Annotated in this window: 56 protein-coding genes and 1 pseudogene (2 of these 57 cut by a window edge); 17 read left to right on the top strand and 40 right to left on the bottom strand. The window is 60.2% G+C overall.

The annotated features are described in order from the left end of the window. The 4 genes from ACEN8Z_RS09285 to ACEN8Z_RS09270 form a co-directional block, all read right to left on the bottom strand. On the bottom strand, nucleotides 1-82 hold the beginning of the coding sequence (locus tag ACEN8Z_RS09285) for an MFS transporter (protein WP_495597431.1). Its footprint begins 1250 nt before the window's first position; the window shows 82 of its 1332 coding nt (coding positions 1-82); it begins with the start codon at nucleotides 80-82; the stop codon falls past the left edge of the window. Between the two features lie 172 nt (nucleotides 83-254). Next, nucleotides 255-1181, bottom strand: coding sequence for a hydroxymethylglutaryl-CoA lyase (locus ACEN8Z_RS09280; RefSeq protein WP_495597430.1), 927 nt, complete (start codon nucleotides 1179-1181; stop codon nucleotides 255-257). Further along, a complete protein-coding gene (locus ACEN8Z_RS09275; RefSeq protein ID WP_495597429.1) occupies nucleotides 1178-2371 on the bottom strand; it encodes a CaiB/BaiF CoA transferase family protein in 1194 nt (397 codons plus the stop codon). Before ACEN8Z_RS09275 ends, ACEN8Z_RS09280 begins: the two co-directional genes overlap by 4 nt. 236 nt (nucleotides 2372-2607) lie before the next feature. Further along, the gene (locus ACEN8Z_RS09270) at nucleotides 2608-3516 is read right to left on the bottom strand and encodes a LysR family transcriptional regulator (protein ID WP_007999350.1); all 909 of its coding nucleotides are present in this window, start codon (nucleotides 3514-3516) and stop codon (nucleotides 2608-2610) included. Nucleotides 3517-3648: 132 nt separating this feature from the next. Here ACEN8Z_RS09270 and ACEN8Z_RS09265 point away from each other — a divergent pair, with 132 nt between their 5' ends. Next, entirely contained in the window at nucleotides 3649-4668 is a 1020-nt protein-coding gene (locus tag ACEN8Z_RS09265) for a DUF4917 family protein (protein ID WP_495597428.1), read from the top strand. A 133-nt stretch (nucleotides 4669-4801) separates the two neighbouring features. On the opposite strand, the gene ACEN8Z_RS09260 is transcribed toward ACEN8Z_RS09265, so the two are convergent. Next, nucleotides 4802-5344 (bottom strand): helix-turn-helix domain-containing protein, encoded by a 543-nt coding sequence (locus tag ACEN8Z_RS09260; RefSeq protein WP_007999354.1) that lies wholly within the window; start codon nucleotides 5342-5344, stop codon nucleotides 4802-4804. A gap of 159 nt (nucleotides 5345-5503) precedes the next feature. Here ACEN8Z_RS09260 and ACEN8Z_RS09255 point away from each other — a divergent pair, with 159 nt between their 5' ends. Then, on the top strand, nucleotides 5504-6286 hold the full coding sequence (locus tag ACEN8Z_RS09255) for an aldolase (RefSeq protein ID WP_007999357.1): 783 nt from the start codon (nucleotides 5504-5506) through the stop codon (nucleotides 6284-6286). 26 nt (nucleotides 6287-6312) lie between these two features. Continuing rightward, complete coding sequence (locus ACEN8Z_RS09250) at nucleotides 6313-7200, top strand: dihydrodipicolinate synthase family protein (RefSeq protein ID WP_495597427.1); 888 nt, start codon at nucleotides 6313-6315, stop codon at nucleotides 7198-7200. A gap of 140 nt (nucleotides 7201-7340) precedes the next feature. Here ACEN8Z_RS09250 and ACEN8Z_RS09245 read toward each other — a convergent pair whose 3' ends face one another. The 3 genes from ACEN8Z_RS09245 to ACEN8Z_RS09235 all read right to left on the bottom strand — a co-directional run bounded on the left by ACEN8Z_RS09245 (nucleotide 7341) and on the right by ACEN8Z_RS09235 (nucleotide 8759). Continuing rightward, entirely contained in the window at nucleotides 7341-7685 is a 345-nt protein-coding gene (locus tag ACEN8Z_RS09245) for a YegP family protein (RefSeq protein WP_007999360.1), read from the bottom strand. A gap of 172 nt (nucleotides 7686-7857) precedes the next feature. After that, nucleotides 7858-8163 (bottom strand): ribbon-helix-helix domain-containing protein, encoded by a 306-nt coding sequence (locus ACEN8Z_RS09240; protein ID WP_495598108.1) that lies wholly within the window; start codon nucleotides 8161-8163, stop codon nucleotides 7858-7860. Nucleotides 8164-8177: 14 nt separating this feature from the next. Then, the gene (locus ACEN8Z_RS09235; RefSeq protein ID WP_223462961.1) at nucleotides 8178-8759 is read right to left on the bottom strand and encodes a DJ-1/PfpI family protein; all 582 of its coding nucleotides are present in this window, start codon (nucleotides 8757-8759) and stop codon (nucleotides 8178-8180) included. Nucleotides 8760-9037: 278 nt separating this feature from the next. Here ACEN8Z_RS09235 and ACEN8Z_RS09230 point away from each other — a divergent pair, with 278 nt between their 5' ends. Then, a complete protein-coding gene (locus ACEN8Z_RS09230) occupies nucleotides 9038-10015 on the top strand; it encodes a DMT family transporter (protein WP_495597426.1) in 978 nt (325 codons plus the stop codon). On the opposite strand, the gene ACEN8Z_RS09225 is transcribed toward ACEN8Z_RS09230, so the two are convergent. The 3 genes from ACEN8Z_RS09225 to ACEN8Z_RS09215 form a co-directional block, all read right to left on the bottom strand. After that, nucleotides 10006-11220, bottom strand: coding sequence for a class I SAM-dependent methyltransferase (locus ACEN8Z_RS09225; RefSeq protein ID WP_495597425.1), 1215 nt, complete (start codon nucleotides 11218-11220; stop codon nucleotides 10006-10008). The genes ACEN8Z_RS09230 and ACEN8Z_RS09225 overlap by 10 nt on opposite strands. Nucleotides 11221-11353: 133 nt before the next feature. Then, nucleotides 11354-11716 (bottom strand): hypothetical protein, encoded by a 363-nt coding sequence (locus ACEN8Z_RS09220; protein ID WP_008000171.1) that lies wholly within the window; start codon nucleotides 11714-11716, stop codon nucleotides 11354-11356. A gap of 2 nt (nucleotides 11717-11718) precedes the next feature. Next, nucleotides 11719-11997, bottom strand: coding sequence for an Ogr/Delta-like zinc finger protein (locus ACEN8Z_RS09215; protein ID WP_116262198.1), 279 nt, complete (start codon nucleotides 11995-11997; stop codon nucleotides 11719-11721). 300 nt (nucleotides 11998-12297) lie between these two features. On the opposite strand from ACEN8Z_RS09215, the gene ACEN8Z_RS09210 reads away from it, so the two are divergent. Next, on the top strand, nucleotides 12298-12723 hold the full coding sequence (locus ACEN8Z_RS09210) for a helix-turn-helix transcriptional regulator (RefSeq protein ID WP_442101006.1): 426 nt from the start codon (nucleotides 12298-12300) through the stop codon (nucleotides 12721-12723). Between the two features lie 112 nt (nucleotides 12724-12835). Here ACEN8Z_RS09210 and ACEN8Z_RS09205 read toward each other — a convergent pair whose 3' ends face one another. The 5 genes and pseudogenes from ACEN8Z_RS09205 to ACEN8Z_RS09185 all read right to left on the bottom strand — a co-directional run bounded on the left by ACEN8Z_RS09205 (nucleotide 12836) and on the right by ACEN8Z_RS09185 (nucleotide 15654). Continuing rightward, a complete protein-coding gene (locus ACEN8Z_RS09205) occupies nucleotides 12836-13192 on the bottom strand; it encodes a putative holin (protein WP_008000169.1) in 357 nt (118 codons plus the stop codon). Beyond that, entirely contained in the window at nucleotides 13179-13481 is a 303-nt protein-coding gene (locus ACEN8Z_RS09200) for a helix-turn-helix transcriptional regulator (RefSeq protein ID WP_008000168.1), read from the bottom strand. The genes ACEN8Z_RS09205 and ACEN8Z_RS09200 overlap by 14 nt, the downstream gene beginning before the upstream one ends. 130 nt (nucleotides 13482-13611) lie before the next feature. Beyond that, nucleotides 13612-14229, bottom strand: a complete 618-nt coding sequence (locus ACEN8Z_RS09195) for a TPM domain-containing protein (RefSeq protein ID WP_495597424.1) — start codon at nucleotides 14227-14229, stop codon at nucleotides 13612-13614. 28 nt (nucleotides 14230-14257) lie between these two features. Then, nucleotides 14258-15011 (bottom strand): annotated as a pseudogene (locus ACEN8Z_RS09190) (TPM domain-containing protein). A gap of 37 nt (nucleotides 15012-15048) precedes the next feature. Beyond that, on the bottom strand, nucleotides 15049-15654 hold the full coding sequence (locus ACEN8Z_RS09185) for a LemA family protein (RefSeq protein ID WP_116262195.1): 606 nt from the start codon (nucleotides 15652-15654) through the stop codon (nucleotides 15049-15051). Between the two features lie 249 nt (nucleotides 15655-15903). On the opposite strand from ACEN8Z_RS09185, the gene bglX reads away from it, so the two are divergent. Further along, the gene (gene bglX / locus ACEN8Z_RS09180; RefSeq protein ID WP_495597423.1) at nucleotides 15904-18195 is read left to right on the top strand and encodes a beta-glucosidase BglX; all 2292 of its coding nucleotides are present in this window, start codon (nucleotides 15904-15906) and stop codon (nucleotides 18193-18195) included. A gap of 140 nt (nucleotides 18196-18335) precedes the next feature. Here the strand turns inward: bglX and ACEN8Z_RS09175 are convergent, their stop codons facing one another. The 9 genes from ACEN8Z_RS09175 to ACEN8Z_RS09135 form a co-directional block, all read right to left on the bottom strand. Beyond that, the gene (locus ACEN8Z_RS09175; RefSeq protein ID WP_495597422.1) at nucleotides 18336-19493 is read right to left on the bottom strand and encodes a phospholipase D-like domain-containing protein; all 1158 of its coding nucleotides are present in this window, start codon (nucleotides 19491-19493) and stop codon (nucleotides 18336-18338) included. 1 nt (nucleotide 19494) lies between these two features. Then, nucleotides 19495-20085, bottom strand: a complete 591-nt coding sequence (locus ACEN8Z_RS09170) for a YceI family protein (RefSeq protein WP_495597421.1) — start codon at nucleotides 20083-20085, stop codon at nucleotides 19495-19497. Nucleotides 20086-20188: 103 nt separating this feature from the next. Next, a complete protein-coding gene (locus ACEN8Z_RS09165) occupies nucleotides 20189-20959 on the bottom strand; it encodes an IclR family transcriptional regulator (protein WP_008000154.1) in 771 nt (256 codons plus the stop codon). 69 nt (nucleotides 20960-21028) lie between these two features. Next, nucleotides 21029-22477: an amidase gene (locus ACEN8Z_RS09160; RefSeq protein WP_495597420.1), complete on the bottom strand. Its 1449-nt coding sequence runs from the start codon at nucleotides 22475-22477 to the stop codon at nucleotides 21029-21031. Continuing rightward, a complete protein-coding gene (locus ACEN8Z_RS09155) occupies nucleotides 22474-23784 on the bottom strand; it encodes a citrate-proton symporter (protein ID WP_495597419.1) in 1311 nt (436 codons plus the stop codon). The genes ACEN8Z_RS09160 and ACEN8Z_RS09155 overlap by 4 nt, the downstream gene beginning before the upstream one ends. Nucleotides 23785-23866: 82 nt before the next feature. Then, nucleotides 23867-25042, bottom strand: coding sequence for a M20 aminoacylase family protein (locus ACEN8Z_RS09150; RefSeq protein ID WP_007996067.1), 1176 nt, complete (start codon nucleotides 25040-25042; stop codon nucleotides 23867-23869). 153 nt (nucleotides 25043-25195) lie between these two features. Beyond that, nucleotides 25196-25519 carry a hypothetical protein gene (locus ACEN8Z_RS09145; protein WP_007996069.1) on the bottom strand — a complete coding sequence of 108 codons (324 nt, stop codon included), beginning with the start codon at nucleotides 25517-25519 and terminating at the stop codon, nucleotides 25196-25198. Further along, nucleotides 25516-26610 (bottom strand): serine hydrolase domain-containing protein, encoded by a 1095-nt coding sequence (locus ACEN8Z_RS09140; protein WP_495597418.1) that lies wholly within the window; start codon nucleotides 26608-26610, stop codon nucleotides 25516-25518. Before ACEN8Z_RS09140 ends, ACEN8Z_RS09145 begins: the two co-directional genes overlap by 4 nt. 179 nt (nucleotides 26611-26789) lie before the next feature. Continuing rightward, on the bottom strand, nucleotides 26790-27677 hold the full coding sequence (locus tag ACEN8Z_RS09135; RefSeq protein ID WP_495597417.1) for an acyl-CoA dehydrogenase family protein: 888 nt from the start codon (nucleotides 27675-27677) through the stop codon (nucleotides 26790-26792). A gap of 155 nt (nucleotides 27678-27832) precedes the next feature. Between ACEN8Z_RS09135 and olsB the strand changes: the two genes are divergently transcribed. After that, nucleotides 27833-28588 carry an L-ornithine N(alpha)-acyltransferase gene (olsB, locus tag ACEN8Z_RS09130; RefSeq protein WP_007996073.1) on the top strand — a complete coding sequence of 252 codons (756 nt, stop codon included), beginning with the start codon at nucleotides 27833-27835 and terminating at the stop codon, nucleotides 28586-28588. After that, entirely contained in the window at nucleotides 28588-29379 is a 792-nt protein-coding gene (locus ACEN8Z_RS09125) for a lysophospholipid acyltransferase family protein (RefSeq protein WP_495597416.1), read from the top strand. Before olsB ends, ACEN8Z_RS09125 begins: the two co-directional genes overlap by 1 nt. A 108-nt stretch (nucleotides 29380-29487) precedes the next feature. Here the strand turns inward: ACEN8Z_RS09125 and ACEN8Z_RS09120 are convergent, their stop codons facing one another. After that, nucleotides 29488-30066, bottom strand: a complete 579-nt coding sequence (locus ACEN8Z_RS09120; RefSeq protein WP_495597415.1) for an acyl carrier protein phosphodiesterase — start codon at nucleotides 30064-30066, stop codon at nucleotides 29488-29490. 170 nt (nucleotides 30067-30236) lie between these two features. Between ACEN8Z_RS09120 and ACEN8Z_RS09115 the strand changes: the two genes are divergently transcribed. Genes ACEN8Z_RS09115 through ACEN8Z_RS09105 form a run of 3 tightly spaced genes read left to right on the top strand, consistent with a single transcriptional unit; the run spans nucleotide 30237 to nucleotide 32809 of the window. Beyond that, a complete protein-coding gene (locus tag ACEN8Z_RS09115) occupies nucleotides 30237-30539 on the top strand; it encodes an ArsR/SmtB family transcription factor (protein ID WP_007983055.1) in 303 nt (100 codons plus the stop codon). A gap of 23 nt (nucleotides 30540-30562) precedes the next feature. Continuing rightward, a complete protein-coding gene (locus ACEN8Z_RS09110) occupies nucleotides 30563-31729 on the top strand; it encodes an MFS transporter (protein WP_495597414.1) in 1167 nt (388 codons plus the stop codon). A 30-nt stretch (nucleotides 31730-31759) separates the two neighbouring features. Then, a complete protein-coding gene (locus ACEN8Z_RS09105; protein ID WP_007996082.1) occupies nucleotides 31760-32809 on the top strand; it encodes an alkene reductase in 1050 nt (349 codons plus the stop codon). Nucleotides 32810-33078: 269 nt separating this feature from the next. On the opposite strand, the gene emhR is transcribed toward ACEN8Z_RS09105, so the two are convergent. Next, the gene (gene emhR, locus ACEN8Z_RS09100) at nucleotides 33079-33711 is read right to left on the bottom strand and encodes an efflux system transcriptional repressor EmhR (RefSeq protein WP_007986303.1); all 633 of its coding nucleotides are present in this window, start codon (nucleotides 33709-33711) and stop codon (nucleotides 33079-33081) included. Between the two features lie 278 nt (nucleotides 33712-33989). On the opposite strand from emhR, the gene ACEN8Z_RS09095 reads away from it, so the two are divergent. The 3 genes from ACEN8Z_RS09095 to emhC are packed head-to-tail and all read left to right on the top strand — an operon-like array spanning nucleotide 33990 to nucleotide 39772. After that, the gene (locus tag ACEN8Z_RS09095; protein ID WP_495597413.1) at nucleotides 33990-35147 is read left to right on the top strand and encodes an efflux RND transporter periplasmic adaptor subunit; all 1158 of its coding nucleotides are present in this window, start codon (nucleotides 33990-33992) and stop codon (nucleotides 35145-35147) included. Nucleotides 35148-35150: 3 nt separating this feature from the next. Next, the gene (emhB, locus tag ACEN8Z_RS09090) at nucleotides 35151-38312 is read left to right on the top strand and encodes an efflux RND transporter permease subunit EmhB (protein ID WP_495597412.1); all 3162 of its coding nucleotides are present in this window, start codon (nucleotides 35151-35153) and stop codon (nucleotides 38310-38312) included. Continuing rightward, a complete protein-coding gene (emhC, locus tag ACEN8Z_RS09085; protein WP_310056528.1) occupies nucleotides 38312-39772 on the top strand; it encodes an efflux RND transporter outer membrane subunit EmhC in 1461 nt (486 codons plus the stop codon). The genes emhB and emhC overlap by 1 nt, the downstream gene beginning before the upstream one ends. Before the next feature lie 140 nt (nucleotides 39773-39912). Here emhC and ACEN8Z_RS09080 read toward each other — a convergent pair whose 3' ends face one another. Beyond that, nucleotides 39913-40431: a hypothetical protein gene (locus ACEN8Z_RS09080; protein WP_495597411.1), complete on the bottom strand. Its 519-nt coding sequence runs from the start codon at nucleotides 40429-40431 to the stop codon at nucleotides 39913-39915. Between the two features lie 433 nt (nucleotides 40432-40864). Here ACEN8Z_RS09080 and ACEN8Z_RS09075 point away from each other — a divergent pair, with 433 nt between their 5' ends. Beyond that, nucleotides 40865-42124: an OprD family porin gene (locus ACEN8Z_RS09075; protein WP_495597410.1), complete on the top strand. Its 1260-nt coding sequence runs from the start codon at nucleotides 40865-40867 to the stop codon at nucleotides 42122-42124. Between the two features lie 121 nt (nucleotides 42125-42245). Here the strand turns inward: ACEN8Z_RS09075 and pcaC are convergent, their stop codons facing one another. The 11 genes from pcaC to pcaR all read right to left on the bottom strand — a co-directional run bounded on the left by pcaC (nucleotide 42246) and on the right by pcaR (nucleotide 53099). After that, on the bottom strand, nucleotides 42246-42638 hold the full coding sequence (gene pcaC / locus ACEN8Z_RS09070) for a 4-carboxymuconolactone decarboxylase (RefSeq protein WP_007986313.1): 393 nt from the start codon (nucleotides 42636-42638) through the stop codon (nucleotides 42246-42248). Between the two features lie 10 nt (nucleotides 42639-42648). Further along, entirely contained in the window at nucleotides 42649-43440 is a 792-nt protein-coding gene (gene pcaD, locus ACEN8Z_RS09065) for a 3-oxoadipate enol-lactonase (RefSeq protein ID WP_495597409.1), read from the bottom strand. 12 nt (nucleotides 43441-43452) lie between these two features. Continuing rightward, nucleotides 43453-44817 carry a 3-carboxy-cis,cis-muconate cycloisomerase gene (locus tag ACEN8Z_RS09060; RefSeq protein WP_495597408.1) on the bottom strand — a complete coding sequence of 455 codons (1365 nt, stop codon included), beginning with the start codon at nucleotides 44815-44817 and terminating at the stop codon, nucleotides 43453-43455. 45 nt (nucleotides 44818-44862) lie between these two features. Then, nucleotides 44863-46167 carry an MFS family transporter gene (locus tag ACEN8Z_RS09055; protein WP_007998346.1) on the bottom strand — a complete coding sequence of 435 codons (1305 nt, stop codon included), beginning with the start codon at nucleotides 46165-46167 and terminating at the stop codon, nucleotides 44863-44865. Between the two features lie 204 nt (nucleotides 46168-46371). Then, on the bottom strand, nucleotides 46372-46938 hold the full coding sequence (gene pcaG, locus ACEN8Z_RS09050; protein WP_495597407.1) for a protocatechuate 3,4-dioxygenase subunit alpha: 567 nt from the start codon (nucleotides 46936-46938) through the stop codon (nucleotides 46372-46374). Nucleotide 46939: 1 nt separating this feature from the next. Then, entirely contained in the window at nucleotides 46940-47644 is a 705-nt protein-coding gene (pcaH, locus tag ACEN8Z_RS09045) for a protocatechuate 3,4-dioxygenase subunit beta (protein ID WP_414873894.1), read from the bottom strand. Between the two features lie 36 nt (nucleotides 47645-47680). Further along, on the bottom strand, nucleotides 47681-48886 hold the full coding sequence (pcaF, locus tag ACEN8Z_RS09040) for a 3-oxoadipyl-CoA thiolase (protein ID WP_495598107.1): 1206 nt from the start codon (nucleotides 48884-48886) through the stop codon (nucleotides 47681-47683). After that, nucleotides 48883-49662 (bottom strand): CoA-transferase subunit beta, encoded by a 780-nt coding sequence (locus tag ACEN8Z_RS09035; protein ID WP_277535285.1) that lies wholly within the window; start codon nucleotides 49660-49662, stop codon nucleotides 48883-48885. Before ACEN8Z_RS09035 ends, pcaF begins: the two co-directional genes overlap by 4 nt. Beyond that, on the bottom strand, nucleotides 49662-50519 hold the full coding sequence (locus ACEN8Z_RS09030; RefSeq protein ID WP_008054173.1) for a CoA transferase subunit A: 858 nt from the start codon (nucleotides 50517-50519) through the stop codon (nucleotides 49662-49664). Before ACEN8Z_RS09030 ends, ACEN8Z_RS09035 begins: the two co-directional genes overlap by 1 nt. Nucleotides 50520-50785: 266 nt before the next feature. Continuing rightward, complete coding sequence (gene pcaK / locus ACEN8Z_RS09025; protein WP_007998353.1) at nucleotides 50786-52132, bottom strand: 4-hydroxybenzoate transporter PcaK; 1347 nt, start codon at nucleotides 52130-52132, stop codon at nucleotides 50786-50788. A gap of 124 nt (nucleotides 52133-52256) precedes the next feature. After that, nucleotides 52257-53099, bottom strand: a complete 843-nt coding sequence (pcaR, locus tag ACEN8Z_RS09020; protein ID WP_008016479.1) for a pca regulon transcriptional regulator PcaR — start codon at nucleotides 53097-53099, stop codon at nucleotides 52257-52259. A 690-nt stretch (nucleotides 53100-53789) separates the two neighbouring features. Here pcaR and ACEN8Z_RS09015 point away from each other — a divergent pair. Continuing rightward, the gene (locus tag ACEN8Z_RS09015; protein WP_007986337.1) at nucleotides 53790-53990 is read left to right on the top strand and encodes a hypothetical protein; all 201 of its coding nucleotides are present in this window, start codon (nucleotides 53790-53792) and stop codon (nucleotides 53988-53990) included. 376 nt (nucleotides 53991-54366) lie between these two features. Further along, nucleotides 54367-55842 carry an inorganic phosphate transporter gene (locus tag ACEN8Z_RS09010; RefSeq protein WP_495597406.1) on the top strand — a complete coding sequence of 492 codons (1476 nt, stop codon included), beginning with the start codon at nucleotides 54367-54369 and terminating at the stop codon, nucleotides 55840-55842. 270 nt (nucleotides 55843-56112) lie between these two features. Here ACEN8Z_RS09010 and ccoM read toward each other — a convergent pair whose 3' ends face one another. Next, a protein-coding gene (gene ccoM / locus ACEN8Z_RS09005) for a cytochrome c oxidase subunit CcoM (protein WP_007998356.1) crosses the window boundary here: on the bottom strand, nucleotides 56113-56123 show its 3' end. Its footprint extends 100 nt past the window's final position; 11 of the gene's 111 nt are visible here — the last part of the coding sequence; its start codon lies beyond the right edge, outside the window; the stop codon is at nucleotides 56113-56115.

Raw genomic sequence — 56123 nt, 5'->3', positions numbered from 1 at the left:
AGGCGACTTTGCTGACCAGGGCTTTTTCGGTGTCGTGGCTAACGGCCGGGCGCACGCCGGCCTCCAGTGTATTGAGGCTCATTGCAGTTCTCCAGGCGGACTGCCCGAGGGTGTCCGATTGTTTTTGTTGTCTGGTTGAGGTGCTTTTTACTGTGGGAGCGGGCTTGCTCGCGAAAGCGTTCTGACATCCGGCATTGATGTCGACTGACACTCCGCTTTCGCGAGCAAGCTCGCTCCCACAGGGGGGTGTGGTGTCAGGTGGGGATCGGGTGCAGGTCACAGTTGCGCCCGGCCTTGGCCAGTTGCCCCGGCACTTCGTGACCGAGCAGCGCCGGCAGTCCTCGGGACAGTTTCAGCAGCAGCGGCAGATCGATGCCGGTGTGGATGCCGACTTCATCGCACAGGTTCACCAGGTCCTCGGTGCAGATGTTTCCCGACGCTCCCGGTGCAAACGGACAGCCGCCGAGGCCGCCGAGGGCCGCGTCGAAGCGGCGGGCCCCGGCCTCGTAAGCGGCCAGCACATTGCACAGGCCAAGGCCGCGGGTGTTGTGGAAATGCAGGGTCAGATCATTGGGCGAAACCCGCTGCAAAACCCGTCGCACCAGCCGATCCACTTGCCGAGGATTGGCCATGCCCGTGGTGTCGGCCAGGGTAATGCCCTGGATGCCGAGCTCCTGATAGGCCTCGACGATTTGCAGTACGCGGTCCTCATCGATCTTGCCCTCGAACGGGCAGCCGAAGGTGGTGGCGATGCTGCCATTGAGACGCACCGGGCTTTCGCCAACGAACCGCACAATCTCGCCGAATGCGGCCAATGAATCTTCACAACGCATGCGCATGTTCGCTTGGTTGTGGGTCTGGCTGGCGGACATCACCAGGTTCAGCTCATCGGCACTGCACGCCAGCGCCCGTTGCGCACCTTTGAGGTTGGGGATCAACGCGATGTAGATCACCCCCGGTTGCCGGGTGATGCCCTTGAACACCAGCTCGCCATCACGCAACGCCGGAATGGCCTTGGGCGAAACGAACGAACCGGCTTCGATGCGGCTGAATCCGGCCAGCGACAGTTGATCGATCAGGGCAATCTTGTCGTGGGTTTCAACCCAGGTCGGCTCGATTTGCAAACCGTCGCGCGGGGACACTTCCTGCACGATCAAGCTATCGGAATAATCGCTGATCATTGCACCACTCCTTCGACTTTCAGGCGTTCGATGTCCATCACGGTAAGGCCCAATTGCGCGAGGATGCCGTCGGTGTGCTGGCCCAGCCCGGGACCGGACCAGTTCACGCCGCCGGGGGTTTCGGAGAGTTTCGGCACGATGCCCGGCATCTTCACCGTGGCGCCACCGGGCAGCTCGGCATTGAGCAGCATGTCCCGCGCCTGATAATGCGGATCGGCGACGATGTCGGCCACCGAGTAGATACGCCCGGCCGGGACTTCAGCAGCCTCCAGCGCGGCCAGAACCTCGTCGATGGGCAGGCTGCTGGTCCAGTGGGTGATAGCGGCGTCAAGCTGATTGCTTTTGGCTGCACGCCCGTCGTTGTGGGCGAACTCCGGCGCCTCGGCCAGATCGGCGCGGCCGATGGTGTGCATCAGGCGCTTGTAGATCGGATCGCTGTTGCCGGCAATCACCACGTAGGCGCCGTCGGCGGTCAGATACGTGTTGGACGGCGCGATCCCCGGCAAGGCGCCACCGCTGCGTTCACGCACATGGCCAAGCATGTCGTATTCCGGCACCAGGCTTTCCATGACGTTGAACACGCTTTCGGCCAAGGACACATCAACGATTTGCCCGCCGCCCTGCCCGGTCTTGACCCTTAGCAGCGACATCAGCGCACCGATCACCGCATGCAGCGAAGCCAGGGAATCGCCAAGGCTCACGCCAACCCGCGCCGGCGGCGAACCGGGCGTGCCGGTGGTGTAGCGAATCCCGCCCATGGCTTCGCCTATGGCACCGAAGCCCGGACGGTCGCGGTACGGGCCGGTCTGGCCGTATCCGGAAATCCGCACCAGCGTCAGGTTGGGATTGAGGGCGTGCAACACATCCCAGCCAAGGCCGAGTTTCTCCAGGGCGCCGGGGCGCAGGTTTTCGATCAGTACATCAGCGCTGCTCGCCAGTTGCTTGACCAGTTCGATGCCTTCGGGGGATTTGAGGTTCAACGCCAGGGATTTCTTGTTGCGCGATTGCAGGTACCACCACAGCGAGGTGCCTTCGTGCAGCTTGCGCCATTTGCGCAGGGGATCGCCCTGGCCCATGGCTTCGATCTTGATCACCTCGGCGCCGAACTCGGCAAGCATGCGCGCGGCGAAAGGCGCGGCAATCAGCGTGCCGATCTCGATCACTTTGATCGCACTCAAGGGGGCAGTCATCGCGGGGTACCTCTTGTTCTTGGAATATGGGCCAAGACTAGAGGAGCGGTGTCTGAGGAATCCAACCTTCAGTTGGCAACGAGCGTTCGCGAAATGCGAACGCCCGGGGAGATTATCGTGAGCTGTAGTCCGCCATCGCGAGCAAGCTCGCTCCCACACTGAATCCTCGGCACTCACACATCCCCTGTGGGAGCGAGCTTGCTCGCGATGAGGCCGGCACAGTCAGCGAAGAACTATCAGGCCGCCCCCCGCAAATGCTCAAACAACATCCGGCTCACCGGCGACAGCAACGCCTCATCGCGCACCACCAGAATCAACGCCCGATCGGACCATTCGTCCGTCAACGGCACCGCATGCAAACCCAACGCCCGGCCAAACAATTCATAGGCCCGCTGCGGAAGGATGCCGATCCCCATGTTGGCCTGGACCATGCGGCACATCGCATCGAACCCCGGCACATGAATGCGCACCCGCAACACCTTGCCGGCTTCGCGAGCCGCTGCATGGGTACGCATGTTGATCGAACTGGCGGCATGCAACCCAACGTAATCGCTGTCCAGCGTATCGGCGAAAGCTACGCTCGACCGGCTCGCCAATGGATGGTGCGGCGGCATCAACACCACCAGTTTGTCCTGACGATACAGCACGCTGTGCAGCCCCTTGATGTCACTGTCGATGGAACAGATCCCGAGGTCGGCCACCCCGTCGAGCACGCCCTGAATCACCCCGGCACTGGGGCGTTCTTCAAGGTCGGTCTTGACTTGTGGGTGACGCTCGGAAAAATCCCGCAGGTCCTCGGGCAAAAACTGAATGATCGCCGACAGGTTGGCGAGCATCCGCACATAACCGCGTACACCGTGGCTGTGCTCGCCCAGTTCAAGCCCCATTTTCTCGACGTTGAACAACATTTGCCGGGCGTGGTGCAGCAACGTTTCACCGGCCGGCGTCAGGGACATGCCCTTGGCCTGGCGCACGAACAGGCTGATGCCCAGCGCCTCTTCCAGCTCCATCAAGCGCTTGCTCGCCGCCGAGACGGCAATCGCTTCGCGCGACGCGGCACGGGTCAGCGTGCCCTCCTCATGGACGGCAACGAACAGTTGCAGGGTGATCAGGTCGAGACGGCGGATCAGGCTTTTTTGCAGCATCGGGTACTCGGCGAAGTCGGCTCGGGCGAAGTCGCAGCATAGCGTTCTTCACCCGAGTCGTGCCGTGGTCCAGGCACCCGGTCGTGATAAAGTCGCCGCCCATAGACCTTTTGCCGTGAGACGAAGACCGCAATGACCGATTTCCAGGATGTCGATGCCCAACTTGAAGACTGGAACGTCTTGCGCAACAACGCTTCGTTCAGTGGCTTGCTGGTGGGCAACGGTGCCAGTCGCGCGGTGTGGGACGATTTCGGCTACGAGTCGCTGTTCGAAAACGCCCGCACCGTTGAAGAAAAACCCCTGAGCCAATCCGAGCTGAGCGTGTTCGATGCGATGCAGACCCGCAGTTTCGAGCAGGTACTGAGCGCGTTGAAAACCACCAGCCGGGTCAACAAGGCCCTGGCTGTCAGCTCCGCCGCCCCGCGCAATCGCTACTACGCGATCAAGGAAGCACTGATCAACACCGTGCATGCGGTGCATATCCCGTGGCGGTTGGTGGTGCCTTCGACGCTGGCGTCGATCAATCAGGAACTGGCCAGCTATAGCACGGTGTTCACCACCAACTACGACTTGCTCAACTACTGGGCGGTGCAACACCAGCCTGAGGCGATCACCGATCTGTTCCAGGGTGCCGAACCCGCTTTCGACCTGAGCGACACGGCCACCGACAAAACCCGTTTGCTGTACTTGCACGGCGGTCTGCACCTGGTGCGCAACCAGGACGGCACGGCGCGCAAGCTGATGTCGACCGAGGGCACGCTGCTGGGCAATTTCGCCATCAACAACACGATCAAGACCCTCGACGATGTGCCGCTGTTCGTCAACGAAGGCCCGAGTGCGGACAAGCTCAAAACCATTCGCAGTTCGGACTATCTGTCGTTCTGCTACGAGCAATTACTTGGTCACGGCCAGGCGCTGTGCATCTTCGGCCATGCGTTGGGGGAGCAGGACAGCCACATCATCCACGCCTTGCGCCTGGCAAAGCCGCAGGTGCTGGCGATCTCGATCTACCCGCGCAGCAAGGCCTTCATCCAGCACCAGAAGCGGCACTACGCGAAAGTGTTTGAGGGGACGGGGGTTGAGTTGCGGTTTTTTGATTCGAAGAGCCATGCGTTGGGGAATTCAAAGTTATCGGTTCCAGTCGAAGTTTAGTACTGGCCGATCTGACGCTTTCGCGAGCAAGTCGAATCGTCGCACCGCCGCTCCCACAGGTGACTGAGTTCCTTCAGAGAAAATACGGTCGAATGTGGGAGCGAGCTTGCTCGCGATGCTTTTGGCAGTCGACTCATTCTTCGCTGCTATGCACCACCACCAGCAACTGCGCCTGTACCTCTCCCACCGAACGAATCCGGTGCGGTTTTTGCGCATTGAAGTGCAGCGCATCGCCACGATCGAGCAGCACGCGCTCGTTCATGAAGTCCACTTCCACCCGCCCCTCGTGGACGAACAGAAACTCCTCGCCCAAATGCTCCTTGAAGGTTTTGTCGGTGAATTCGGCTGGCGGGTAAATGATGAACGGCAACAGGCTGCGTGAACTGACCTGATGGGCCAGCACCGCGTAACCCGAATTGTTATCACTGGCACCCAAAGGTTGCCGCTCGTGGCTGCGCACCAGGCTGTAGCTGTCGAGGCTGACGTTGTCTTCAGAGAACAATTCCTCGACTTTCACGTTCAGCGCCTTGGCCAGTTTCAGCGCAGCAGCAATCGACGGTGTGTTCAACCCGCGCTCGACTTTTGACAGGTAACTCTTGGTCATGCCGGTTTGTTCGGCCAAGGTTTCCAACGTCACGCCAAGTTTTTTTCTGAGCAATTTCAAACGGATAGACATGTAGAGCGATTAATCCATCAAGGAGGCAACGATTTGTCCTTGCCAATGACACAATGTGTCATATAGCCTCTTTAGTGTCATTTGCGTTCACCGACGACTTTGCGAGGAACCGGTGAACCGCAAACCCGACGTCCATTGAATCACCCAAAGGACACCGATATGGCCAAGACATTAGCACTGCCCAAAGAGCAACTGGTCAAGCACGCACTGAGCCAAATGCAAAATACCCTGGCGGATAATACGTGGACCGCCCGGCAAAAGCTGGCCCTGACCTGCCGCATTCTGTTTGAGCACGGTCACGATTCCGGCCTTGCCGGGCAGATCACCGCCCGTGGTCCGCAACCCGGCACTTACTACACACAGCAACTGGGCCTGGGTTTCGACGAAATCACCGCGGGCAACCTGCTGCTGGTCAACGAAGACCTGGAGGTGCTCGAAGGCCACGGCATGCCCAACCCGGCCAACCGTTTTCACAGTTGGGTGTACCGCGCCCGAGCGGATGTGAACTGCATCATTCATACCCATCCGACCCACGTTGCAGCCTTGTCGATGCTGGAGGTGCCACTGCAGATTTCCCACATGGACCTCTGCCCGCTCTATGACGACTGCGCGTTTCTCGAAGGCTGGCCGGGTGTGCCAGTGGGCAACGAGGAAGGCGAGTTGATTGCCGGGGCGCTGGGCGACAAACGGGCGATCCTGCTTTCCCACCATGGCCAATTGTCCACCGGCAGCAGCATTGAGGAAGCCTGTGTCATCGCGCAACTGATCGAACGTGCCGCGAAGCTGCAACTGTTGGCGATGAGCGCCGGAACCATCAAGCCGATCATTCCCGAGCTGGGCCGTGAAGCCCATGACTGGATTGCCCGGCCGAAACGCCACGCCGCCGCTTTCAACTACTACGCCCGGCAGAGCCTGCGCCAACACGCCGATTGCCTGAACTGAACCCATTGATAGAACGGAGAGACACCATGCCCACCGCAAACATTCACGGCATCATCGGCTACACCATCACCCCTTTCACCGCCCATGGCGAAGGCGTTGACCTGGACGCCCTCGGGCGCTCCATCGACCGCCTGATCGAGGGCGGCGTGCACGCCATCGCGCCGCTGGGCAGCACCGGTGAAGGTGCCTACCTGAGCGACGCGGAGTGGGATCAGGTCAGCGAATTCAGCATCAGGCATGTGGCCAAACGCGTGCCGACGGTCGTCAGCGTGTCCGACCTGACCACCGCTAAAGCCGTGCGTCGCGCGCGCTTCGCCGAAGCCCATGGCGCCGATGTGGTGATGGTGCTGCCCGCGTCCTACTGGAAGCTCAGTGAAGCGGAAATCCTCGCCCATTACCGCGCCATCGGCGACAGCATCGGCGTGCCGATCATGCTCTACAACAACCCGGCCACCAGCGGCACCGACATGTCGGTGGACCTGATCCTGCGCATCGTCAACGCCGTGGAAAACGTGACCATGGTCAAGGAGAGCACCGGCGATATCCAGCGCATGCATCAGCTGCAACGTCTCGGCGAGGGCCAGGTGCCGTTCTACAACGGCTGCAATCCGTTGGCCCTGGAGGCCTTTGCCGCCGGCGCAAAAGGCTGGTGCACCGCCGCGCCGAACCTGATTCCGCAGCTCAACCTGGATTTGTACGAAGCAGTGCTGGCCAACGATTTGCGCAAGGCCCGGGAGCTGTTCTATCGCCAGTTGCCACTGCTGGATTTCATTCTCAAGGGTGGCTTGCCGGCGACGATCAAGGCAGGCTTGCGGGCGACGGGGCTGGAGGTGGGAGATCCGCGGCTGCCGGTGTTTCCGTTGAGTGAGGCGGGGCTTAGTCAGCTTCAAGGCCTACTCAAAGCCTTACGCTGAATTCAGGTTAAACAACCTCCCTGTGGGAGCGAGCTTGCTCGCGATGAGGCCATTAAATTCAACACAGATGTTGACTGTCAGACCGCCATCGCGAGCAAGCTCGCTCCCACAATGATTTGTACTGGCTTTGAAGGTAGTGATCAAAGCACCGGCAACGTCTTGTCCTTGATCACCTTGGTCGAGCCGTTGGCCTTCACACTGGCGATGCCTTTCTCCATGGCGGCATCCGAGGAATAAGCCTCGCTGCTACCGATGATTTCGTGATTACCCGCCTTGAGGTTGAAATACGGATGGCCATCCTTGGTGGTTTTCTTCTCGTAACGCTCATCCAGCGGGCTGTTGGCCTGGACCGAGGCGATGCCTTTGTCAGCGGCTGCATGGGTGGTGTACAGCTCGCTGGTCAGAATGGTCTCGGCATTGGCCGCCTTGAGGACAAACCTGAACTGGCCATTGCTGCTTTTGCTCACTTCATACCATCCGGACATGCTCTTTCTCCTTGGCGATTGAGAGGTTGCGCGCTTCACAGTAAAGACCAGGCCGGGATTTCTGTCGCCTTCACCACCGCCATCGCGAGCAAGCTCGCTCCCACAGTAGATTTGTGTATACCAAACCATTGTGGGAGCGAGCTTGCTCGCGATGGAGGCGACACCGTCTTCCTTACTTCGCCACAGACCGCACCACCGACAATTCCGGCACCTGAGTCCGCCGCTGGCTCAGGTACCGCGTACAACTGACCCGCAAGAATGAAGCGAAATTGACCACCTCGCCGCGATAGTCCATCACCTCTTCATATAGCTTGGCGATCAACTGATTGGTGGTCATGCCGTCGACTTCGGCGATTTCGCTGAGGATGTCCCAAAACTGATTCTCCAGCCGCAGAGTAGTGACCACCCCGCAGATGCGCAGCGAGCGGGAGCGCGATTCGTAGAGAATCGGGTCGGCTTTGACGTACAGCTCGCACATGGACATGTCCCTCATTACAGCGTGATTTTGGTACCCAGCAACCCCAGGAAACCGGCCAGCCAGTTCGGGTGCGCAGGCCAGGCCGGAGCCGTGGCCAGATTGCCCTGAACATGGCCGTCCGTCACCGGAATGTCGATATACGTACCGCCCGCCAGTCGAACTTCCGGAGCGCAAGCCGGATAGGCGCTGCATTCGCGACCTTCGAGGACACCCGCTGCCGCCAGCAACTGCGCGCCATGGCACACAGCGGCGATCGGCTTGCCGGCCTTATCGAAAGCGCGCACCAGTTCCAGGACCTTTTCGTTCAGGCGCAGGTACTCCGGCGCACGGCCACCCGGAATCAGAACGGCGTCATAATCGGCGGCGTTGACCTTGGCGAAATCGAAGTTGAGGGCAAACAGGTGACCGGGTTTTTCGCTGTAGGTCTGGTCGCCTTCAAAGTCATGAATCGCCGTGCGCACGGTCTGGCCGGCGGTTTTGTCCGGGCAAACAGCGTGCACCGTATGGCCGACCATCAGCAGCGCCTGGAACGGCACCATCACTTCATAGTCTTCGACGTAATCACCAACCAGCATCAGAATTTTTTTCGCAGCCATGGGGAGGACTCCTCTGGAAAATGCGTGGGCATGCAGGAGTATTCAAGGTAGTCCTTATCCGTGGGGGTGGGTAATAACCTGCTACTACGGCGTTATCGTTCTTCGCGAGCAAGCCCGCACCCACATTGGAATGCGTTCCCCCCCAGTGGGAGCGGGCTTGCTCGCGAAGAGGCCCGCAAACTGTACGGATAAGTCTGTGCCTAGCTGTAACAGCGGACAACCCACGGTTTATGGCTATATGGAGCCTTACCCCATCACCCAAAACTCTGGTTGCCATCATGTCCTCGCGCGAAAACACCGGCATGGCCCTGGGCCTGCTCGGCGTTGTGATCTTCAGCCTCACCCTGCCCTTCACGCGGATCGTCGTGCAGGAACTCCACCCGCTGCTCAACGGCCTGGGCCGGGCACTGTTTGCGGCGGTGCCGGCAGCGTTGCTGTTGCTGTGGCGCCGGGAAAAATGGCCGACCTGGAAGCAGGTCAAAGGCCTGACGCTGGTGATGGCCGGGGTGATCCTCGGTTTCCCGGTACTGTCGGCCTGGGCCATGCAAACCTTGCCGGCGTCCCACGGTGCGCTGGTCAACGGTTTGCAACCGCTGTGCGTGGCGCTGTACGCCGCGTGGCTGTCCCATGAGCGGCCTTCGAAAGCCTTCTGGGCTTGCGCCGCACTGGGCAGTGCGCTGGTACTCGGTTATGCACTGATCAGCGGTGCCGGCAGTATTCAGGCCGGTGACTTGCTGATGCTCGGTGCCATTGCAGTGGGCGGATTGGGGTACGCCGAGGGAGGTCGACTGGCCAGGGAAATGGGTGGCTGGCAGGTGATCTGCTGGGCGCTGGTGCTGTCGACGCCGTTGCTGATCGGCCCCGTGGTGTATCTGGCGCTGCAACATCAGGGCGAGATTTCCGCCAAGACCTGGTGGGCCTTCGGTTATGTCTCGCTGTTTTCGCAGTTCATCGGCTTCTTCGCCTGGTACGCCGGGCTCGCCATGGGCGGCATTGCCCGGGTCAGTCAGATCCAGTTGCTGCAGATCTTCTTCACCATCGCCTTCTCGGCGCTGTTCTTCGGTGAACACATCGAACCGATCACCTGGCTGTTTGCGGCCGGAGTCATCGTGACAGTGATGCTGGGACGCAAGACCGCGGTCAGCCCCAATAATGTGGGAGCGAGCTTGCTCGCGATGGGGACATCACATTCAACACATTTGTCGACCGTAAATCCGCCATCGCGAGCAAGCTCGCTCCCACAGGATCAAAGGTAACCGTCAGCGCGCAGCAACGTTTCCAGGCAATGCTCGCTGATGTGATAGAAATCCTTCAGCTCCTGGATCTTCGCCAGCAGCTGGGCCGGGGCCACCGGTTCGGCGCGCTTGACCGCCAGGATCATCTTGTTCTTGTTGGTGTGGTCCAGTGAGATGAACTCGAACACCTTGGTCTCGTAGCCGCAGGCCTCAAGGAACAACGCACGCAAACTGTCGGTGACCATCTCCGCCTGCTGCCCCAGGTGCAAGCCGTATTGCAGCATTGGCTTGAGCAGCGCCGGGCTCTGGATTTGCAGGCGGATCTGTTTGTGGCAGCACGGCGAGCACATGATGATCGAGGCGCCGGAGCGGATGCCGGTGTGGATCGCATAATCGGTGGCGATGTCGCAGGCATGCAGGGCGATCATCACGTCCAGTTCGCTCGGCGCCACGCTGCGCACGTCACCGCACTTGAACACCAGGCCGGGGTGCTCAAGCTTGGCGGCAGCGGTGTTGCACAAGGTGACCATGTCTTCACGCAGCTCGACGCCGGTCACCTCGCCTTCGGCCTTCAAGGTGTTGCGCAGGTAATCGTGGATGGCGAAGGTCAGGTAGCCCTTGCCCGACCCGAAGTCCGCCACACGCACCGGTTTGTCCAGCGCCAGGGGCGACGAGGTCAGCGCATGGCTGAACACTTCGATGAACTTGTTGATCTGCTTCCACTTACGTGACATCGCGGGGATCAGTTCATGCTGCTTGTTGGTCACGCCAAGGTCGGCGAGAAACGGCCGGCTCAAGTCCAGAAAGCGGTTTTTCTCGCGGTTGTGCTCGGCGGATGGCACTTCACGCAATTGCTGAGGTTTGCTCTTGAACAGCGATGACTTGCCCTTTTTGCTGTATTCGAGCTGGGCTTCGTCGGTCAACGACAACAAATGCGCATTTTTGAACGACGCCGGCAGCAGCCCGGCAATGCTCGCTACGCCTTCGGCCAGCGGCAGGTTCCTGGTGATATCGCGAGTCTTGTAGCGATAGACGAAAGACAGGCAAGGCTGCGCCTTGACCGTCACCGGCTTGATGATGATCCGCTGCAGGTCCGCCTCATCGCCGGCGTATTTGGCCAGTATCAGTTTGATAAAGGCGTTTTGATCGAGGCTGGTTTGCAGCAGTTCGATGAACTGGGCGTGATGATCCGGCGCGAGGCTGGCGGGAGTGGCAGTGACGGACATGGAAAAAGCGGCCTCAGGCGATGCAAATCGGAGAATGCCGGTATTTTAAGGGGGACGAGGACTTTGGGCACGGGGTTATTTTGTGGCAGGTCCCAGTCATTCAGCCCAGGACCTCTATATAACCGTTGAAACCTCAGGGTTCCACCAGGCGAAGCCTGCGGCTGTTCGGCGAGTTAATGATGTGTTTGACGATCAACCCCACTGGCACCGCCCAGGTCAGGCCATTGGCAGGGTCAGTCACCACGGCGACCGTTTCGGAACTGGCATCGATGTCCAGGCGCCGACGGTCGTTGCACGACTTGAGTACGCCATAGGCACGGCTAACCAGCCTTTCTGCCAGGTGCATCGGTACATCCATATTCTGCAGATGCTTCACCGCACGACAAAACAGGACTTGATCATCGATCCCCCCTTCACTTTCATGACGCCCCAGAAACGCCTGGGCAATATCCAATAGCTCCTCATTCAGATCTGCATTTTCATCGATGACCTTCATGCTCACGTCTCCTGCGCTACTTCTGTCGCTGCAGGATTGACTGCAGCAGGCCGGGCGGCATGGCGCAAATCGGGTCCGGCGCAAGGCAGGCGTACGGCCGGATTGGGCATGCCACTGGGCGAAAGTTCATGGGTCATTTCAAATTCGGCACGTACCGACCAACCGCACGCTTCCGACGTACATTGCAAATACGCCACCCGCAGGAAAATATGCCGGCCCTCGCTGGTGCGGATGCGCATCCTGTTCAAGCAGTGCGGGCACACCATTTTATAAGTACTCATACTGGATTCCCGGTGGTCATTGGGTGGCAATCAACCTGATCAAACGCAATACTGTTTGAGACATTCATCGCGGTGCTCCGGCCTTGCAAACAGTGTCTGCCAGACATAAGGAAGTGCATCGGGCAGACGCGTAATGGGTTCGAGCCATGCTCGTAGGAAATCACCCTGATACCATTAGGAAGTTTCGTCATCGTATTCTTCTGACTCATCTTTGATGATTGATTACTTACAAGAAAAAAAGTACTCATTACGCATAAATTAGGCACTCAAAAAGCATATGTCAAAAGGAAGAGGCTCAAATTGCGTAGCAAAAAATCACAAGCTGTTCTGGCTCGACTGAAGCAAGTTACGGGTACAAAAACCGATGCTTCCTTATCTTCCGCCTTACAGATCAGCCCGCAAACCCTTAGTAGCTGGCGAGGCCGCGACAGCACGCCATACTCATTATGCGTAGAAATCGCTCAAGCCCGGGGGATCTCCCTTGACTGGTTGCTGCTGGGTGAAGGACCGATCCTGAGACAAACCGTTACTGATTCCCCGGAGGGTAATCAGGAAAACACAATACGGGAAAACACCATTCTCGCGCTCTGGCGGTTGCTCGACGAAGATGATCGCTGCGCCATACAAAACGCATTGGAGGAAAAGCAACGACTGCGTGATATGGAACTCAGGCTTTGCGAAATGGCCTCTATTCTGGCAACACTCAAACCTTCGAATGAAACTTGATGACCTATGTAATCCGAAGTTTCATTGCTTGAAGACGTGCCATGGGCAACAGGTAGAAATGCGCTGATAACACGCCACCCTGAATACACCCGGACAACCCATTCACGGACCATCATTTGCGCCCTCTCAAGTGTCGAATGATTTCGCCGATACCGGCGCCATCGATCCATTGCATGAGCTTGAGGCTGATGGGAATCACGATCAGCGCGCAAAAAAAGGCTGTTACGCCTTCTGTCAGAAAAGGCGCCAGCGGATGTGCGACAGGCGTAAAGAGGTATCCGACACCGGCAGACAGCAACAAGGAACCGATGCGCTGCCAGGTCTTGAAGTTATTGCGGGCAGTAGTGACCAGCCATGCGCCGAGCATTGCGCCGAACAGTACCTCTCCATTAACGACTGGCAGCGATGCAATCCCCATTCCCAGCATGAGCCCACTGATACCGTTGTAGGTCGAATCAGTCAGGCTCATGCACACCTCGCGCCACGACCGAGTCCACGATGATCGCTCCCGACTCGATCGCCTTGAGCAAGGCGCAAGTGCGAGAGCTGACGTCGAACTTTCGGCGGATATTGGCGAAGTGAAAATTGACGGTAGATTCCGTGCAATTCTCGATCCTGGCGATTTCCCAGGAAGTCTTGCCCTTGAAACACCACATCAGGACTTGAGTTTCCTTCGCCGTCAGCTTCGCCGTTGGTGTACTTCCCTCTCCGCCAGGCGCTACCCGTGCCAAAGAGTCAATCGATTGTCGGGTTGTCATAAGAATCCCTCTTCGCGGGAACACCCGTCGCTGGGCGTCCACTGTTAGAGAGAAATACTGACGACCAGGCCGAACCCGGACAATCAACGGGAGTTGTAGCGACGAGCGCTACACAATGCGATGAAAAGTCTTAGCCGAGCACCACCAACCGGTTCGGCAACTCATTGCGCACGTGGGTCACAGGCACATGCACCTTGAGCAGCTCGCCACAGGCTTCGATACAGTGGACGAACCCCTGCAGTGTCTGCCCCTGTTTCACCTGCCGGGTAAACGTGGCGACGATCGCGTCCCAGTTCTTGTTGTCCAGACGACTGGAAATCCCTTCATCCACCAGGATCTCTACATAACGCTCAGCCTCGGAAACGAAAATCAGCACGCCGGTGCCGCCCTCGGTGTGGTGCAGGTTCTGCTCCAGGAACTGCCGGCGCGCCAGGTTCGAGGCGCGCCAGTGGCGCACCGAGCGCGGGATCAGATGGGTGGTGACTTTCGGCAGGCGGAACACCAGGCACAGCACGATGAAGATGGCCCATTGCACCAGCAGCAGGCTGTGCAGGGTCAGCCAACCGGTGAAGTAATGCACGATGCCCGGTACCAGCAGCGCCAGCAGGCTGGCCCACAACAACGGGATGTACGCATAGTCGTCGGCGCGGGCCGCGAGCACGGTCACCAGTTCTGCATCGGTGTCGCGCTCGACCCGGGCAATGGCCTCGGCCACTTTGCGTTGCTCGTGTTCAGTCAGTAATGCCATGTCGTGAAGTGCCTGCTCGTTTTTATTATCACCAGCCGCCGGACGAACCGCCTCCGCCGAAACTGCCCCCGCCGCCGCTGAAGCCTCCCTCCACCGCCGCCGCCAAATCCACCACCGCCAAAGCCGCCCCCGGATCCACCCGAGCCGCCCCGGCCGGCGGGAAGGATACCGAGCATCTGGCACACAAAAACAGTCAGGATGAACAACATCACCAAAAACACCAACAACCCGGGATGCCGCGAGACGAAATCGTCCCCCGGATCGCCTCTGGATTCATACGCCGTGGAAGGTTCGTCCAAGGGGTTGCCGCCCAGCACTACCAGCATCGCCGCCACGCCATCACTGATGCCTTTACTGAAATTGCCGGTCTTGAACGCCGGGGTGATGACCTGATTGATGATCACCGAACTCTGGGCATCGGTCAGGCGATCCTCCAGGCCATAACCGACTTCGATACGCAGCCGGCGCTCGTCCCGGGCAACGATCAGCAAGGCGCCGTTGTTCTTGTCCTTCTGCCCGATACCCCAGTGGCGGCCGAGCTGGTAACCGAAGTCGGCGATGTCGGTTCCCTGCAAATCCGGCAAAGTCACGACCACAAGCTGCTCGCCGGTGGCTTGTTCATGGGCCTGAAGTTGTTGGGTGAGCTGCTGGCGCACCGATGGCTCGATCATCTGCGCGTTGTCGACCACCCGCCCGGTCAGCGCCGGGAAGTTCAGTTCGGCACGGGCCGTGATCGCCACCACCCATAACAACAGCAACAGGCCTGTTCTCAGGACACGCATTGGCAACCTCTTGCGCGGTGACGCCGATGACCGCTTTTCAGAATTTGACCTCCGGGGCCTTTTCCGAACCCGGTGTGGCTTCGAAGGTCTCGCGCACCGGCAGGTTGCTGTACATCACGCTGTGCCACAAACGGCCGGGGAAGGTGCGGATCTCGGTGTTGTATTTCTGCACCGCGAGGATGAAATCGCGCCGGGCCACGCTGATCCGGTTCTCGGTGCCTTCAAGCTGCGATTGCAAGGCGAGGAAATTCTGGTTGGCCTTGAGGTCCGGATAACGCTCGGAGACCACCATCAACCGGCTCAAGGCGCCACTGAGCTGATCCTGGGCCTGCTGGTACTGCTTGAGTTTTTCCGGGTTGTCGAGGGTCGAGGCATCCACCTGGATCGAAGTGGCCTTGGCCCGGGCCTCAATGACCGCCGTCAGTGTCTCTTCTTCATGTTTGGCGTAGCCCTTGACGGTTTCCACCAGGTTGGGAATCAGGTCGGCGCGCCGCTGATACTGGTTCTGCACCTGACCCCAGGCGGCCTTGGCCTGTTCGTCGAGGGTCGGGATGTTGTTGATGCCGCAGGCAGTCAGCAACGTGGCCAGCATCAGCAGCGTGGCGACCTGCAGGCGTGATCGGTAGGTTGGACTTACATTCATCAGGATGATGCTCCCTTGTACATTTCATGAAAAAACCGACCGTGAATCCTTCTGGGCCGGCTCTTGGGGCATAATCGCCCGCGCCTCTGGATTGCAACGGGCCAATGGGCTAAAAAGAGGCCCTGCGCGAAAACGTATCCGCCATTTGGCTGTCGTATTCCGAGCCTGCATCCGAACAACAATAGTCGCTCCCTAAATTTTGGCTGGCCGGCGTGTGCATCGCCGTTTGGGCCCTTGAGAAAACTATTCATGAAGAAGCTGTGTTTGCTGGGCCTGTTCGTCAGCCTGGCCAGTCATAACGTATTGGCCGCCACGACCCCCGCACCTCTGGAGAACAAGGACGCCTTCATCAGCAACCTGATGAAGCAAATGACCCTCGATGAAAAAATCGGCCAACTGCGCCTGATCAGCATCGGCCCGGAAATGCCCCGGGAGATGATCCGCAAGGAAATCGCGGCGGGTAACATCGGTGGTACGTTCAACTCGATCACCCGCCCGGAAAACCGGCCGATGCAGGATGCGGCCATGCGCAGCCGCCTGAAGATCCCGATGTTCTTCGCCTACGACGTGATCCACGGCCACCGCACCATTTTCCCGATCCCGCTGGCCCTGGCCTCGAGCTGGGACATGGACGCCATCGGCCTGTCCGGACGCATCGCCGCCAAGGAAGCCGCGGCTGACAGCCTCGATATCACCTTCGCGCCGATGGTCGACATCTCCCGCGACCCGCGTTGGGGCCGCACCTCCGAAGGCTTCGGCGAAGACACGTACCTTGTGTCGCGGATTGCCGGCGTGATGGTCAAGGCGTTCCAGGGCACCGGCGCGAACGCAGCCGACAGCATCATGTCCAGCGTCAAGCACTTCGCCCTGTACGGCGCGGTCGAGGGTGGTCGCGACTACAACATAGTCGACATGAGCCCGGTCAAGATGTACCAGGACTATCTGCCGCCGTACCGCGCCGCCATCGATGCCGGCGCTGGCGGGGTGATGGTCGCGCTGAACTCGATCAACGGCGTACCGGCCACCGCCAACACCTGGCTGATGAACGACCTGCTGCGCAAGGAATGGGGCTTCAAGGGCCTGGCGGTCAGCGACCACGGGGCGATTTTCGAGCTGATCAAGCACGGCGTCGCCGCCGACGGTCGCGAAGCGGCGAAGCTGGCGATCAAGGCCGGCATTCACATGAGCATGAACGACACCCTGTACGGCAAAGAGCTGCCCGGGCTGCTGAAGTCCGGCGAAATCCAGCAGAGCGACATCGATAACGCCGTGCGTGCGGTACTCGACGCCAAGTACGACATGGGCCTGTTCAAGGACCCGTACCTGCGCATCGGCAAGGCCGAGGATGACCCGGCCGACACCTACGCCGACAGCCGCCTGCACCGCGCCGAGGCCCGTGATGTGGCGCGCCGCGGCCAGGTACTGTTGAAGAACCGGAACGAAACCCTGCCGCTGAAGAAAACCGCGAAAATCGCCTTGGTCGGCCCGCTGGCCAAGGCGCCGATCGACATGATGGGCAGCTGGGCCGCCGCAGGTAAGCCGGCGCAATCGGTGACCCTGTTCGACGGCATGACCAATGCGCTGGGCGACAAATCGACACTGATCTACGCCCGTGGCGCCAACATCACCAGCGACCCGAAAATCCTCGGTTACCTGAACTTCCTCAACTTCGACGCCCCGGAAGTGGTGGATGACCCACGCCCGGCGAACGTGCTGATCGACGAAGCGGTGAAAGCGGCCAAGGACGCTGATGTTGTCGTTGCCGCCGTCGGCGAATCCCGTGGCATGTCCCACGAATCGTCGAGCCGCACCGACTTGAACATCCCGGAAAACCAGCGCGAGCTGATCCGTGCCCTGAAAGCCACCGGCAAACCGCTGGTGCTGGTGTTGATGAACGGCCGTCCACTGACGATCCTCGAAGAGAAAGAGCAGGCTGACGCGATCCTGGAAACCTGGTTCACCGGCACCGAGGGCGGCAATGCCATCGCCGATGTGCTGTTCGGCGACTACAACCCGTCGGGCAAACTGCCGATCAGTATCCCGCGTTCGGTCGGCCAGATTCCGACCTACTACAACCACCTGACCATTGGCCGGCCGTTCACACCGGGCAAACCAGGCAACTACACCTCGCAGTATTTCGATGACACCACAGGTCCCCTGTACCCGTTCGGCTATGGCCTGAGCTACACCGAGTTCAGCCTGAGCGACATGGCCCTGTCGTCGACCACGCTGAACAAGACCGGCAAGCTCGACGCCAGCGTCACGGTGAAAAACACCGGCAAGCGCGACGGCGAAACCGTGGTGCAGTTGTACATCCAGGATGTGGCCGGCTCGATGATCCGCCCGATCAAGGAACTGAAGAACTTCCAGAAAGTCATGCTCAAGGCTGGCGAGCAGAAAGTCGTGCACTTCACCATCACCGAGGACGACCTGAAGTTCTACAACTCCCAGCTCAAGTACGCGGCGGAACCGGGCAAGTTCAACGTGCAGATCGGCCTGGATTCCCAGGACGTGACGCAGCAGAGTTTTGAGTTGCTGTAGTTAATCAAACACCACACAACCCTGTGGGAGCGAGCTTGCTCGCGATGAGGCCATAACATTCAACATCATCGTTGACTGTCAGGCCGCCATCGCGAGCAAGCTCGCTCCCACAGTGGTTTTCAGTGTTCAGAAGATTGGGATCAACCGCGCCGATCCAGCAGATTCACCACCACCCGATCCACCCATCCCCACACCCGCTGCTTGACCCGCCGCCACAGTGGCCGGCGCTTCCATTCCTCCAGGCTGACTTGCTGGCTCAGGGCGAAGTCGTGCTCGAAACTCGCGGCTACCGCCAGGGTCAATCCGGGGTCCAGGGCTTCCAGGTTGGCTTCCAGGTTGAAGCGCAGATTCCAGTGATCGAAGTTGCACGAGCCGATGCTCACCCAGTCATCGATCAGGACCATTTTCAGGTGCAGGAAACACGGCTGGTACTCGAAAATCTTCACCCCGGCCTTGAGCAGTCGCGGGTAATAACGATGCCCGGCGTAGCGCACTGACGGGTGATCGGTACGAGGTCCGGTCAGCAGCAACCGCACATCGACGCCACGGGCAGCCGCCCGGCGCAAGGAGCGGCGAACTTTCCAGGTCGGCAGAAAGTACGGCGTGGCCAGCCAGATTCGTCGATGGCCGCTGTTCAAGGCGCGTACCAGCGATTGCAGAATGTCCCGGTGCTGGCGGGCGTCGGCATAGGCCACCCGGCCCATTCCCTCGCCCATGGACGGCACCCGCGGCAGGTGCGGCAAGCCGAAATGCGAGGCGGGTCGCCAGGCGCGACGATGGCGGTTGGCGATCCATTGCCGGTCGAACAGCAACTGCCAGTCAAGCACCAGCGGCCCGGTGATTTCCACCATCACCTCGTGCCATTCGCTGACGTCTTCCCCCGGGGTCCAGAACTCGTCAGTGACACCCGTGCCGCCGACGACCGCCAGGCTCTGGTCCACCAGCAACAATTTACGGTGATCGCGGTAGAAGTTGCCGACCCAGCGTCGCCAGCTCAGGCGATTGTAGAAACGCAGCTCTACCCCGGCGGCCAGCAGCCGCTGACGCAAGGTCAGGGTGAAGGCGAGGCTGCCGTAATCATCGAACAGGCAGCGCACCCGCACTCCGCGTTCGGCGGCCTGAACCAATGCCTGGACCATGGCTTCGGCACAGGCGCCGGTCTCCACCAGATACAACTCCAGCTCAACCTGTTCTTCGGCGCGGGCAATCGCCACCAGCATGCGCGGGAAAAACTGTGGACCATCGACCAGCAGTTCGAAGTGGTTGCCTTCACGCCAGGGAAAAATCGCTCCGGCCATCTCAACGCGCCGTGAAAATCAGCACCGCACTCACCGGCACTGAAAGACTGATCGCCGATAAACCGGCCATTTTGCGTAACGTTTCCAGGCCGGGAGCCAAATCGAAATCTTCGGCGTTGATCACCAGCGGTTCGAGGGTCACCACCTGGAAGCGTCGGTCATCGAGACGGGTCGCCAGCAGTTCGGCGTGGTACTCGTGTTGTTTGCCGTGCAGGTCGACCATCAGCGGCAGGCGCAATTCCAGCTGCGCACCGGGAGCGAGGTCGTTGATCGGGCGAAGATCGATTTTCGTGGTGATCAATCCGTCTGGGAACCGCTCGACCTGGAACAGCTCCTTGCGCATGCGCTCATCGCGCAACGGGACGCCGCTGTTGATCGACTCCAGTTCGACTTCCACCTGCGCCAGCCCCTGGGGATCGACCTTGCCGTGCAACACCAGAAAGCGCTGCACTTCGGAAACATTGGCGTTTTTGGTGCTGACAAACGACAGGCGTGAAGACTCGCCATCGAGGTACCAGTCGGCGCGGGCCGACAATGCAGCACCGGTCAGCAGCAGAAAAACGAGGGATCGGAGGGCGGAGCGCTTGAACATAGAGACTCGTAAGGCAGAGAAACCTGTGCTGAACCTTAACCGGCCTGCCACAGGTTGCAAGAAATGTGTTGCCTTGAGTCTCTAAACCACCACAAGTTCCAAATCAGGCCATCGCCTGCTGCACATCGCCAATGGTCGTGGCCAGGCTGTTGAGGTGCAGGTTGAGTACTCGCTCCACCGGCGCCTGATCCATCGGCCAGTGCAGCGCCATGCTGCCGACCAGGCGGCCATCGGTGCGGATCGGCAGGGCCACCGCGCGAATCAGGAACGGCAGGCGCACCGGATACTCCCAGTAACCCTCGGTGCGCTGGCCGAAGCCTTGATGCAATGCCTGCTCAGTGGTGCTGAACAGGGACTCGTCCGTCATTCGCTCACGGCTGGCCAGACGCTCCACTTCATGGCTGTCCAGCTCGCCAAGGCAGGCCCGCCCCATGGCCGAATGGAACAGGCTGGCGTGCTGGCCGACGATCTGGCAGTTGTTCGGGTATCGCTTGCGCAGCACCGTGGGGATCGCGCTTTCCATGACTTCGATCCGCTCGCCGTCAAAGCACGACAGGTCCGCCACCAACCCGGTGCGCTCACTCAACGCCAGCAGCAGCGGCGCGGCGTTTTCCACCAGACGCCGCTTGAAGCGCTGCTGGCTGTCACCAAACAGGCGCTTGGCGCACAAGCGATAACGCCGGTCGCTCAGGCCGCGATAGATCCAGCCCTGCTCCTGCAAGGTCAGCAACATGCGCGACACCGTGGCCTTGGGCAGGCTCGTCAGGTAGTGCAACTCCTCCAGCCCCAAAGCCTGATGCTCACCCAGCAACTCGACAATCGCCAGGGCGCGCTCGACGGAACGCACGCTACCGGTTTCTGCCTTGCTCTCCATAGGTTCGATCTCCCTAAGCGCAGATGGATGATCACTTTGCGCAGCAAGATGCGGGCCTGTCCGCTGGGCTCATGCATTTTGCAGACAACCGGGCGAGCAGCGCTTGACCCATTGAGTCAACTGCTCATGGGCATACGCCAGTTGTAAAACCGCAAGGTCAGCCTGGGCCCGACCCATGATTTGCAGGCCCATCGGCAGTCCGGCGGGGTTGAATCCCACCGGCACACTCATGCTCGGCAACCCGGCCAGGGTCGGCCCGATCACCACTTCCATCCAGCGGTGGTAGGTGTCCATGGCGTGCCCGCCAACAACGCGCGGCCAAGGGGTTTGTGCATCAAAAGGAAACACTTGGGCGGTGGGCAACAACAGGAAGTCGTAACGATCGAACAATTCGTTCAGCGCTCGATACCACTCGCTGCGACTGACCGAGGCCTGATAGACATCCGCCGCCGTCAGACGCAACCCGCCCTCGACTTCCCATCGGGCTTCGGGTTTGAGGTGTTCGCGCTTTTGCGCATCGGCATACAACCCGCCGAGGCTGCCTTGCACCAGCCAGTGGCGATGCACCAGCCAGGTTTGCCACAGGCGCTCCATTGAGAAATCCGGCTGGCAGGCCTCGACCTTGCAACCCAGTGCGGCGAAGTCCTGCAACGCCGATTCACACAGGCTCATGACGCCGGGCTCCATCGGCAGGTAGCCGTTGTAGTCCCCCAGCCAGCCGAGCCGCACATCCCTGAAATCCTGCTGCAACGACTGGTGAAATATCCCCGGATCTTCAGTCAGCGACAACGGCACGCGCGGATCGTACCCGGCCTGGGTGCCGAGCAAACGGGCAACATCGGTGACCGTGCGGCCCATCGGTCCTTCGGTGGCCAGTTGCTGGATGAACATCTCAGGTCCGGGCCCGAACGGCACACGCCCCTGGGACGGACGCAATCCATAGACGTTGTTGAACGCCGCCGGATTGCGCAGCGACCCCATCATGTCGCTGCCGTCGGCCACCGGCAGCATGCGCAACGCTAGCGCCACCGCCGCCCCGCCACTGCTGCCACCGGCAATCAAGGTCGGATCGTAGGCGTTGGTGGTGGTGCCGAACACGCTGTTGTAGGTTTGCGAGCCGAGGCCGAATTCCGGGACGTTGCTCTTGCCGATGATGATCGCCCCGCAGTCGCGCACCCGCGCCACGCTGATGGCGTCGTATTGCGGAACCTGCTCGGCGAACAGCGGTGAGCCCATCGTGGTGCGCAAACCGGCGGTGGCCGCCAGGTCTTTGACCGCCTGCGGCATGCCGTGCATCCAGCCTCGGGACTGGCCCCGGTCGAGTTGGCGATCACACTCGTCGGCCTCTGCCAGTAATGCCTCGGCCGGGCGCAGGGACACCAGCGCATTGACCTGTGGATTGAAGCGTTCGATCTGCGCCAGATACGCCTGCATCACCTCGCGACAGGACACCTGCCGCCCATGAATGGCCCGGGACAGCGCATCGGCGTCCATTTCAACAATCGGATTGCTGCTCAAGGTTTCACCCCAAGATTGAGTTCAACGGATCTTTTTGCCCGTGGTGCTTCTTGCATGCAGTAGGTGCCGAGTAACGTCAGCAAGCAGGCGAACAACACGTAGAACGATGGAGCCACCGGAGTCGCCAGGACCTTGCTCAGCCAAGTGACGATCAGCGGCGCGAACCCGCCGAAGACCATGACGGCGACGTTGTAAGCCACCGACACACCGGTGGAACGCACTTCGATGGGGAACTGCTCGGCCAGCGCGGTCGGAGCCGGGCCGAAGAAACCGCCGATCGCACTGCACAGCAACAGTTGCATCACCAGCAAACGCTCCACCGATGGCGCCGCCGCCACCCACACGTACAAGGGATAAACCATCAGGAAAAACGCCAGGGTGAAGGCCATCAACACCGGGCGCCGACCGAGTCGGTCCGACAGTGCGCCAGACAACGGAATGATCACGGTCATCAGCGCCACCGCGAGCATTTGCACCAGCAACACCTGATCCAGCGGCAGGCCGAGATTCTTGTGGGCAAAGGTTGGCATGTTCACCAGCACCACGTAGAACGACACGGTCGCGCCACAGGCCAGGCCCATGGACACCAGAATGCTGCGCCTGTGTTCGCGGAGCACTTGCATCAGGCTTGGGCTCGCGCCTTTGGCCTGTTTGCGTGCTTCGAGAAACTCCTCCGGTTCCTCCATGTACTTGCGAATCCACAGCCCGACCGGGCCGATCAGCAAACCCAGCACAAACGGAATCCGCCAGCCCCAGCTCTCCAGTGCCTCAGGGGACAGCAGGTGGGTGAACAATGCGACCATCGCCGCCCCGGAGAACACCGCCAGGCATTGCCCGACCAATTGCCACGAGCCGTACAAGCCCTTGCGGTGCGCCGGTGCGCTTTCCACCAGGAACGCCGTGGCGCTGGCGTATTCGCCGCCCGTGGCGAAGCCTTGCAGCATCCGCGCAACCACGATCAACAGTGGCGCACCCATGCCGATAGCGGCGTAGTTCGGTGCAAACGCAATCAGTGCGATGGAGACAGTCATCAGGCGAATGATCATCTGCATCGCCGCCTTGCGCCCTTTGCGGTCCGAATACATCCCCAGCAGGATGCCGCCCACCGGACGCATGAAGAAGCCGACGCCGAAAGTCGCCAGGGCCATCAGCAAGGAGGCGTATTCGTCGTCAGAGGGGAAAAACTGCCGGGCGATGATGCTGGCCAGAAAGCCGTAAACGATGAAGTCATACCATTCCAGCGCGTTGCCGATAACCGCGGCGACCACCTGCCGGGTGCGAGAAACGCCTGTGCTCGAAGTCTGCATGGGGGAACTCTCCAAAAACCTGTTGGGTAACGGCGGGCACGGCAGCGCGCACCCGGTCCGGCGGCAGTAGAAAGTGAGGAAATCAGGCCGGTTTGAGCCAGCTCTCGGTCAGTGCGCCCCAGTACGCGGCACCGGTCAGCAGGATGTCGTCGTTGAAGTCATACGCGGGGTTGTGGACCATCGGCCGCGACACGCCATTGCCGATGAACAGGTAGGCGCCGGGGCAACGTTGCAGCATCCAGGCGAAGTCTTCGCTGCCCATCAGTTTGGGGGTATTGCCATCGACCGCATCGGCACCGACCAGATCAACGCCGACTTGCCTGGCGAATTCGGTTTCGGCTGCATGGTTGACCAGCACCGGGTAGGCCGGACGATGTTCGATGCGCGAACTGCAACCGAAACTCCGGGCCTGGGATTCGATGATTGCGCGCACGCGTTCGAGGGTCTGCTCGCGCACTTGGGCATTCAGTGCCCGCAAGCTCAGGCGCAGGATTGCCTGTTGTGGAATGACGTTGGCCGCCTCCCCCGCCTGCAACGCGCCCACCGTGACCACCGCCGCCTGTTGCGCATCGATGTTGCGCGCGACCACGGTCTGCAGGGCCATGACCACACTGGCCGCCGCCACCAGCGGATCGACCGCCAGATGCGGCATCGAACCGTGGCCGCCGACACCTTCGATGGTCACGTTAAGCAAATCCTGCGAGGCCATCATCGGCCCCTCACGAAAACCCAAATGGCCGGCGGGTAGCCCCGGCATGTTGTGCATGCCGAACAGCGCATCGCAGGGGAAACGTTCGAGCAGGCCATCGGCAAGCATCGCTTCGGCACCGCCCTGGCCCTCTTCGGCAGGCTGGAAAATCAACGTCAGGGTGCCGTCGAACTGGCGTGTCGCCGCCAGGTAGCGCGCCGCGCCCAGCAGCATCGTGGTGTGGCCGTCATGCCCACAGGCGTGCATGCAACCCTGATGCTGGCTGCTGTAGGTTGCTCCGGTGTTCTCGATGATCGGCAGCGCATCCATGTCCGCCCGCAAACCGAGTCTGCGCGGGCTACTGCCATTACGCAGCACGCCGACTACACCGGTCTTGCCGATGCCGGTGTGCACCTCGTAGCCCCAATCCGCCAGGGATTTGGCCACCAGCGCCGAGGTGCGGTTTTCCTCGAAGCCGAGTTCCGGGTGGGCGTGGATGTCCTGGCGGGTGGCGTGCAGATCGCTGGCCACGTCGTTGAGCCAGGCAAGGATGTGCTGATATCGGGTCATGACGATTGTCCTCGGGCCGGGTGTAGTCCCGTTCTTGTTGTTCGCAGTGATTTCGCGACACGTCAAAGGCAGGTCGCGCTCACCGCCAGATAACCGCGAGTCGCGCGCCAGGACAATCGAATGTGGTTCCACAGAGTGGAACCTGAAGGGATATCAGGGCTGCAAGCGACAGCCCTGGCGCTCGCCGATCCACACGGCGCTGTTGCTGCGGCCCATGCCGCTGACCGTTACGCGCTTGGCGCTCGGGTCATCGACAAAGCCACTGGTGGGCAGCCATTGCTTCACATAGCCGTGGCAGTACTGGGTATCGTTACCCATCACATAGCGGCACGAACAATATTCCTTGGCGGTGTAGGCGCTGATGATGTCGGGGAACGCCCACAGCGCCTCACGCTCGTGCCAGATCCAGCCGAGCAAGGCGATCAGCGCAATCAGCAATAGCGAACTGACCGGTCGACGGCGAATGAAACCGCTCATGGCTGCACCCTCCCGGCAAAGGCCTTGAGCGCGAGCCTGAGCAATTCGTTGTGCCGGTAACTGCCGTCGCGGTCATCGCCGTAGCGGACGATCACCAGCTGTTCACTGGGGATCACGTACATCACCTGCCCCCAATGACCCAGAGCAGCGAAGGTATCGGCGGGGGCATCGGGCCAGGGTCTTGCTGCGCCCTCCACGGCTCGATTGAGCCACCACTGGCCGCCGGGGACGGCATCGTCTTCGTGGGCATGATAGTGAGCGAACGGCTCGCGGTTGAACGCCACCCAGTCCTTGGGCAGCAGTTGCCTGTCGCCCCAGCGCCCCTCGCGGGCCATCAACAGACCGACCCGGGCCAGATCCCGTGCCGTCAGGTAGGCATAGGACGACGCGACGAACGTGCCCGTGGCATCGGATTCCCAGACGGCACGGCGAATGCCCAGCGGCTCGAACAACGCAGTCCATGGATAGTCGGGATAGCGGCTGGGGCCGACGATGGTTTTCAGCGCGGCGGACAACAGATTGCTGTCACCGCTGGAGTAGCGAAACGCCTGGCCTGGCGCCGCGTACTCAGCATGCGCCGCGGTGAACGCGGCCATGTCGTGGCGACCGCGGGTGTAGAGCATGGCCACCACCGAAGATTTCAGCGGTGCGTATTCATAGTCCTCTTGCCAATCCAGGCCCGAGGCCCAGTGCAGCAAGTCGGCCACGGTCAGGTTCGGATGCCTGGCCAGCGGCGGATAAAATTTCTGCACCGGGTCCTGCAACTTGAACAGCCCTTCGCCATAGGCCACACCGAGGACCGTAGCCATCAGGCTCTTGCTGATCGACCAGGTCAGGTGTGGGGCCTCGGCCGTCGTCGGACCGGTGTAGCGTTCGTAGATCAACTGGCCGTCGCGAATCACCAGCAAGGCATCGGTGCGAATGCCCAGGCGAGTGGTGTCATCGCGGGGTGGGAAGGCGTAGGCCTCCAAGGCTCGAAGCGCCGACCCGGTCGGCGTCGGGGCGGTCGGCCATTGCTCGGCGGGCCAGTTTTCGGCCTGGGCCGTGAAACTGAGCAACAGCAGGAAAATCAGGGACAAGCCTTTGGGCATGGCGGGGGCTCGGAGATTGAAATTGCTGAGCCTAGTCGAGGTTGATGACAGTTCAGAAATTTGTGCTGCCAGTCAGTCCGTCTTCGCGGGCAAGCCCGCTCCCACAAAGGATCTTTGGTGTGAACAAGATCCCTGTGGGAGCGAGCTTGGTCCGGGCGGCGTTCCGACGATGAGGCCAGTCAGGCCAGCGAAGATTCCGCCAATGCCTTCACCAACCGCTTGCCCCGCGCCCCTGCCGCCAACTCCATCACCGCCTGGTCCCGCTGCCACATCGCCGCCCACTCTGGAGGCCCTCCAGCCATTGCCCCATTCACCTCAGCCTTGAGCCCTTCGAACTGCGCAAACAACCCACCAAGCAACACATGCCCGGCCGGATGGGTCGGTGGCTGACGGCTGGACTCCGCACACCCCGCCAACAACCCCAGCAACCGCAATTGCAAGGATTGCGGCCAACTGCATTCCTGGCCGACGCCATACAACCACGCCGTCATGGCGCTCAGTACATAGATGTCTTCCAGCGTGCGAAACGGTTTGACGTAGGCATCCCAGCCATCCCCGGCGAGCAATTCGCACAAGGCATTGTCCAGAAACAAGCGGCCATGGCTGATATCCGGCATCAACGGAATCGGCGCCAGTTTTTCCACCCGCACACCCGGCTCATCGCGATAGATCACTGCCAGGCTCAAGCGTGGCTTGGCACCGGGCTCTTCGTTGCGCGCCGCCACCAGCAACCAGTCGGCCGCATCGCCAGCGGTGACGAAATCCTTGCGTCCGTTCAGGCGCAAACCGCTCAGTCGGGTTTGCATGTCGGCCGGGCGCAGGCTGCGCTGTTCGGTGGCGCACAGCGCGCCGAGGCTCAGTGGTGCGCTCGGCCAGAGCATGCGCAATGCCGCTTGATACCCCACCAGAAACGCCAGCCCCGGCGTCGCCATCAATCGCCCGCCGAGCACGGCCAATTCGAACGGCGTGACCGTACCCAACTGCTGCAACAAGGTCGCGAAACCTTCGGCCAGATCCGGGTTGGCGGGCAAGCGTTCGCGGCGGTTCAACAGGGTTTGCCAGGGCATAAGAGGCTCCTTGAGGGCTGTCATATAAGCATCACCAAAGCTTAATGGCGATGACACCGGGGCTACATAGCCTGACTTTGCACAACACGGCTAGATAAAGAAAGTCGATCCGCTGTAACCCAAAGACGGGTGAGCAGCCCGCACGGAGAATCGCCATGACTCAGATCGCCCGCATCAGCGACACCGGCAATGAACGCCGCCTGCAAGCCGAACGCCTGGTAGGCGCCGAGGCGTTGCAGGAGGCCCAGGCCTTGCGTTTCAACGTGTTCAGCGGCGAATTCAACGCCAAGCTCAAGGGTGCCGAGCTGGGTCTGGACATGGATGACTACGACGTTCACTGCGCCCACATCGGTGTGCGTGACCTGAACACCGGGCGCCTGGTGGCGACCACCCGTTTGCTCGACCACACGGCTGCCAGCAGCCTGGGCAAGTTCTATAGCGAAGAAGAATTCAGCCTTCACGGCCTGGTGCATCTGCAAGGACCAATCCTGGAAATCGGTCGCACCTGCGTCGACCCGGCCTACCGCAACGGCGGCACCATCGCCGTGCTCTGGGGCGAACTGGCCGAAGTCCTGAACCAGGGCGGCTACAGCTACCTGATGGGTTGCGCGAGCATTCCGATGCAGGATGGCGGCGTGCAGGCCCACGCGATCATGCAGCGTCTGCGCGAACGCTACCTGTGCACCGAACACCTGCGCGCCGAGCCGAAAAATCCGCTGCCGAGCCTGGACATCCCGTCCAACGTGATCGCTGAAATGCCACCGCTGCTCAAGGCCTACATGCGCCTGGGCGCGAAGATCTGCGGCGAGCCCTGCTGGGACGAAGACTTCCAGGTCGCCGACGTGTTCATCCTGCTCAAGCGCGACGAACTCTGCCCGCGCTACGCCAAACACTTCAAGGCGGCTGTGTAATGGGCCGGTTGCGGGTGTACGCGCGAATCGCGCGAGTGCTGATGGTGGTGACGCTGGGCCTGGGCATGGCCAGTGTGTTCGGGGTGTTCGAGCGCCTGGGCCTGGCCCATTCGATGGCGCGTCGTCAGCGCTGGTCGCGGTTTTTCATGGCCCGCCTGAGCAACGCCCTGCCCTTTGACGTGACCGTCCACGGCGAGCTGCCGAAGACACCGATGCTCTGGGTCAGCAATCATGTGTCCTGGACCGACATCCCGCTGCTGGGGATGCTCACACCGCTGTCGTTCCTGTCCAAAGCCGAAGTGCGCACCTGGCCGGTGGCCGGCTGGCTGGCGGCCAAGGCCGGCAGCCTGTTTATCCGCCGTGGCTCGGGTGACAGCCAGTTGATCCGCAAGCAGATGACCCGCCACCTGGAACAAGCTTACCCACTGCTGATGTTCCCGGAAGGCACCACCACCGATGGCCGTTCGCTGCGCACCTTCCATGGTCGCCTGCTGTCCGCCGCCATCGATTCCGAAGTGGCGATGCAGCCGGTGGCGATCCGTTATGTACGCGACGGCGAGCCCTGCACGCTGGCACCGTTCATTGGCGACGATGATTTGCTCTCGCACTTGATGCGGCTGTTTGCCAATGATCGCGGTGGTGTAGAGATTCATCTGCTCAAGCCAATTGCTTGCGAAGGTCGGGAACGTGCAGCGCTGGCGTTCGAGGCACAGCAGGCGGTGCAGAAGGCGTTGTTCGGGACAGTCGTTGAACCTCAGCGAGCACCGATGCGCCCCGCTATCGCAGCATAAACGCAGACCCCCTGTGGGAGCGGGCTTGCTCGCGAAGGCGTAGTGTCAGGCGACATTGATATCGACTGACACTACGCCTTCGCGAGCAAGCCCGCTCCCACACGGGTTTCATGTCGCAGGATAGTTCCGGGCAAAAGCCTGCAACTGCGGATAGAACAACCGAAAGTCCTCGCTCAACGGTTCATACAACCGCCGCAACTCCTGCATCGCCGCCGCCAGTTCCTCCGGCCGGGTCAGGCGCCGCGAGATCCCCCGCAACACCTGCTCCAGCACTTCGAATTCCTGATACGAACCCAACCAGTCATTGGCCACCATGTACGGTGCAATCTTCGCCAGCCGTTCCGGCAATTGCCGCTCGCTGGACAGCACCCGGTAAACATCCGAGGTGAACAACGCCAGGGGCCGATCGGCATACAGCGTCCAGTCCCGGGCCAGACAATGGTCGAAAAACACGTCGAGCACGATCCCCGCGTAGCGACGCCGGGTCAGGGAGAAACGCGACAACGCGACGTCCACCAGCGGATGACGATCGGTGAACACGTCGATGCTGCGGTGCAACTGGATGGCCCCTTCGATTTCCGCAGCGAACTGCCCTTGCAGCCGTCCCTTGACGAAATCGCCATACAGACTGCCGAGCAATTGGCCGGGACGCTGGCCACCGAGGTGAAGATGTGCGAGATAGTTCATGGGCGCAGCTTAGCACCGCCCCCTTGTATTGTTACACTCTACATATCGCTATAACCCGATATACCGAAATGTGAGTTGGTCAGAGCCAAATCATATTTGTATATCGCGAAATACCGATTTAAAGTTCGCCTCATCGCGATATAGCGTTTTAAACATCACGAGCCCACATCATGACCATCAATCTCGACGAAATAATAAAAGCCCTGGCACACCCAGTACGGCGAGAAATCCTGCACTGGCTCAAGGACCCGACCGTCGAATTTCCCGACCAGTCCCACAGCAACGAACACGGCGTCTGCGCCGGGCAGATCGATCAACGTTGCGGCCTGTCGCAGTCCACGGTGTCCGCACACCTGGCGACCCTGCAACGCGCCGGCCTGATCAGCAGCCGCAAAGTCGGCCAGTGGCACTTCTTCAAACGCAACGAGGAAACCATTCAGGAATTCCTCAAAACCTTCAGTAAAGAGCTCTGATCCAGCCGAAAAGGAATTAAACAATGCCCCTCTCGCTACTCATCCTGGCCTTGAGCGCCTTCGCCATCGGCACCACCGAGTTCGTCATCATGGGCCTGCTGCCCAACGTGGCGGCAGACCTCGGTGTATCGATTCCCGGTGCTGGCTGGCTGGTGACCGGTTACGCCCTGGGCGTGGCCATCGGCGCGCCGTTCATGGCGCTGGCCACCGCCCGGCTGCCGCGCAAGGCCGCCCTGGTGGCGTTGATGGGCATCTTCATTATTGGCAACCTGCTGTGCGCGGTGGCCGGCGACTACAACGTGCTGATGTTCGCCCGTGTGGTCACCGCCCTTTGCCACGGCGCCTTCTTCGGCATCGGTTCGGTGGTGGCCGCCGGCCTAGTGCCTGCGAACAAACGCGCATCGGCCGTGGCCCTGATGTTCACCGGCCTGACCCTGGCCAACGTCCTCGGCGTACCGCTGGGCACCGCCCTCGGTCAGGAAGCCGGCTGGCGTTCGACCTTCTGGGCGGTGACCGTGATCGGTGTGATTGCACTGATCGGTCTGATCCGCTTCCTGCCGGCCAAGCGCGATGAAGAAAAACTCGACATGCGCGCCGAACTGGCCGCACTCAAGGGCGGTGGCATCTGGCTGTCCCTGAGCATGACGGCACTGTTCGCCGCCTCGGTGTTCACCCTGTTCACCTACGTCGCGCCGCTGCTGGGCGAAGTCACCGGCATCTCGCCCCGTGGCGTGACCTGGACCCTGATGCTTATCGGCCTGGGCCTGACGGTCGGCAACATCATCGGCGGCAAGCTGGCCGATAAAGGCATGGCCGCGACACTTATCGGCGTGTTCATCACCATGGCCGTGGTGTCCACCGTACTGACCTGGACCAGCGTCGCGCTGATCCCGACCGAAATCACCCTGTTCCTCTGGGCCACCGCGTGCTTCGCCGCCGTACCGGCGCTGCAAGTGAACGTGGTGACTTTCGGCAAAACCGCACCGAACCTGGTGTCGACCCTGAACATCGGCGCTTTCAACATCGGCAACGCCCTGGGTGCCTGGGTCGGCGGCAGTGTGATTGCCCATGGCTTCGGCCTGACCAGCGTGCCGCTCGCCGCGGCCGCACTGGCGGTACTCGCCCTGCTGGTCACTCTGATTACTTTCCGCCAGAGCGGCAATCCCGAGCTGGCACCTGCTACCAACTGATCAACCATTACCTCACGAGGGCTGCAATAAATGACGTCTATTTTCGATCCGATCAAACTGGGCGACCTCGAGTTGGCCAACCGCATCATCATGGCACCACTGACCCGCTGCCGCGCCGACGAAGGCCGCGTACCCAACGCGCTGATGGCCGAGTACTACGTGCAACGTGCGTCCGCCGGGCTGATCCTCAGCGAGGCCACTTCGGTCACGCCGATGGGCGTTGGCTACCCCGACACCCCGGGTATCTGGTCCAACGATCAGGTACGTGGCTGGTCCAATGTGACCAAGGCTATCCATGGCGCGGGCGGCAAGATCTTCCTGCAGTTGTGGCATGTAGGTCGCATTTCCCACGGTTTGTACCTGAACGATGAAGCCCCGGTCGCTCCGAGCGCCATCCAGCCCAAAGGCCACGTCAGCCTGGTTCGTCCGCTGGCCGACTTCCCTGTCCCGCGTGCCCTGGAAACCGCTGAAATCGCCGACATCGTCGACGCTTACCGCGTCGGTGCCGAGAACGCCAAGGCGGCCGGCTTCGACGGTGTGGAAATCCATGCTGCCAACGGTTACCTGCTCGACCAGTTCCTGCAAAGCAGCACCAACCAGCGCACCGACAACTATGGCGGCTCCCTGGAAAACCGTGCCCGCCTGCTGTTGGAAGTGACCGACGCCGCCATCGAAATCTGGGGCGCCGGCCGCGTAGGTGTGCACCTGTCGCCACGCGCCGACCTGCATGACATGGGCGATGACAACCTGGCCGAAACCTTCACCTACGTCGCTCGCGAACTGGGCAAGCGTGGCATCGCCTTCATCTGCTCGCGCGAGAAAGAAGGTGCCGACAGCCTCGGTCCGCAACTCAAGGAAGCTTTCGGCGGTCCATACATTGCCAACGAGCGTTTCACCAAGGACAGCGCCAACGCGTTGCTCGCCAGCGGCAAGGCCGATGCAGTCGCCTTCGGCGTACCCTTTATTGCCAACCCTGACCTGCCGGCACGCTTGAAGGCCGACGCACCGCTTAACGAAGCGCGTCCGGAGCTGTTCTACGCCAAAGGCCCGGTCGGCTACATCGACTACCCGGCGCTGTAATCAGCAACCGTGGAAACGCAAAAGCCCCAGCTTGAAAGAGCCGGGGCTTTTTTGTACCTGATGGTTCAACACTATCCACTAATGTGGGAGCGGCGGTGCGGCGATCCCACAAGGTCGAAATGGATTTCGCACAGTCTCGACACAAATTCCCTACAAAATACTGAGCTAGCTACCTGTTATCCCGCCAAGGGTGCGTATATAAAAGCACCCCATTACGGCACATCAAGTGACAAAAGAGTCCATACAAGGAGCCAATTAAGCATTTTGTTTCATTTGCGCAGGCTGGGGCTCAAGCGCAGCATGTCCAAACCGGTATCGACCCAGCGCTCGGCTTCGGTGTGCAATTCAAAACCGTCGGGGGCCAGCAACCACTGGTAGAGGATGCCATCAATATAAGCATGCAAGCTGATGGCGGCGCGGGCGGTGTCGAGGTTTTCCGGCAACTGGCCGCGATTCACGGCATTGCTCAGGGCCAGGCCGATCCGCACATTGCATTCGAGGCTGGCTGACACGCGCTGTTGGCGCAGGTCGCACATTTCATCGGTGAATTCGCACTTATGAAAAAGAATCTCATTGATGCGCCGGGTTTTCGGGTCCAGCGCAATTTGATGAAACAAATGAATCAGAAGCTTGCGCATGCAGCCCAGGGGATCGAGCTCGTCTTCGCTTTCGCTGGCCTTGGCCATTTCTTCCAGCGGCTCATGCAAGGTGTCGAGCATGGCCTGCACCAAATCCGCCTTGTTGCTGAAATGCCAGTAAATGGCCCCACGAGTGACGCCAGCCAGGGTGGCGATGTCCGCCAGGGTCGTACGCGCCACGCCTCGCTCGTAAAAGGCCTTTTCGGCCGCCACGAGAATTTGCGCGCGGGTTTCCTGAGCTTCCTCTTTGGTACGACGGACCATGACAGTACAACCTCAATCAGGGTGCTTCAGCGATGTCTGAATATCAGCTGAATAAAAGTGGGGCGAACGTTCTTGGGGGTTCGTCCCCGGCCTAGAATTCCAACCTTTCAACGGCTTGTGTAATGGCTTGTATAACGACGTTGATACGCAGCCTGGGTATTTACAAACAGCCATGTACGTAAGTATATTCCTTAGCAAGCTACTTATCCACTCGGCAAACATTTTTCAACCTTCCACCCTTCTAGTGCGCTTCTTGCGCGCCTGACCCGAGGATTTTCATGCAATTCAAGCCAGCTGTTACCGCTCTGGTCGCCGCCGTCGCCCTGGCATCGCTACTCAGCGGATGCAAAAAGGAAGAGACAGCACCGGCCGCCCCACCGCCTCAGGTCGGCGTCGTGACTCTGCAACCGCAAGCTTTCACCCTGACGTCCGATCTGCCTGGCCGTACCAGTGCATTCCGCATTGCCGAAGTTCGCCCGCAGGTGAACGGCATCATTCTCAAACGTCAGTTCAAGGAAGGCAGCGACGTCAAGGCCGGCCAGCAGCTGTATCAGATCGATCCGTCGGTCTATGAAGCGACGTTGAAAAGCGCTGAAGCCAACCTGCGTTCGACCAAGTCGATTTCCGACCGCTACAAGCAACTGGTCGACGAACAAGCCGTAAGCCGTCAGGAATACGACACTGCCGTGGCCAATCGCCTGCAATCGGAAGCGGCGCTGCAGACCGCCCAGATCAACGTGCGATACACCAAGGTCTACGCCCCGTTGACCGGCCGCATCGGCCGTTCCTCAGTGACTGAAGGCGCGCTGGTCAGCAATGCCCAGGTCGATGCGATGGCGGTGATTCAGCAAATCGACCCGATCTACGTCGACGTGACGCAGTCCTCGGTCGAGCTGTTGCAATTGCGCCGTGAGCTGGAAAGCGGTCGCCTGCAAAAGGCTGGCGATAACACGGCATCGGTCAAACTGACCCTCGAAGACGGCAGCGAGTACAAGCTGGATGGCAAGCTGGAGTTCTCCGAAGTCTCGGTTGACCAGACCACCGGCTCCGTCACCCTGCGCGCCATTTTCCCGAACCCTGATCACACCCTTCTGCCAGGCATGTTCGTGCACGCCAAGTTGCTGGCCGGCGTGAACAGCGCGGCGATCCTGGCCCCCCAGCAAGGCGTGACCCGCGACCTCAAGGGTACCCCGACCGCACTGGTTGTCGGCCCGGACAACAAGGTCGAACTGCGTCAACTCAAGGCCAACCGCACCGTCGGCAATCAATGGCTGATCGAAGACGGCCTGAAGGCCGGCGATCGCCTGATCACCGAAGGCTTGCAGTTCGTCAAACCTGGCATCGAAGTCAAAGCCAGTGAGGCGACCAACGTAGCCGCAAAGAACCCGGCCCCCGCGAAGACAGCTGAACAGGCTTCCAGCGGCCAAGGGGAGTAAACCATGTCGAAATTCTTTATCGACCGTCCGATTTTTGCCTGGGTAATTGCCTTGGTGATCATGCTGGTCGGGGCACTATCGATCCTCAAACTGCCGATCAACCAGTACCCGAGCATCGCGCCTCCAGCGATCGCCATCTCTGTGGCTTACCCGGGCGCGTCTGCGCAAACCGTGCAGGACACCGTGGTGCAAGTGATCGAGCAACAGCTCAACGGTATCGACAACCTGCGTTACGTCTCGTCGGAAAGTAACTCCGACGGCACCATGACCATTACGGCGACCTTCGAGCAAGGCACCAACTCCGATACCGCGCAGGTTCAGGTCCAGAACAAGCTGAACCTGGCCACCCCGCTGCTGCCGCAGGAAGTGCAGCAGCAAGGTATCCGTGTCACCAAGGCCGTGAAGAACTTCCTGTTGGTGATCGGCGTGGTGTCGCGTGACGGCAGCATGACCAAGGACGACCTGTCCAACTACATCGTGTCGAACATGCAGGACCCGATCTCGCGGACCGCCGGTGTCGGCGACTTCCAGGTGTTCGGTTCCCAGTACGCCATGCGGATCTGGCTTGACCCGGCCAAGTTGAACAAATTCAACCTGACCCCGATCGACGCCAAAACAGCCATCGCTGCGCAGAACGTCCAGGTGTCGTCCGGCCAGCTCGGCGGCCTGCCGGCCCTGCCCGGCACCCAGTTGAACGCGACTATCATTGGCAAGACCCGTCTGCAGACCGCTGAGCAATTCGACAAGATCCTGCTCAAGGTCAACAAGGATGGCTCCCAGGTACGCTTGAAAGATGTCGCCGACATCGGTTTGGGGGGTGAGAACTACAGCATCAATGCCCAGTTCAACGGTGCACCGGCATCCGGCCTGGCCGTGAAACTGGCCACCGGTGCCAACGCCCTCGACACCGCCAAGGCCCTGCGCGCGACCATCGACAACCTCAAGCCTTTCTTCCCCCAAGGGATGGAAGTGGTGTTCCCGTATGACACCACCCCGGTGGTGACCGAATCGATCAAGGGCGTGGTTCACACCTTGGTCGAAGCGGTCGCGCTGGTGTTCCTGGTGATGTTCCTGTTCCTGCAGAACTTCCGCGCCACCATCATCACCACGATGACCGTGCCGGTGGTATTGCTCGGTACATTCGGGATCCTCGCGGCAGCCGGTTTCAGCATCAACACCCTGACCATGTTCGGTATGGTGCTGGCCATCGGCTTGCTGGTGGACGACGCCATCGTCGTGGTGGAAAACGTCGAACGGGTGATGAGCGAAGAAGGCCTGTCACCGAAGGAAGCCACCAAGAAATCCATGGGCCAGATCCAGGGTGCACTGGTGGGTATTGCCCTGGTGCTGTCGGCGGTTCTGCTGCCAATGGCGTTCTTCAGCGGTTCCACCGGCGTGATCTACAAGCAGTTCTCGATCACCATCGTTTCGGCCATGGCCCTGTCGGTACTGGTTGCACTGATCTTCACCCCGGCGCTCTGCGCGACCATGCTCAAGGCGATTCCGAAAGGCGAGCATGGCACTCCGAAACGCGGCTTCTTCGGCTGGTTCAACCGCAACTTCGACCGAGGCGTACGCAGCTACGAGCGCGGCGTGGGCAACATGCTCGCGCAAAAGGCCCCGTACCTGCTGGCCTACCTGATCATCATCGTCGGCATGATCTGGCTGTTCACCCGCATTCCAACAGCGTTCCTGCCGGAAGAAGACCAGGGTGTACTGTTCGCCCAGGTGCAGACCCCGGCCGGCTCCAGTGCCCAGCGCACCCAGGTGGTCGTGGACGAGATGCGTGAATTCCTGCTGCGTCCGGGCAAGGATGGCGGTGAAGGCGATGCGGTGAACTCGGTGTTTACCGTGACCGGCTTCAACTTCGCCGGCCGTGGCCAGAGTTCGGGTATGGCGTTCATCATGCTCAGACCGTGGGACGAGCGTAACGCCGACAACAACGTGTTCAAGGTGGCGGCTCGTGCCCAGCAGCACTTCTTCACCTTCCGCGATGCCATGGTGTTCGCCTTCGCACCACCGGCGGTACTGGAACTGGGTAACGCCACCGGTTTCGACGTGTTCCTGCAGGACCGCGCCGGTATCGGCCACGACAAACTGATGCAAGCGCGAAACCAGTTCCTCGGCATGGCCGCGCAAAGCAAGATTCTGACTCAGGTGCGTCCTAACGGCCTGAATGACGAACCGCAATACCAGCTGGAAATCGATGACGAGAAGGCCAGTGCCCTGGGCATTACCATCGCCGACATCAACAACACGCTGTCGATTGCCCTGGGCAGTAGCTACGTCAACGACTTCATCGACCGCGGTCGCGTGAAGAAGGTTTACGTGCAAGGCCAGCCAGGCGCTCGAATGAGCCCTGAAGACCTGCAGAAGTGGTACGTGCGCAACAGCGTCGGCACCATGGTTCCGTTCTCGGCGTTCGCCAAGGGCGAGTGGATTTACGGTTCGCCGAAACTGGCTCGCTACAATGGCGTGGAAGCGATGGAAATCCTCGGTGCCCCGGCACCGGGTTACTCCACCGGTGAAGCCATGCTCGAAGTCGAAGCCATTGCCAGGAAACTGCCGGCGGGTGTCGGTATTTCCTGGACCGGCCTGTCGTACGAGGAGCGTCTGTCCGGTTCGCAAGCGCCGGCGCTGTACGCGCTGTCGCTGCTGATGGTGTTCCTGTGTCTGGCGGCGTTGTATGAGAGCTGGTCGATTCCGATCGCGGTGATGTTGGTGGTACCGCTGGGGATCATCGGCGCATTGATGGCCACCAGCCTGCGCGGTTTGTCCAACGACGTGTACTTCCAGGTAGGTCTGTTGACGACCATCGGTCTGGCGGCGAAAAACGCCATTCTGATTGTCGAATTTGCCAAGGAACTGTACGAACAAGGGCGTAGCCTGCGCGATGCGGCAATTGAAGCCAGCCGCATGCGTCTGCGACCGATCATCATGACCTCGCTCGCCTTCGTCCTCGGTGTGGTACCACTGGCGATATCCACCGGCGCAGGTTCCGGTAGCCAGCATGCAATCGGTACCGGCGTGATTGGCGGTATGATCACGGCCACTGTGCTGGCGATCTTCTGGGTCCCGCTGTTCTTCGTCACCGTGTCGTCCATTGGCCAGCGCAAAATCGCCGACCAGGACGCTGCCATTGAACCTTCTAAAGAGGCTGGCTAATGAGCAAGTCGCTACTCTCCCTGGCAGTCGCCGCCTTCGTGCTCGGTGGCTGCTCGCTGATACCAGATTATCAGCAGCCCGAAGCACCGGTGGCTGGGCAGTACCCGCAGGGCCTGGCGTACTCGCCGGCCCAGGCACCGGCGCAAGCTGCCGCCGAGCAGGGCTGGAAGCAGTTTTTCCATGACCCGGCGCTGCAACAGCTGATCCAGGTTGCCCTGGAAAACAACCGTGACCTGCGTGTCGCGGCCCTGAACATCGACGCGTTTGCGGCTCAGTACCGCATCTCCCGTGCCGATCTGTTCCCGGCTGTCTCGGCCAACGGCACCGGCAGTCGTCAGCGCGTTCCGGCTAATGCTTCGCAAACCGGCGAAGCCGGCATCACCAGCTCCTACTCGGCCACGGTCGGGGTCAGCGCCTATGAACTCGACCTGTTCGGTCGCATTCGCAGCCTGAACGAAGAAGCATTGCAGAAGTACTTCGCCACCGAAGAAGGCCGTCGCAGCACCCAGATCAGCCTGGTGGCCAGCGTGGCCAATGCCTACCTGACCTGGCAGGCCGACAAGGAACTGTACAAGCTGACCCAGGACACCCTCGCCACCTTCGAGGAGAGCTACAAGCTCACCGCCCGCAGCAACGAAGTCGGCGTCGCCTCGGCCCTGGACCTGGCACAGTCGCGCACCTCGGTGGAAAACGCCCGTGCGCAACTGGCCAAGTACACCCGTCAGGTCGCTCAGGATGAGAACAGCCTGGTGCTGCTGCTCGGCACTGGAGTCCCGGCCAATCTGCAAGCGGCCAAACCACTTGACGACGACTTGCTGAGCGACGTTCCTCCCGGCCTGCCATCGGACCTGCTGCATCGTCGTCCGGACATCCTTCAAGCCGAGTACAACCTGAAGGCCGCCAACGCCAACATCGGCGCAGCGCGGGCTGCGTTCTTCCCGAGCATCAGCCTCACGGCCAATGCCGGCACCCTGAGCCCGGACCTGTCCGGTCTGTTCAAGGGTGGTTCGGGCACCTGGCTGTTCCAGCCGCAGATCAACCTGCCGATCTTCAACGCCGGCGCCCTGAGCGCCAGCCTGGATTATTCGAAAATCCAGAAAGACATCAGCGTGGCGAACTACGAGAAGTCCATTCAAACGGCCTTCCAGGAAGTTGCCGACGGCCTGGCCGCCCGCCAGACCTACGTCCAGCAGTTGCAGGCACAGAAAGATTTCGTCAGTGCCAACCAGGCGTACTACGGCCTTGCCGAGCGTCGTTACCGCATCGGTGTCGACAGCAACCTGACCTTCCTCGATGCCCAGCGTCAGCTGTTCAGTGCGCAACAAGTGTTGATCACCGACCGTCTGGCGCAGTTGGTCAGCCAGGTCAACCTGTACAAGGCCCTGGGTGGTGGCTGGAACGAACAGACGGCGCAGAACGAGCCGTTGAAAGAAGAAGCGCCGAAGATGAAGTATTTCTGATTCTTGTGCAAAAAAACCGCATCACGGGACTGAATTGTCCTGTGAGGCGGTTTCTTTATAAGAGCACTGCCACTGAAAACTGACCCTCCCACAAGTAAAATTCAAATACACACCTACAATCTTAAACATTTACCCTCACCTTAAAAGTTAATTAGAAAATACGTGCAAGAAAAATCAATTTTCCTATTATCGTCGGGACCACGATTAAAAAAATGAAATCTGAAAATTCCGTCAATTAACTGATCATTAAAACGTCTGACGTAAAATGTTCCTTGTGACGACGTGCGGAAATCGGTTGTGACCCCCTCTATATCAAGCAACACGTCCACATCTCCAGGATCCTCCGATATCCTGTACGTCCCTCCAGCTTTCAGTTCATCACCGCTGATCCACAGCTCCATTCCGGGATATTCATCTCCACCCTCGACGATCAGGAAAAAAGAGGGAACTTCTTTGTAATACGCAAAAAATATTTTCTTTAGCTGAAATTGGGTCCCCGGATCACTATCAGGCTGATCAACCCGTAGGGTTACAGTTAACCTACCTGTTGCTAGCGGGGCCTTTACTCTATTAAAAAATTCATACTTCCGCGTATTACTTTCATCGCCAACCCATTTAGCCCTTGAAGAAGTGAATATTTTATCGCTCACAGTACTCATTATCTCTCCCACCTTAATCATAAATTAAACAGAAAAGACCAAAACAACATAAAAAAGGCTAAACCTTAAAACCCCCTCCAACAACTGTCAGAAATGTCAGGTTCACTCCCGCCTCATAAATATGTATTTTAAAGAGTTAACTCCCCCCCTCTATGATCAAACTGTTTTTTGAATTCTCGAATGAGACTCAACACGACAAGCACACTTTCGTTCGATAATCGCCCAAAACCCGCTTTCAGCAATTGAACCATCCAGTACATTCCCCGCACCATCCGAACCACAAAACCAATAACAACAGGTTCGACACCATGCCCCCGCGCCCTGCCCTCTCCGGCTGATCCGCTTCGCTATTGATGATTTCAAATATTCGTCTGCAACCCCGGGTTGCGGCATCACCCCGTTTCATCCCCAAGAATTAGAGAGACCCGAGCCCATGACGCCTTCACCTGCGCAGTACTTCGTTCCCGGCCTGATCGCCATTGCCCTGGCCAGCGCGGCCTTGCCCGCCAGCGCCGAGGAATCGGGTTTTGTCGAAGGGGCCAAGGTCAACCTGAACCTGCGCAACTTCTACATCAACCGCAACTTCACCAACCCGACCAAGGCCCAGGGCAAGGCTGAAGAGTGGACGCAAAGTTTCATCCTCGACGCCAAGTCCGGGTTCACCCAGGGCACCGTCGGGTTCGGCATGGATGTGCTGGGTTTGTACTCGGTAAAACTCGACGGCGGCAAAGGCACCGGCGGGACCCAACTGCTGCCGCTGGATCATGACGGCCGCCCTGCAGACAACTTCGGCCGCACCAACGTGGCGTTCAAGGCCAGGCTGTCACAGACCGAAGTGAAGGTTGGCGAATGGATGCCGGTGCTGCCAATCCTGCGTTCCGACGACGGTCGTTCGTTGCCGCAAACTTTCCGTGGTGGCCAGATCACGTCGAAGGAAATCAATGGCCTGACGCTCTATGGCGGCCAGTTCCGCCAGAACAGCCCGCGCGACGACAGCAGCATGGGCGACATGTCGATGACCGGCAAAGCCGCGTTCACCTCTGACCGTTTCAACTTCGAGGGCGGCGAGTACGTGTTCAACGACAAACGCACCCAGATCGGTCTGTGGAATGCCGAGCTCAAGGACATCTACAGCCAGCAATTCATCAATCTGATCCACAGCCAGCCGCTTGGCGACTGGACCCTGGGCGCCAACCTGGGTTTCTTCTACGGCAAGGATGACGGCAGCGCCCGGGCCGGCGAACTGGACAACAAAACCATGTACGGTTTGTTCTCGGCCAAACACGGCGGCAACACGTTCTACGTCGGCCTGCAAAAACTCACCGGCGACAGCGCCTGGATGCGGGTCAACGGCACCAGCGGTGGCACCCTGGCCAACGACAGCTACAACTCCAGCTACGACAATGCCCGGGAAAAGTCCTGGCAGGTACGCCACGACTACAACTTCGTCGCCCTCGGCGTACCGGGCCTGACCCTGATGAACCGCTATATCAGCGGCGACAATGTGCACACCGGCAGCATCACCGATGGCAAGGAATGGGGGCGTGAAAGTGAACTGGGCTACACCGTGCAGAGCGGTGCGCTGAAAGACCTGAACCTGAAATGGCGCAACTCGACCATACGCCGCGACTACAGCAACAACGAGTTCGACGAGAACCGGTTGATCATCAGCTACCCGATCAGTTTGCTGTAAATACAAAACAAATGTGGGAGCGAGCTTGCTCGCGATGAGGCCATAACATTCAACATCTGCATTGACTGTTACACCGCAATCGCGAGCAAGCTCGCTCCCACAGGAAGTACGGCGTTACCGCTTACTCCCGCGACTCAACCCCCAACTCATCCCACACCGACTCGGCCAGGTGGAACGTTGCATTGGCCGCCGGAATCCCGCAATAAATCGCACTCTGCATGATCACTTCCTTGATCTCGCCACGGCTGACACCGTTGTTGGCGGCAGCGCGCAGGTGCAACTTGAGTTCCTCGTTGCGGTTCATGCCGATCAGCATGGCAATGGTGATCAAGCTGCGGGTGTGGCGCGGCAGACCCGGGCGCGTCCAGATGTCACCCCAGGCGTGGCGAGTGATCATCTCCTGGAACTCCGAGTTGAACTCGGTCAGGGCATTCAGGCTGCGGTCGACGTGGGCATCGCCGAGGACTGCGCGGCGGACCTTCAGGCCCTCGTCATAACGTTGTTTCTCGTCCACGAAACTCTCCTCAATGAGCCGACAGAAACGCCAGCACGCGCTCGCTGAACGCATTGCCCGCCTGGACGTTAGACAAGTGCGCAGCGTAGAACTCGGCGTACTCGGCACCTGGCACATGTTCCTGAATGAAATGCCCACCGGACGGCGGCGTGACCGCATCCTGAGCGCCCGCGATCACCAGCAGCGGCGCCTTGATCGAGGACAACTGATCACGGAAATCGGCATCGCGCACCGCCGCGCAGTTGGCCGCGTAACCTTCGGGCGAAGTGGCCGCGAGCATGTCGGTAATCTGCTTGGCCGCCGCCGGGTTGGCTTCGGAGAAATCCGGGGTGAACCAGCGGGCAATCGACGCATCGCGCAGGGCAACCATGGCCGCCTGACCATCACGCAGCACCATTTCGATACGTGGGTTCCACACCGACGGATCGCCGATTTTCGCCGCTGTGTTGCACACGACCAGCTTGTTCAGGCGTTCGCCGGCATTGATCCCCAGCCACTGGCCAATCAGCCCGCCCATGGACAAACCGCAAAAATGCGCACGCTCGATGTGCAAGGCATCCAGCAAGGCGAGCACGTCGTGGCCCAGTTGCTCGATACTGTAAGGCCCCGGCGTCACCAATGACTGGCCATGGCCACGGGTATCGAAACGCAACACGCGAAAATGCTCGGAGAACGCCGGGATTTGCGCGTCCCACATGTGCAGGTTCGTGCCCAGGGAGTTGGACAGCACCAGCACCGGCGCATCGACCGGTCCATCGAGTTGGTAATGCAGTTCGCCCTCGGCGAGTTGTACAAAAGCCACAGCAAGTCTCCTTCAGGCAGTCAATGCAGAATGTTCAGCCACCGCCCGCTCGACCCAGGTATGGGCCTGGCCGAGGTAATGGGCAGGGTCCAGCAAATGATCGAGTTCAGCCGCCGACAGTTCGGCGGTCACTTGCGGTTCGTCGCCGAGGACCGCGCGCAGGTGACGCTGCTCGGCCACGGCGCGTTTGCAGCAGTGTTCCAGCAGATGGTGTGCGGTATCGCGACCGACCCGTTGGGCGAGGACGATGCTCACCGCTTCGGCGAGCACCAGGCCCTGGGTCAGATCGAGGTTGCGTGCCATGCGCCCGGCATCCACTTCCAGTCCCTGGGCGATCAATATCGCTTGCTGCAGACTGCCCGACACCAGGCAGCAAATCTCCGGCAGGGTTTCCCATTCGGCATGCCACAGGCCGAGGCTGCGCTCGTGCTCCTGAGGCATGGCGCTGAACAGCGTCGAGAGCAAACCGGGTACACGCGTCGCCGCGCCGATCAGCACCGCCGCGCCCACCGGATTGCGTTTGTGCGGCATGGTCGAAGAACCGCCCTTGCCCGGTGCCGAGGGCTCGAACACTTCGCCGGCCTCGGTTTGCATCAGCAGGCTGATGTCGCGACCGAGTTTGCCGAGACTGCCGGCGATCAACCCGAGCACCGCACCGAACTCCACCACGCGATCGCGCTGGGTATGCCACGGCTGCTCAGGCAAGGCCAGTTGCAGTTCTTCTGCCAGCGCCCGGGCAATCGGCATGGCCTGTTCACCAAGGGCCGCGAGGGTTCCGGACGCACCGCCGAATTGCAGCACCAGCAGACGCGGCTTGAGTTCGGTCAAGCGTTGACGACTGCGCGTCACCGCCCCCAGCCAACCGGCGATTTTCATGCCGAGGGTGACCGGCGTCGCATGCTGCAACCAGGTGCGTCCGGCCAATGGCGTGGTCGCGTATCGCCGGGCCTGGGACGCGAGGGTCTGCCCCAGTTGTGCCAGGTCGTTTTCGATCAGTTCCAGTGCGTGGCGCAGTTGCAGCACCAGGCCACTGTCCATCACATCCTGGCTGGTTGCGCCCAGATGCACATAGCGTTCGGCTTCGGCATCGGTGGCCGCGATCTGTTTGCCCAGCGCCTTGACCAACGGAATCGCCGAGTTACCCGCCGTGGCAATCGCCTCGCCCAACGCTGCAAAGTCGTAAAGACCGGCGCGGCAAGCCGCTTCAATCGGCGCGACAGCACTCGATGGAATCAACCCGACCCGCGCTTCGGCCCGGGCCAGTGCCGCTTCGAAATCGAGCATGGCCTGGACCCGGCCCTGATCACAGAACACGTCACGCATATCGCGGGCAGTGAAATAGGCATCGAACAATTGATTGCCCGGTCGCTGGTTCATAAACAATTCCTGAAGGCGCGGGCCTTTGCGGCCCGCGCATGAAGATCAAAGGTCGTGATGCAGATACGCGGCCTGTTTCGGCAGACGCAGGCTGAACAGGAAGGCCACCGCCATCATCACCGTAACGTACCAGTAGAAGGAGTTTTCCATGCCCACGGCCTTGAGACTCAGGGCTACATATTCCGCCGAGCCACCGAAAATCGCATTCGCCACGGCGTATGCCAGGCCAACGCCCAGGGCACGCACTTCCGGTGGGAACATCTCGGCTTTTACCAAACCGCTGATCGAGGTGTAGAAACTGACAATCGCCAGCGCCACGGTAATCAACACAAAAGCCAGGAACGGACTGCTGACACTTTTCAGGCTCAACAGGATCGGCACGGTGAACAGCGTACCGAGGGCGCCGAACCAGAGCATCGAGTTACGCCGGCCGATCTTGTCGGCTAGCATGCCGAAAACCGGTTGCATGCACATATAGAGGAACAGCGCGCCGGTCATGATGTAGCTGGCGGTCTTGGCCGGCATGCCGGCGGTGTTCACCAGGTACTTCTGCATGTACGTGGTGAAGGTGTAGAAAATCAGCGAGCCACCGGCGGTGTAACCGAGCACGGTGATGAACGCGGCTTTATGGTCGCGAAACAGGGCGCTAATGCTGCCGGCGTCCTTGTTTTCGCGCATTTCCTTGCTGGAAGTTTCTTTCAACGAACGACGCAGATACAGCGAAACCAGCGCCGCCATGGCACCCACCACGAACGGTATCCGCCAGCCGTAGGCACGCAGGTCATCTTCGGTGAGAAACTGTTGCAGGATCACCACCACCGACACCGCGAGCAACTGGCCGCCAATCAGGGTCACGTACTGGAACGAGGCGAAAAAACCGCGCTGGCCCTTGAGCGCCACTTCACTCATGTAGGTCGCGGTAGTGCCGTATTCACCGCCCACCGACAAGCCTTGCAGCAAACGGGCGAACAGCAACAGGAGCGGTGCCCAGACCCCGATGCTGTTGTAGGTCGGCAAGCAGGCGATCAGCAATGAACCGAAGCACATCATCAGAATCGAGATCACCATCGAATTCTTGCGTCCGTGCCTGTCCGCCAACCGACCGAAAATCCAGCCGCCAATCGGCCGCATCAGGAACCCGGCGGCGAACACGCCAGCGGTGTTGACCAGTTGCACCGTAGGGTTATCGGACGGGAAAAACGCCGGCGCGAAATAAATCGCACAGAAGGCATAGACGTAGAAGTCGAACCACTCGACCAGGTTGCCGGACGAGGCACCGACGATGGCGAAGATCCGCTTGTTGCGTTCTTCGCCCGTATAAAGAGCTATAGGAGCTGTGGGTGTTGTCATTGTTTTTTCACTCAATGGGGACAGTGAGAGTCTAGACACACTTTGCAACAATCCCGTTCCACAAAAGCATTGGCGACGCAGATCCCTTGTAGGAGCTGGCTTGCCAGCGAAAGACGCAAGAGCGACCCGGTTAACCAATCAATACGCGTAATCGTTAACGACCATCGCTGGCAAGCCAGCTCCTACAGGGATTTCGGTATTCACTCAATAATCGAAGAACACCGTCTCGGCATCGGTGCCCTGCAGAATCACATTCCACTGATAAACACCCGACGCATCCTGCCTGGCGATCAACGTGCCGCGACGATCAGCTGGCACACACTCCAGCAGCGGATCACTCACGTTGGCCGCCTCGCCATCAAAGTAAATCCGCGTCAGCAAATGCTTCACCAGGCCACGGGCAAACACCAGTACCACCAGATGCGGCGCCTGGGTCGTACCTTTCAATCCCTCGACCGTGCCCGGTTTGATGGTGGTGAACCGGAAGCGCCCTTCGGCATCCACCGGCACCCGGCCAAAGCCTTCGAAGGTCGGGTCCAGGGGTTTGTCCTGGTCGTCTTCCGGGTGGTCATACTTGCCGGCGGCGTTGGCCTGCCAGACTTCCAGCATCGCGTCGTTGACGATGTCGCCATTGCCGTCGACCACTTGGCCGGTGATCGCCACGCGCTCGCCCAGGGTTTGTTCGACGGTCAGGTTTTCGCGGTTCAGCCAGGTCAGGCCGATGTGGTAGTACGGCCCAACGGTGTGGGACGTGGTCGCAGTCAGCGTCATCTTATTTCTCCATCGGCGTGGCGTCGCGGCCGCGCAAAACGATGTCCCAGCGATAACCGAGGGCATAGGAAGGGATGGTTTTTTCCAGATCGAACGTGGCGATCAAACGCTCCTTGGCGCTGGTATCGGGCACGCAGTTGTAGATCGGGTCGTACGCCAGCAACGGGTCGCCGGGGAAATACATCTGCGTCACCAGGCGCGTCAGGATGCTCGGGCCGAACAGCGAGAAATGGATGTGCGCCGGGCGCCACGCGTTGTGGTGGTTGCCCCACGGATAGGCGCCGGGCTTGATGGTCTGGAACTGATACCAGCCATCGGCGTCGGTCACGGTGCGGCCGGTACCGGTGAAGTTCGGGTCCAGCGGTGCGTCGTGCAGGTCACGGGCATGGGCGTAGCGACCGGCGGCGTTGGCCTGCCAGATCTCCACCAGAATCCCCGGCACCGGCAGACCGTTTTCATCCAGTACACGGCCGTGAATGATGATGCGCTCACCCTGTGGCTGCCCCTCGTGCTGGGCGGTCAGGTCGTTGTCTTTCTCGTTGACCCGCTCGGCGCCGATGGTCGGCCCGGTGATTTCCGACAACGAATGCGGCAGGAACACCAATGGCTTGGACGGCGAGCGCAGGTTGGTGGATTGATAGGTCGGGTGCAGGTATTGCGGCTGAGTGCCCGCCTGCGGGCGGCGGTATCCAGGCTTGTCAGTCATTACACTTTCCTCAATTCTTGTTAGCCGACAGGGCGTTCAAACGCGCTCGATCGCCAAGGCCAGCCCCTGGCCAACGCCGACACACATGGTCGCCAAGCCTTTCTTGCCGCCGTTTTTTTCCAGCTGATGCAACGCAGTCAACACCAGTCGCGCGCCAGTCATGCCCAACGGATGGCCCAAGGCAATCGCGCCACCGTTCGGGTTGACCTGGGCCGCATCGTCCGCGATCCCCAGTTCACGCAGCACCGCCAGGCCTTGGCTGGCGAAGGCTTCATTGAGTTCAATCACGTCGAAATCGCTGACTGCCACGCCGAGGCGCTCGGTCAGTTTACGCACCGCCGGCACCGGGCCGATGCCCATCACCCGCGGCGCAACACCGGCGCTGGCCATGCCCAGCACTTTGGCACGGGCAGTCAGGCCATGCTTCTTCACGGCTTCGGCCGAGGCCAGGATCAACGCTGCGGCACCGTCATTTACACCCGAGGCATTACCGGCGGTGACGGTTTTATCGGGGCCGTTGACCGGTTTGAGTTTGGCCAGGGCTTCCAGGGTGGTGTCGGCGCGAGGATGTTCGTCCTGGCTGACCACGGTTTCGCCCGTCTTGTGGGCAATGCGCACTTCGACGATTTCTTCGGCGAAGAACCCGGCGGCTTGCGCGGCAGCCGTGCGCTGCTGACTGCGCAAGGCAAAGGCGTCCTGATCGGCGCGGGAGACCTGGTAATCGTCGGCCACGTTGTCGCCGGTCTGCGGCATCGCGTCCACACCGTACCGGGCTTTCATCAACGGGTTGATGAAGCGCCAGCCGATGGTGGTGTCTTCGAGCTTCATGTTGCGCGAGAACGCAGCGTCGGCCTTGCCCATCACGAACGGCGCACGGGACATCGACTCGACGCCACCGGCAATCGCCAGCTCCATCTCGCCGCTGGCGATGGCACGAAACGCGGTGCCGATGGCATCCATGCCCGAAGCGCAGAGGCGGTTAAGGGTCACGCCGGGAATGGTTTCCGGCAGGCCCGCCAGCAGCAGCGCCATGCGCGCTACGTTGCGGTTGTCTTCCCCGGCCTGGTTGGCGCAGCCGAGGAACACTTCGTCCACCGCGTTCCAGTCCACCGACGGGTTACGCTCCATCAAGGCCTTGATCGGCACGGCAGCCAGGTCGTCGGCACGCACCGTCGACAGACCACCACCGAAACGGCCGATGGGGGTACGAATCGCATCGCAGATATAAACGTCACGCATCAGGCTTCTCCAGGGGCTTGGCCGTGGGCGGCGGCGGTACGGGCTTCCAGATCACGCAGCGCGGTCAGCTCGACTTCGGTCGGCTCGGCGGTGGTTGCAACGCTGTCGGCAAAGCGAATCGGCCAACCGGTGGCGGCGACCACTTGCTCCCGGGTCACGCCCGGGTGCAGCGCGGTGACCACGAACTCGTGGGTGCCCTCCTCCGGCTCCATGGTGCACAGGTCAGTGATGATGCCGACTGGACCGGCGCCCGGCAGACCGAGACGCTTGCGCGAATCACCGCCCTCGCCATGGCCGACGGACGTAATGAAATCCAGTTTGTCGACAAACGAACGCGCCGATTGCTTGAGGATGATCAGCACACTCTTGGCGGAACCGGCAATTTCCGGCGCGCCACCGGCACCTGGCAGGCGAACTTTCGGTGCGTGGTAATCGCCGACTACGGTGGTGTTGATGTTGCCGAAACGGTCCACTTGCGCAGCACCGAGAAAACCAACGTCAATGCGCCCGCCCTGCAGCCAGTAGCGGAAAATCTCGCCGGTCGGGACCACGGTGTCGGCGGTTTCCGCCAGTTCACCGTCACCGATCGACAGCGGCAGTACGCTTGGCTTGGCACCGATCGGACCCGATTCATAGATCAGGACCACATCCGGCGAGGACGTCAGGCGCGCCAGGTTGGCCGCTTTCGACGGCAGGCCGATGCCGACGAAGCACACTGAACCGTTCTTCAAGCGGCGGGCGGCGGCGACGGTCATCATTTCATTGGTGGTGTAAGTCATTACTTCGCCTCCGAAGCGGCGGCCAGTTTGGCCTGGAACTCGCTGAAGTCAGCGCTGCCGTGGATGTATTCGTTGATCCACGCGGTGAAGGTTTCACGGTCGCGGGCAATCGGGTCCCAGGCTTGGTAGAAGCGGTTGTCGCGCTCGTTGTAGCCGTGGGCGTAGGACGGATGCGCACCGCCAGGCACGTGGCAAACCGCGCTCAAGGCCCAGGTTGGCAGTACACAGGAGTTCATCGGTGCATTGAGGTCGTCGACGATTTCCTCAACGGTGACGATGCAGCGCTTGGCGGCCAGCGCGGCTTCTTTCTGCACGCCGAGAATGCCCCACAGCAGCACGTTGCCTTTGCGGTCGGCTTTCTGCGCGTGAATCACGGTAATGTCCGGGCGTACCGAAGGCACGGCGGCCAGCACCTCGCCAGTGAATGGGCAGGTGACGGATTTGATCAGCGGGTTGACCTTCGGCAAGTCGGAACCGGCGTAGGCACGCAGTACCGCGAATGGCAGGCCGGAGGCGCCGGCGACGTAGGCATTGGCCAGGTCGGCGTGGCTGTGCTCTTCGATCTCCAGCGCATGCGGCCACTGTTTCTCCACCGCGTCACGCAGGCGATGCAGGGAGCCGACACCCGGGTTGCCGCCCCAGGAAAAAATCAGCTTGCGGGCACAACCGGCACCGATCAACTGGTCGTAGATCAGGTCAGGCGTCATCCGCACCAGCGTCAGATCTTTCTTGCCCTGACGAATGATTTCGTGACCCGCCGCCGTAGGGATCAGGTGGGTAAAGCCTTCGAGCGCGACGGTATCGCCGTCGTTTACGAATTGCTTCACCGCGTCGTGCAGCGAAAGGATTTCAGCCATGGGGCAGGCTCCCGTTTGTTGTTAACCGACAGTGGAAGAAGGCGCCGATGCGCAGCGCCGGAATGACTGAAGGTTAAGCCCCTGAAAAAAGCCAAACAATCCGATAATCGACTAAGCGTTCGATTATCGAACACATTGTTGTCTCGCTACCGATCCCCAAAAGCTTCGCGAGCAAGCCCGCTCCCACAGGTGACAGCGTATCCCTGTGGGAGCGGGCTTGCCCGCGAATGGGTCCTCAAACCAACACAAGACTCCGGATCAGGCTGTCATGTCGCATCCGCATGACTGACCATGCCCTTGATCACCACCGCCGTAGTCGCCAAAGCCGCCGGGATCACCAGCGCCGTCAGCACTTGCTCGAAGTTCCAGCCCAGCCCCAACAGCGTCGCGCCCATCCAGGCACCGAGGATGGCGCCGAAGCGGCCGATGCCGAGCATCCACGACACCCCGGTGGCCCGCCCTTGAGTTGGATAAAATCGCGCCGCTAGCGACGGCATCGCCGATTGCGCACCGTTGACGCACATCCCGGCCACCAGCACCAGAGTCGCCAGCAGCGCGATGTTGCCCAGGCTCTGTCCTACCGCGTAGGCAAACACCCCGGCCAGCAGGTAGAAAATGCCGATGACTTTGTGCGGATTGAACCGATCCATCGCCCAGCCCACGCCCACCGCACTCAGCACGCCACCAAACTGGAACAGCGCGCCAATGAAGGCTGCCTGCTCCATGCTCGCGCCACTGTCACGCATCAGCGTCGGCAGCCAGCTGGTCAGCAGATAAACGATCACCAGGCCCATGAAATAGGTCAACCACAACAGCAAGGTACCGGCGCTGTAGGTGCCGGAGAAAATCACCGCGAACACATTGCGCGCCTTCACGGTTTTCTGTTCCGGCACGCTGAAACTGGACGCCTGGGCCACCACTGTCGGGTCGATGGGTGCCAGGGTCTTGCGCACTTTGTCGGTGCCACGGTTACGGACTACAAGGTATCGCGCCGATTCCGGCAGCCAGAACAACAGGACCACAGCAAGGATCAACGGCAGAATCCCGCCGATCAGCAACAGGCTGTGCCAGCCGAACGCCGGAATCAGCTTGGCCGAAATGAATCCGCCGCCAGCCATGCCGAGGTTGAAACCGCAGAACATGCTGGTCACCAGCAGGGACTTTTTACGCTCCGGGGTGTACTCCGACAGCAGGGTCGTGGCGTTTGGCATACCGGCGCCCAAACCCAGGCCGGTCAGGAAGCGCAACACCAGCAATTGATCGACATTGGTACTGTAGGCCGAGGCCAGGCTGAAGGCACCGAACAACAGCACCGCACCGACCAGTACGACTTTTCGCCCGAAGCGGTCAGCCAATGGCCCCGAACCGAGTGCACCGAACACCATGCCGATCAGCGCCGCGCTCATCACCGGCCCAAGGCTGGCGCGATCGATGCCCCAGTCCTGCGACAGCGCTGGCGCGATGAAACCCATGGCCGCAGTATCGAGGCCGTCGAGGAAGACAATCAGGAAACACAGGATCACTACCCGCCACTGGTAGCGCGAAATGGGTTGGGCATTGATGAAGGACTGCACGTCGAGGCAGTTTCCTACAGCAGACTGAGGCTGGTTCATTATTTTTATTCCATGGATCACAGTCGAAAAGGAGCCAGCCAGGGCTGACGCAGCAGCGACATTAATGATCCACGGGAAACAGCGTCAATTCGCCAAGCGCGACTCTGTGCGTTTATCGAACACCTTAGGAGAACAGCTGGGTACTGAGGTCGCGGCTGGCACTCAGCAGCCCGGGCAGAAAACGCTGTTCCAGCTCATTGCGGCTGACTCGCCCGGCGTGGGTGCTGACATTGAGGGCCGCGACCACCTGGCCAGAGGCGTCATACACCGGAACGGCAATCGAACGCAGCCCTTGCTCGAGTTCCTGGTCGACGATACACCAGCCTTGCTGTCGCACCTCTTGCAGGCATTCGAGCAATGCCTCGGGGGTGTGAATCGTGCGGCTGGTCTTGGCCTGCAATTCGGCGTGGTCGAGGTATTCGCCCAGCGACGTGTCATCCAGCGCGGCCAGCAGAATCCGCCCCATCGATGTGCAATAGGCCGGCAAGCGCCCGCCCACCGACAGGTCCACCGAAATCAGTCGTTGAGTGGTCGCGGAGCGGGCGATGTACAGAATGTCATCACCTTCCAGCGTGGCCATGTTGCAGGCCTCGTGCAGTTGCTCGCTCATGCGGTCCAGGTACGGCTGGGCGGACACCGCCAGCGGCGTCGATGACACATAGGCATGGCCGAGGGTCAGCACTTTGGGCAGCAATGAATAGGTGCGGCCGTCGGTGGTGGCGTAGCCGAGTTTGATCAGGGTGTGCAGGCAACGGCGCACGGCGGCGCGGGGAATTTCCGTGCGGTGGCTGATCTGGGCGATGGTCAGGTGCCGTTTGCGCTCCTGAAACGCTTGCACCACGGCCAGGCCACGGGCCAGAGACGTCATGAAATCCGGGTCGCCGGTCAGTGCCTGGATCCGCTTGGCCGGTGAAGCAACGATGGGTGGAGCCACTGAAGCGAAGGAATTGCGCATTTGATCGTTCATACAAGGACCTTTTTCCCACTCGGATCAGCGACTATTACAAGGGGCTAGCGTCTGACGCTCAAGCCCGACCGGCCAACTCTGGGCGATTATCGAACGCTCGACCGATAATCGCAATCCGCCGTGTAAACCGCCAAATCCGCCGATGTGCGGTTTTTCGCCGACTCACTAACCTATGTCTACATCGTCTCGACCCAAGACTTAATGGCGCAATCTAATTACCGTAACTTGCTCGACTTAATGGCGTCAGAAAGGCATCGCAGCAACGTGGCATCAGTCGACGTTCTAGTTCATCGTAAAGTTTCGAGCAACAAAATGATCACACACCAAGATCCACTTTTAACTTTTTGGAGATAGTGTTCTTCAAATCGGCCGCTATAATACAATTCAGTAGCGCTTCGGTTTTTTACATACCGAACCCGCTTACCGGGCAAGGCGATGTTCCGTCGCCGTTGCCCGTAGCGAGCGCCAAACCCGCATTGCACAGCTTTGCCGGTGCGCTTGCTGAAACAGGAAACTGAAGCTACGACAGCTGTTTATCTCTGGTGCCGTGGCCGCCTGCGACATGGAAGCATTGATCACCCTGTTGCCTAAACGATGCCTTCCGGGCATTGCCCATTCGACGAACGTGATCAGTCGATTTGATGCAGCGCGTTTTCACCAGAATTAATCCCAACTCAATCAGGTAGCACTGTGACGAAAGACGAACTGCGCGCGGAACTAGAGCGCCAGGAACAACGTTACAAGGAAGTTTACGGCGGAGAAGTCACCACTTACGCCGCTCAACCCGAACCCGAACGCAAACCCTGGCGCAAACGCGCCACCGTTCAGGATCAGGTTTTCCAGCAAGAACTTCAAAAAATGGAAAAGGAACTCAAAGCCGAAGAGCCGTGACTGCTTCTGCCTGATCCTTACAAGGGCCTGCCTCTGCACCCGTTAAAAGCGGGATGTATCGATGTTGCCTTGCGCGCCCGCTACGAGCGGGCAGCGGCCATTACCGTCGTCGAATCCGGCAGATTTCCGGTATCTGACCTATTTCTCAGATTTTTCACACAACTTTTCAAGCCCCTCTCAGCGGGCCGTGAAGGTTTTGTGACAGTCTATTTTTTCAATAAAATCAATGACTTAAAAAACTCAGCAAAACCGTTGGTTTTCAGGTGCTGCGGCAAAAAAAATCGTTGAAGAATGTTACCGACGAGCAGCTAGTGCATTGATTCGCAGTCTTTTCTGGCATAATCGCGCCCCCTTATGACCGGGTCAGAAAACCTTCATGATCGATTTATTCAGCGGACTGGATGCTTGGGTGCTTGTGAGCCTCTTGCTCGCCCTGGCCTTTGTCCTCGCCTTCGAGTTCATCAACGGCTTTCATGACACCGCTAACGCGGTGGCGACCGTTATCTACACCAAGGCCATGCCGCCTCACCTGGCAGTGTTCTTCTCCGGTGTGTTCAACTTCCTCGGCGTGCTGCTGGGCGGGGTCGGTGTGGCGTATGCCATCGTCCACCTGCTGCCGGTAGAACTGCTGATCAATGTGAACACCGGTCACGGACTGGCCATGGTGTTCTCGTTGCTCGCCGCCGCCATCACCTGGAACCTGGGAACCTGGTACTTCGGTATCCCCGCCTCCAGTTCCCACACGCTGATCGGTTCGATCCTCGGTGTCGGCCTGGCCAACGCCCTAATCAACGATATTCCGTTGGCCGACGGGGTGAACTGGCAAAAGGCGATCGATATCGGCATGTCACTGGTGTTCTCGCCAATGGCAGGTTTCCTGATCGCCGCGCTGATCCTGATCGGTCTTAAATGGTGGCGTCCGCTGTCGAAGATGCACAAGACGCCGGAACAGCGCCGCAAGATCGACGACAAGAAACACCCGCCGTTCTGGAATCGCCTGGTACTGGTGATCTCGGCCATGGCCGTGAGTTTCGTTCACGGTTCCAACGATGGCCAGAAAGGTATCGGCCTGATCATGCTGGTCCTGATCGGTATCGTGCCGGCCCAGTTCGTCCTCGACCTGAACAGCACGACCTATCAGATCGAGCGGACTCGCGACGCAACCCTGCATCTGAGCCAGTTCTACCAGCGCAATTCCGAAACCCTGGGCGAATTCCTGGCCCTGGGCAAGAGCCTGGACGGCGACTTGCCGGAGAAATTCCGTTGCAACCCGCAACAGACCGAACCGACCATCACCGCCCTGCTCGGCACCCTCAAGGGTGTAGAGGACTATCACTCGCTGCCGGCGGAAAGCCGTATCGAAGTCCGTCGCTACCTGCTCTGCCTGGACGATACAGCGAAGAAAGTCAGCAAGTTGCCAACTCTCGGGGCCCGTGAAAAGGCTGACCTGGACAAGTTGCGCAAAGACCTGACCACAACCACTGAATACGCCCCGTTCTGGGTGATCCTGGCGGTTGCACTGGCCTTGGGCCTGGGCACCATGGTCGGCTGGAAACGCGTGGTACTGACCATTGGCGAGAAGATCGGCAAGCAGGGCATGACCTATTCCCAAGGCATGTCGGCACAGATCACCACTGCCAGCCTGATCGGCATGGCGAACATCTTCAGCCTGCCGGTTTCCACCACCCACGTGCTTTCCTCGGGCGTGGCGGGCACCATGGTCGCCAACAAAAGCGGCCTGCAAGGCGGCACCGTCAAAACCATCCTGCTGGCCTGGGTACTGACCCTGCCAGCCACCGTGGCCCTGTCGGCCGGGTTGTTCTGGCTGGCCTCGAAGGCACTTGGCAGCTAATAAGCAGCCAAACGAAAAAGGCGCGCTCCGCAAGGAACGCGCCTTTTTTATTGCCATAATTTTCGCCACACCACAAATCATTGTGGGAGCGAGCTTGCTCGCGATAGCGGCCTTGCAGTCAATATAGATGCTGAATGTTATGGCCTCATCGCGAGCAAGCTCGCTCCCACAGGGTTTGCGTGTATCGATAGAGTTTTACAGGCAAAAAAAAGGGCAACCGAAGTTGCCCAAAATGCCTTGCGTGCTCATTACACCCAGAAAGAACCACGGTTATTTCCGCT

It is taken from the genome of Pseudomonas sp. Pseusp10, assembly GCF_059492225.1.
This window is presented reverse-complemented; position numbering and strand designations above follow the sequence as displayed.

Bases quoted from the DNA above. Each gene is read 5' to 3' on its own strand.
- ACEN8Z_RS09280 (WP_495597430.1), bottom strand. From the start codon at position 1,181: ATGATCAGCGATTATTCCGATAGCTTGATCGTGCAGGAAGTGTCCCCG.
- ACEN8Z_RS09275 (WP_495597429.1), bottom strand. From the start codon at position 2,371: ATGACTGCCCCCTTGAGTGCGATCAAAGTGATCGAGATCGGCACGCTG.
- ACEN8Z_RS09270 (WP_007999350.1), bottom strand. From the start codon at position 3,516: ATGCTGCAAAAAAGCCTGATCCGCCGTCTCGACCTGATCACCCTGCAA.
- ACEN8Z_RS09265 (WP_495597428.1), top strand. From the start codon at position 3,649: ATGACCGATTTCCAGGATGTCGATGCCCAACTTGAAGACTGGAACGTC.
- ACEN8Z_RS09260 (WP_007999354.1), bottom strand. From the start codon at position 5,344: ATGTCTATCCGTTTGAAATTGCTCAGAAAAAAACTTGGCGTGACGTTG.
- ACEN8Z_RS09255 (WP_007999357.1), top strand. From the start codon at position 5,504: ATGGCCAAGACATTAGCACTGCCCAAAGAGCAACTGGTCAAGCACGCA.
- ACEN8Z_RS09250 (WP_495597427.1), top strand. From the start codon at position 6,313: ATGCCCACCGCAAACATTCACGGCATCATCGGCTACACCATCACCCCT.
- ACEN8Z_RS09245 (WP_007999360.1), bottom strand. From the start codon at position 7,685: ATGTCCGGATGGTATGAAGTGAGCAAAAGCAGCAATGGCCAGTTCAGG.
- ACEN8Z_RS09240 (WP_495598108.1), bottom strand. From the start codon at position 8,163: ATGTGCGAGCTGTACGTCAAAGCCGACCCGATTCTCTACGAATCGCGC.
- ACEN8Z_RS09235 (WP_223462961.1), bottom strand. From the start codon at position 8,759: ATGGCTGCGAAAAAAATTCTGATGCTGGTTGGTGATTACGTCGAAGAC.
- ACEN8Z_RS09230 (WP_495597426.1), top strand. From the start codon at position 9,038: ATGTCCTCGCGCGAAAACACCGGCATGGCCCTGGGCCTGCTCGGCGTT.
- ACEN8Z_RS09225 (WP_495597425.1), bottom strand. From the start codon at position 11,220: ATGTCCGTCACTGCCACTCCCGCCAGCCTCGCGCCGGATCATCACGCC.
- ACEN8Z_RS09220 (WP_008000171.1), bottom strand. From the start codon at position 11,716: ATGAAGGTCATCGATGAAAATGCAGATCTGAATGAGGAGCTATTGGAT.
- ACEN8Z_RS09215 (WP_116262198.1), bottom strand. From the start codon at position 11,997: ATGAGTACTTATAAAATGGTGTGCCCGCACTGCTTGAACAGGATGCGC.
- ACEN8Z_RS09205 (WP_008000169.1), bottom strand. From the start codon at position 13,192: ATGAGCCTGACTGATTCGACCTACAACGGTATCAGTGGGCTCATGCTG.
- ACEN8Z_RS09200 (WP_008000168.1), bottom strand. From the start codon at position 13,481: ATGACAACCCGACAATCGATTGACTCTTTGGCACGGGTAGCGCCTGGC.
- ACEN8Z_RS09195 (WP_495597424.1), bottom strand. From the start codon at position 14,229: ATGGCATTACTGACTGAACACGAGCAACGCAAAGTGGCCGAGGCCATT.
- ACEN8Z_RS09185 (WP_116262195.1), bottom strand. From the start codon at position 15,654: ATGAATGTAAGTCCAACCTACCGATCACGCCTGCAGGTCGCCACGCTG.
- bglX (WP_495597423.1), top strand. From the start codon at position 15,904: ATGAAGAAGCTGTGTTTGCTGGGCCTGTTCGTCAGCCTGGCCAGTCAT.
- ACEN8Z_RS09175 (WP_495597422.1), bottom strand. From the start codon at position 19,493: ATGGCCGGAGCGATTTTTCCCTGGCGTGAAGGCAACCACTTCGAACTG.
- ACEN8Z_RS09170 (WP_495597421.1), bottom strand. From the start codon at position 20,085: ATGTTCAAGCGCTCCGCCCTCCGATCCCTCGTTTTTCTGCTGCTGACC.
- ACEN8Z_RS09165 (WP_008000154.1), bottom strand. From the start codon at position 20,959: ATGGAGAGCAAGGCAGAAACCGGTAGCGTGCGTTCCGTCGAGCGCGCC.
- ACEN8Z_RS09155 (WP_495597419.1), bottom strand. From the start codon at position 23,784: ATGCAGACTTCGAGCACAGGCGTTTCTCGCACCCGGCAGGTGGTCGCC.
- ACEN8Z_RS09150 (WP_007996067.1), bottom strand. From the start codon at position 25,042: ATGACCCGATATCAGCACATCCTTGCCTGGCTCAACGACGTGGCCAGC.
- ACEN8Z_RS09145 (WP_007996069.1), bottom strand. From the start codon at position 25,519: ATGAGCGGTTTCATTCGCCGTCGACCGGTCAGTTCGCTATTGCTGATT.
- ACEN8Z_RS09140 (WP_495597418.1), bottom strand. From the start codon at position 26,610: ATGCCCAAAGGCTTGTCCCTGATTTTCCTGCTGTTGCTCAGTTTCACG.
- ACEN8Z_RS09135 (WP_495597417.1), bottom strand. From the start codon at position 27,677: ATGCCCTGGCAAACCCTGTTGAACCGCCGCGAACGCTTGCCCGCCAAC.
- olsB (WP_007996073.1), top strand. From the start codon at position 27,833: ATGACTCAGATCGCCCGCATCAGCGACACCGGCAATGAACGCCGCCTG.
- ACEN8Z_RS09125 (WP_495597416.1), top strand. From the start codon at position 28,588: ATGGGCCGGTTGCGGGTGTACGCGCGAATCGCGCGAGTGCTGATGGTG.
- ACEN8Z_RS09120 (WP_495597415.1), bottom strand. From the start codon at position 30,066: ATGAACTATCTCGCACATCTTCACCTCGGTGGCCAGCGTCCCGGCCAA.
- ACEN8Z_RS09115 (WP_007983055.1), top strand. From the start codon at position 30,237: ATGACCATCAATCTCGACGAAATAATAAAAGCCCTGGCACACCCAGTA.
- ACEN8Z_RS09110 (WP_495597414.1), top strand. From the start codon at position 30,563: ATGCCCCTCTCGCTACTCATCCTGGCCTTGAGCGCCTTCGCCATCGGC.
- ACEN8Z_RS09105 (WP_007996082.1), top strand. From the start codon at position 31,760: ATGACGTCTATTTTCGATCCGATCAAACTGGGCGACCTCGAGTTGGCC.
- emhR (WP_007986303.1), bottom strand. From the start codon at position 33,711: ATGGTCCGTCGTACCAAAGAGGAAGCTCAGGAAACCCGCGCGCAAATT.
- ACEN8Z_RS09095 (WP_495597413.1), top strand. From the start codon at position 33,990: ATGCAATTCAAGCCAGCTGTTACCGCTCTGGTCGCCGCCGTCGCCCTG.
- emhB (WP_495597412.1), top strand. From the start codon at position 35,151: ATGTCGAAATTCTTTATCGACCGTCCGATTTTTGCCTGGGTAATTGCC.
- emhC (WP_310056528.1), top strand. From the start codon at position 38,312: ATGAGCAAGTCGCTACTCTCCCTGGCAGTCGCCGCCTTCGTGCTCGGT.
- ACEN8Z_RS09080 (WP_495597411.1), bottom strand. From the start codon at position 40,431: ATGAGTACTGTGAGCGATAAAATATTCACTTCTTCAAGGGCTAAATGG.
- ACEN8Z_RS09075 (WP_495597410.1), top strand. From the start codon at position 40,865: ATGACGCCTTCACCTGCGCAGTACTTCGTTCCCGGCCTGATCGCCATT.
- ACEN8Z_RS09060 (WP_495597408.1), bottom strand. From the start codon at position 44,817: ATGAACCAGCGACCGGGCAATCAATTGTTCGATGCCTATTTCACTGCC.
- ACEN8Z_RS09055 (WP_007998346.1), bottom strand. From the start codon at position 46,167: ATGACAACACCCACAGCTCCTATAGCTCTTTATACGGGCGAAGAACGC.
- pcaG (WP_495597407.1), bottom strand. From the start codon at position 46,938: ATGACGCTGACTGCGACCACGTCCCACACCGTTGGGCCGTACTACCAC.
- pcaH (WP_414873894.1), bottom strand. From the start codon at position 47,644: ATGACTGACAAGCCTGGATACCGCCGCCCGCAGGCGGGCACTCAGCCG.
- ACEN8Z_RS09035 (WP_277535285.1), bottom strand. From the start codon at position 49,662: ATGACTTACACCACCAATGAAATGATGACCGTCGCCGCCGCCCGCCGC.
- ACEN8Z_RS09030 (WP_008054173.1), bottom strand. From the start codon at position 50,519: ATGGCTGAAATCCTTTCGCTGCACGACGCGGTGAAGCAATTCGTAAAC.
- pcaK (WP_007998353.1), bottom strand. From the start codon at position 52,132: ATGAACCAGCCTCAGTCTGCTGTAGGAAACTGCCTCGACGTGCAGTCC.
- pcaR (WP_008016479.1), bottom strand. From the start codon at position 53,099: ATGAACGATCAAATGCGCAATTCCTTCGCTTCAGTGGCTCCACCCATC.
- ACEN8Z_RS09010 (WP_495597406.1), top strand. From the start codon at position 54,367: ATGATCGATTTATTCAGCGGACTGGATGCTTGGGTGCTTGTGAGCCTC.